The organism is Streptomyces sp. NPDC054842 (genome assembly GCF_053611025.1).
In genome coordinates, this window is sequence record NZ_JBSGZN010000018.1 from 115,343 (window position 1) to 160,664 (window position 45,322).

Consider the following 45,322-nt stretch of genomic DNA (forward strand, 5'->3'; position numbering starts at 1 on the left):
CACCACCGCGCCCTGGCTGCCGCCCGCCGACGGCAGCGGCCCGCGCTACCGCCTCGACCGCGACGGCGTCCTCACCGCACCCGACGGCGCCACCTGGACCCAGGGCACGCCGGCCGGCCGCGGCAACGGCTTCTTCGGCGCACTCTCCACCACCCTGCGCCAGGCGGCGCAGCAGCCCGGCCTCGACCGCCAGGAGGCCGCACGGCTGCGCCGGCGCGCCGAGGCGACACCCGCCCAGCTGATGCGCCTGAACGGCCTGCCCGGCGACCGGGCCGAACGCGACGCGCTCTTCACGCCGCCGCCCCTCCGGGTCCGCCCCGGCGCGCCCGCGCCGAGCCAGGACGCGCTCGACGGACAGCTCCGCCGACACCTCGCCGAGGCCCCCTGGGGGCCGGACGCCGACCGCGCCGTGGCCGAGTGGGCCGCGGCGGCGGCCGGCGTCACCGTCACCCTGGTCGAGGAGAACGGCACCGCTCACACCTACGCCGGGCCGGCCGGCGACAGCGGTCCGCACCTCCGTCTCCGCCGCCGCGGCGGCGACTTCGTCCCCCTGACCCAGCGCACCCCGGCCCCCGCGCCGAAGACCCCGGCACCCGCGCCTGAAACCCCGGCACCCAAGGCCCCGGAATCGAAGGCGCCGGAGCCGAAGCCCTCGGACCCCAAGGCGTCGGAGCCGTCGGCGGTCACGGCCCCGGAGCCGCTGGACTTGGAGGCACCGGAGACGAAGCCCCTGGAGCTCAAGGCGCCGGAATCCGAGGAAGTGGAGTCACGGGGTTCCGAGGCGCACGCCGAGACGTCGGTCGACACCGCCGCGCCGGTCCCGCCGGTGCCGGACCCCGCACACCAGGACCCGATCCTCGCGACTCCCGAGACGCCCGCACCTCAGGACCCGACCCCCGCGGCTCCCGCAACCAAGGCCCCGGCCTCCGCGGAGCCCCTCCCGCCGCGGGAACCCGCCTCACCGGACGCGGGCCTCGTGGAGGCGGTCTCCCTCCCGCTGCCGCCCCCGTCACCCACCGGCAGCGACCTGCCGGGCCTCGTGGAGGAGGAGGCGTACGAGCTGAGCACGCTGTCCGGCGCCGACGCGGGCCCGGACGCCCCCGCGGCCCCGGTCACCGCGCCGCAGCCGGTCCCGCGCCCCTTCAAGCTCGGGAACTACGAGTTCACCAACCTCAACCAGACGGAGCGGTACCTGGACAAGGCGGTCCGGATCATCCAACTGCTGGACGAGCACGGCACCATCAAGGACTACGTCGGCGACCGCACCGTCCGGATCACCCTGCACCTGCGGACGACGGAGACCCCGGCCGACGTCAGGGACCTCGGCGAGAACGGCGTCCAGATCAACCTCGCCAGCTACTACTTCGAGAAGTACGACATCGGCTACATCATGGGCATGCTGGCCCACGAGATCGGTCTGCACCCGCTCGCCTCCCGCAACCCGGAGATCCCCGAGCAGGAGCAGGCGTACCAGGGCATGCCGCTGACGGTGCCGGGACTGTCGGACCTGGACACGCCGCGCACCATGAACACCGACGGCGCGGGTCAGGCCGACCACATCATGGCCGCCTACCCCCGCACCATCCGGCACGGCATCTACCGCGACATCGTCGTCGACATGGCCAAGGTGCTGGCGCAGCACGCGCGGGTCGGCGTGCCGGGGGCCAAGTACCAGGACGTCACCGACCTGTTCGAGACCTACCTGATGGACCTCGCCTCCATCGCGGTCACCAGTGACTACCGGATGAACGCGGTCAGGGAGCCCAACTACACCGCCCGGGTCTACAACGCCTACAAGGAGATGCTGCGCGAGCGGCTGGCCGACGACACCACGCTCCGGAACCTGCTGCCGTCGAACAAGACCCTGTTCGGTGTCGCACGCTCCTTCACCCAACTCGCCACCAGCATCGCGGCGAACAACCGGGGCGACAGCATCCAGCGGCCCGCCCCCGTGGACGTCGGAACGACGGGCAGCGGCGAGGCGCGGCCGAGACTGCCTCGGGGCGGCACCGAGTCCGAGCTGCGGACGCCGCCGCCCCGCACCCCGCGTGTGCCCGGCCCGCGCGACAACCGGCCCCGCTTCGTGGTGCGTTCCGGCTTCGACGTCCGGCGGTTCCCGTACCGGGGCGAGCCGGTCACCGAGTTGACGGTCCGCGTCGCGCTGCGCGGCACGGAGGACCAGGCCACCGGCGTGTTCAACCGGCTCCGGGCGGGTGTGGAGGAGTTCCTCAACTCCCCGTCGTACCGCCTGCCCGGCGGTGACCGCCTGCACGTGACCGTCGAGCACGTCGACCCGTCGGAGAACCCGCACCTGACCGTGACCCTGGCCGGCCGGGACCGGGCGATGGACCAGAACACCTGGTGGACGGACGCCGCCCCGGTGCAGTTCGTCCACGAGCTCACCCACCAGCTCGGTCTGCGCGACGAGTACCGGGACGCCGACTCCCCGCACCGCCCCCACGTCCTCGGGAGCCTGCTGGGCGACCTCGGCGCGGCACCCGAGGACACGTCCCTCGCCCCGGCGGGACTGCGCGACCGGCACCTGGCCCTGCTCGGCGCGCTCATCGGCGACGTCACCCCGACACCTCTGCCCAACGGCGAGGACGACGAGCGGAGTTGGGAGGCCGCGCGCGAGGCCGCCGTCGCCCGGCCCCGCGAAGCCGTCTGGATCGACCCGGTCTCCCTGCCCCGGACCACCGACGACCCGGCGACAACCGAGGTCCCGGCGCACATGCCGGGGGAGACGGACCCGGCGCCCGCCCCGGAGCCGGTCCCGCGCCCGTTCAAGCTCGGCAGATTCGAGTTCACCAACCTGAACCAGACGGACCGGTACCTCGACAAGGCCGTCCGGATCATCGGGCTGCTCGACGAGCACACCACCATCAGGAACTACGTCGGCGACCGCACCGTCCGCATCACCCTGCACGTGCGGACGACGGAGACCCCGGCCGACGTGCGCGACCTGGGTGAAGACGGCGTGGAGATCAACCTCGCCAGCTACTACTTCGAGAAGTACGAGGTCGGCTACATCATGGGCATGCTGGCCCACGAGATCGGTCTGCACCCCCTCGCCTCCCGCAACGAGCGGATCCCCGAGGAGGAGGACCTGTACCAGGGCATGCCGCTGCTGGTCCCCGGGCTGGAGGAGCTGGCGACACCCCGCTTCATGAACACCGAGGGCGCGGGGCAGGCGGACCACGTCATGGCCGCGTTCCCCCACACCATCCGGCACGGCGTCTACCGCGACATCGTCCTGGAGATGGCCGAGGTGCTCGCACGGCACGCGCGGGTCGGCGTGAACGGTGCCAAGCCCAAGGACGTCACCGACCTCATCGACACCTACCTGATGGACCTCGCCTCCATCGCGGTCACCAACGACCACCGGGCGCAGGCCCTCAGGGAACCCGCCTACACGGCACGGGTCTACAACGCGTACAAGGCGCAACTGGCCGAGCGCATCGCCCAGGGCAGTCCGGTACGCGCCCTCCTGCCCGGCGACAAGGGACGCTTCGGAGTCCTGGGCGACTTCGCCGCACTCGCCACCAGCATCGGAACGAACAACCGCGGCGACAGCATCCAGCGCCCCGCCGTTCCGGCACCGGCCGCCGGCACCACCGGCGAGGCCCGCCCCCGCCTGCCGCAGAGCGACACCGGCCTCCCGGCGGCCACCGGCGTCGCGCCGCGCATGCAGCAGAACCCCGACACGGCGCGCACGGCACCGGAACCGGCCCTCGTCCCCTTCACGTCGGGGAACTTCCAATTCACCAACCTCAAGCACACGGAGGAGAAGTACCGGGACAAGGCCGTCCGGATCATCGGCGTGCTGCGCAGGCACGACACGATCCGGGAGTACGTCGGCGGCCGTCCCGTGCGGATCACCCTGCACGTGCGGACCACGGAGACCCCGGCCGACGTGACGGACCTCGGCGAGGAGGGCGTGCAGATCAACCTGGCCAGCTACTACTTCGAGAAGTACGACGTCGGCTACATCATGGGCATGCTGGCCCACGAGATCGGCCTGCACCCGCTCGCCTCCCGCGACAGGGGAATCCCTGACGAGGAAGGGATGTTCGCGGGGATGCCGCTGACCGTGCCCGGCCTGACGGACCTCAAGACGCCCCGGATGATGAACACCGAGGGCGCGGGGCAGGCCGACCACATCATGGCCGCGTACCCCAGCGGCACCAGGCACCGGATCTACCGCGACATCGTGCTCGACATGGCCCACGACCTGGCGGCGGAGGCGCGGGACGGCGAGGAGGGCGCGCGGGAGCAGGACGTCACCAACCTGATCGACTGCTACCTGATGGACCTCGCCACCATCGCGCTCACCAACGACCGCCGTAAGGACGCCGCCTGGGAACCGCGGTACACGGCGAAGGTCTACAACGCCTACAAGGAGCTGTTCGCGGCCCGGCTGGCGCCGGACAGCCCCGTACGGCGCCTGCTGCCGAAGGACAAGAGCTGGTACAACGTCACCGGCAACTTCCTGGGCCTGGGCAGCAGCCTCGCGTTCAACAACCAGGGCGACAGCATGCAGACCGCCGCCCTGACCCAGCCGGCCGGCGACAGCGCGGAGACCCGCTCCCGGCTCCCGCGGCAGAACACCGGCACCACCGCACAGGACCGGCCGTCCGGCACCGCACGGCCGGCCGGGCCCCGGGACGACCGGCCGCGCTTCGTGGTGCGGTCGGGCTTCGACGTCCGGCGGTTCACCTATGACGGCGATCCGGTGACCGACCTCACCGTCCGGGTCGCCCTGCGCGGCCCGGACGACCAGGCCGACTTGACGTTCCATCAACTCGCAGCGGGCGTGGCGGAGTTCCTGAACGCTCCGGGCCACCGGCTGCCCAACGGTGACCTGCTCCACGTGAGCGTCGAACACGTCGACCCGTCCGAGGCCCCGCACCTGACCGTGGACCTGACGGGCCGCGACCGGACCATGGACCAGAACACCTGGTGGGCGGACGCCGAGCCCGTGCAACTGGTGCACGAACTCACCCACCAGCTCGGCCTGCGCGACGAGTACCGGGACGCCGACGCGCCCCACCGCCCCCACATCCCGGGCAGTCTCCTCGGCGACCTGGACGCGGCCCCCGAACACCTCTCGCTGCGCGCCGCCGGTCTGCGCGGCCGCCACCTGGCCCTGCTGGGGGCGCTCATCGGGGACGTGCCCAGGACGTCCGAACCGAGCGGCCGGAAGGACGACGAGCAGACCTGGGACGCGCTGCGCACGGGTACCGACGGGGTCCCCCGGGAGTCCGTGTGGGTCGACCCGGTCTCGCTGCCCCGGCGGTCCGCGGACGGCACGGCGGACGCCCGCGGCGCCGAGGGCACCGACGTCCCCGCCCGGATGCCGCAGGACCCGGACGCGGTGCCCGCGTCCGCCGCGGCGGCCCACGTGCCGTTCTCGTCGGGGAACATCGAGTTCACCAACCTGGCGCACACGAACGAGAGGTACCGCGACAAGGCGATCCGCATCATCGACCTGCTGCGCAGACACGACACGATCCGGGAGTACGTCGGCGGCCGCCCCGTCCGGATCACCCTGCACGTGCGGACCACGGAGACCCCGGCCGACGTGACGGACCTCGGCGAGGAGGGCGTGCGGATCAATCTCGCCAGCTACTACTTCGAGAAGTACGCCATCGGTCACATCATGGGCATGCTGGCCCACGAGATCGGTCTGCACCCGCTCGCCTCCCGGAACACGAAGATCCCCGAGGAGGAGGACCTGTACCGGGGCATGCCCCTGCTGGTCCCGGGGCTGGACGGCCTGTCCGCGCCCCGCTTCATGAACACCGAGGGGGCGGGTCAGGCGGACCACGTCATGGCCGCGTTCCCGCACTCCATCCGGCACGGCATCTACCGCGACATCGTCCTGGACATGGCCAGGGTGCTGGCCGACGACGCGCGGGCGGGGGAGGACGGGGCGACGGCCCAGGACGTCACCGACCTGATCGACTGCTACCTGATGGACCTCGCCTCCATCGCCCTGACCAACGACCACCGGACCAACGCGGCGCGCGAGCCCGGCTACACCGCGCGGGTCTACAACGCCTACAAGGAACTGTTCCGGGAACAGCTCGCGAAGGCGGCCCCCGATCTGCGCGCCCTCCTGCCGTCCGACAAGAGCATGTTCGGCGTGATGAACGACTTCCGGCGCATCGCCACCTACGTCGCGATCGGCAACAGCGGCGACAGCATCCAGCGGACCGGACGGGCCTGACGGACGGGTGCGCCTCCCGGGCCACGCGGGACTCGGTGAGGCCCGTCCCGCGCGCCGGGGGCGAGGTGTCAGACTGACGCCATGAACGAGCGCGAATTCGGCAGGTCAGGACAGCACGCATCCGTCATCGGCCTCGGCACGTGGCAGCTGGGGGCGGACTGGGGCGACGTGGACGACAAGGACGCCCTCGCCGTGCTGGAGGCGGCGGCGGAGTCGGGGGTCACCTTCTTCGACACGGCCGACGTGTACGGCGACGGACGCAGCGAGCAGACCATCGCCACGTTCCTGCGTGGCAGGCAGGACCTGCATGTGCTGGTCGCGACCAAGATGGGCCGCCGGGTCGACCAGATTCCCGAGAACTACGTCCTCGACAACTTCCGTGCCTGGAACGACCGGTCCCGGCGCAACCTGGGCGTCGACCGCATCGACCTGGTGCAGCTGCACTGCCCCCCGACCCCCGTCTACTCCTCCGACGAGGTGTTCGACGCCCTCGACACCCTGGTCGAGGAGGAGCGGATCGCCGCGTACGGCGTGAGCGTCGAGACGACCCAGGAGGCCCTGACGGCGATCGCCCGCCCGAACGTGGCGAGCGTCCAGATCATCCTCAACCCCTTCCGCATGAAGCCGCTCCGGGAGGTGCTGCCGGCGGCGGCCGAGGCGGGCGTCGGCATCATCGCGCGTGTCCCGCTGGCCTCCGGCCTGCTGTCGGGCAAGTACACGAAGGACACGGTGTTCGGCGACAACGACCACCGCACCTTCAACCGGCACGGTGAGGCCTTCGACCAGGGCGAGACGTTCTCCGGCGTCGACTTCACCACGGGCGTGGAGGCCGCGGCCGAGTTCTCCGCGCTCGCCCCGGAGGGCTTCACGCCGGCCCAGCTCGCGCTCCGCTGGATCGTGCAGCAGCCCGGCGTGACCACCGTGATCCCGGGAGCCCGCTCCCCGGAGCAGGCCCGAGCCAACGCCGCCGCCGCGAAGCTGCCGGAATTGTCCGAGCAGACGCTCGACGCGATCGGTGACCTGTACGAGCGCCGCATCAAGGAGCAGGTCGAGGGCCGCTGGTAGCGGTCCCCGCCCGGACCGGAGGAGGCGGCTCCCCACGGAGCCGCCCTCTCCCTGGCCGTCCCGGCCGTGCCGCTTCCCGGCCTTCTCCTCGGCCGTCCCGGCCGTGCCGCTTCCCGGCCTTCTCCTCGGCCGTCCCGGCCGTGCCGCTTCCGGGCCCTCTCCTCGGCCGTCCCGGCCGGTGCCGCCTCTCGTCCGCCGAGACTCCCTGAGCGGACGTCCGGCAGAACCCTTCCCGCGCGACGGCCGCCCCCGGGGCGCCCCGCGGACCAGGTGCCCCGACGCGTCGCGGGCGTGCCGCAAGGGACCCCCCGGCCCCCGACCCGGTCGTTCATCCCGGTGTCACCGTCCGGACGTGCCGGTCGCTTCCCGCACTTCGCGGAGCCTTCTATCCTCGCGTCGGGCCGCCGCCCGAAAGCCGTTCGGGCGCGCGCCTGTTGGACCTGTCCCGCACCGCTCCACCCGTCGGAAGGCGACACCGCACATGCGCCCACCATGGCTCCGTACGGCAAGACGGCTCGGCATCCGATCGGCCGCCCTCGCCGTGACCAGCGCTCTGGCCCTCGCAGTTCCGTCCCCGGCCGTCGCGGCGGCCCGCCCGGCCGACCGGCCGGTCTCCTACGTCGACCCGCTGATCGGTTCGGCCAACGGCGGCAACACCTACCCCGGCGCGACCCTCCCGTACGGGATGATCGCCTGGTCGCCGACCAGCACCACCGGCGACCAGACCGGCACCGGGGCCGCCAACGGCTACCGGTACGACGCCACCCGGATCCGCGGACTGAGCCTCACCCACGTCAACGGGGCCGGCTGCAACCCGGGCGCCGCGGGCGACGCCCCCATCATGCCGTTCGTCGGCGACGTGACGTCCTCGCCCTCGGCGGACACCAAGGACGCCGTCTACGCGGCCGACTTCGCGCACGCCGACGAGAAGGCCGTACCGGGGCGCTACACCCTCGGACTCGCGTCCGGCGCCGCCGCCGACCTGGCCGTCGGCAAGCGGGCCGGCGTCGCCGACTTCAGCTTCCCGGCCGGCCGTCCCGCCAACCTGCTGTTCCGCGTGTCCAACTCCCTGAACGGCAGCGAGGACGCGCACGTCGACATCGACACCGCGCACCGCAAGGTCACCGGCTGGGTGCTCACCGGCGCCTTCTGCGGCCGCCGCGCCAACGGCGGCACCAACAACCGCAAGAGCTACTACAAGCTGTACTTCAGCGCCTCGTTCGACCGGGCCTTCTCCTCCGTCGGCACGTGGAAGGACGGCACGCTCTCGGCGGGCTCGACCTCCGCCTCCGGTGGCGAGGGGTACGCCACGGGAACCGACCGTGCGGGCCGCGGCTCCGGCGGCTACGTCGGCTTCGACACCCGCTCCGACAACGATGTCCGGATGCGGATCGGCATCTCCTACGTCAGTCTCGGCGGCGCCGAGGCCAACCTCCGCGGTGAGATACCCCCGCGGGCGAGCGTCGACGACGTGGCCCGTGCGGGCGCCGACGCCTGGAACCGGGAACTGGGCACCGTGCGCGTCGCGGGCGGCGGCACCGCCCGGCGCACCACCTTCTACACGGCGCTCTACCACTCCCTCATGCAGCCGAACGTCATCAGCGACGCCGACGGCCGCTACTACGGCATGGACGGGAAGGTGCACCGCCTGGCGCGCGGCCAGCGGGCCCAGTACAGCAACTTCTCGGGCTGGGACCAGTACCGGGCGCAGATCCAGCTGCTCGCCCTCCTCAAGCCGGGAATCGCCGGGGACTTCGCCCAGTCGCTGTTCAACTTCGCCGGGCAGAACGGCGGGGTGTGGGACCGCTGGGTGCACGTCAGCGGCGCCACCCACGTCATGACGGGCGACCCGTCGGCGGCCACCCTCGCCACCTTCTACGCGATGGGCGTACGCGACTTCGACCACGAGGGAGCCTTCGAGTCACTCGCGCGCCAGGCCACCGTGCCGCACCCGGACGGGCTCTCCGACGCCGGCTGCCCCGGCCAGTGCGTGGGCCAGCGTCCCAACCTGGCCCAGTACCTCGGCTCGCACTACGCGGCGCAGGACGTCTGCCACTGCTGGGGCGGCGCCGCCGAGACCCTGGAGGACGCCGTGGCCGACTCCGCGCTGGCGAAGTGGGCGAAGCTGCTGGGGCGCGACGAGGAGGCGGCCGCCTTCGCCGAGCGGGGCACCTACTGGCGCAACGTCTTCAACCCCGCCGCCACGGCCGACGCCGGATACGTCCAGGCACGCAACCTCGACGGCTCGTGGGTGACGCCGTTCAGCCCGGGCAGCGACCGCGGATTCGCGCAGGGCACCAGCGCCACGTACACCTGGATGGTGCCGCAGGACGTCCAGGGGCTGGCCGCTGCCATGGGCGGCCGGGAGCGTGCCGCCGCCCGTCTCGACGGCTTCTTCCACACGGCGGACGGCGCGTGGTCGGTGCGCGGCGGTGACCCGCTGCGCTACGACCCCACCAACGAGCCGGGCATCCACGCCCCGTGGCTCTACAACGCCCTGGGACAGCCCTGGAAGACCCAGGCGACCGTGCGGCAGATCCTCGACACCGTCTACGGCACCGGTCCCGCGGGACTGCCGGGCAACGACGACCTGGGCACCATGTCCGCCTGGTACGTCTTCTCCGCGCTCGGCCTGTACCCGCAGACCCCGGGCAGCGGCGCGATGCTGCTGGGCGCGCCGCTCTTCACGGAGGCGGTGATCGACAGGCCCGGCGGGACCGGCATCACCATCGAGGCGCCCGACGCCGACGCGGCGCACCCGTACGTCGCCGCCGTACGGGTCGACGGCCGGCCCACGGACCGCTCGTGGACGGGGGCACGGCTGGTGACGAAGGGCGGAACGCTCACCTACCGGCTCGCCGAGCGGCCCGACACCTCCTGGGGCACCGACCCCGCCGGTCTGCCGCGGTGAACGGGGCGGCTCCGTGCGGACACTCAGCGTGTTCTCATGGAGCCGCACCTCCGGGACGGGAACTGAACCTGTCCGTAACGGCGTTCAAGCTTTCGAAGGACGCCGCAGTGTGTGCATCGGGAGCCCGCGATGTGACGGCCTTCACGCTCAGTTGTCGCAAAGTGATGAATCCCTTACAGGGGATACACGTACCGGTGTGCATAGAGGCATCGTCAGACCGCGGGAGGTTCTTCGTGCGACCGTTCACGCTCAACTACGCCCTGCCCACAGGGCAACCGGCGGCCGCCCTGCCCCCGTACCACTTCGACGCCTCCCTGCAGCTGAACGTGCTGCCGGACGGCCGCCCGGCGGTCAGTGACCGGGCGCTGCTGATGGCCGCGGGCACCACGACCTCCACCGCCGGGTCCCAGACGCACTTCGACGACTGAGGGACCGCCGCGGATGACGGTCCTGGTCCTCACCGCCGAGCAGGATGTCACCGCGGACATGGTGGTGGCCGAGCTGAACACGCGCGGTGTCCCGGTGGTGCGGCTCGACCCCGCGGACCTCCCCGACAAGGCGGTCCTGTCCGCCGACTACGCGCACGGCGACTTCGACGGGCACCTGTCCGTGAACGGCCATGTGCTCAGCATGGCGGGCCTGCGCTCCGTGTGGGTGCGGCGGCCGGGCGAACCGGCCGCCCACGCGGCACACGCCTCGCCGTGGCTCACCGCCGAGACCCGGCAGGCCCTGTTCGGCATGCTCTACTCCGCCGTCACCCGCTGGATGAACCATCCCGGCAGCGCCGAGCAGGCCCGGCACAAGCCGTGGCAGCTGCGGGTCGCCCACCTCAGCGGCTTCGCCGTGCCGCCGACGGTCGTCACCACCGCGCCGCGTGTGGCGCAGCAGTTCGTGGAGGAGTACCGCGACGTGGTGGTGAAGTCCGCGTCGGGACCGCCGCCCGGTGACCCGACGGTGTCCCTGCCGACCACGCTGATCGGGCCGGACGCGGACTTCTCCGGTGTGGCGGCCGGCCCCGCGCTGCTCCAGCGCTACGTCCCCAAGCGCGCCGACATCCGGTTGACGTGTGTCGGTTCACGGCTGTTCGCCGCCCGGAAGACCGCCGCGCCCGGGCAGATCGACGGGCGCTACGGCGACACCGGCCACCTGTGGGAGACCACCTCCGTGCCGGACCGCGTCGCCAAGTCGGTCCAGGAGTACATGGCGTTCACCGGACTCGCCTACGCGGCCTTCGACTTCGCGGAGGACGCGGAGGGCCTGTGGTGGTTCCTGGAGTGCAACCAGGGCGGGCAGTTCGGCTTCGTCGAGCTGGAGACCGGACAGCCCATCGCCGAGGCGGTCGCCCTCTGGCTGGCGTACCGAAGACCCGGGTCGGACACCCGCTCGGCCTGAGCGGCCGACGGCCCGCGGACCGGCCCGGCGGCCCGGCGGACCTCGACCCCGCCTGCCACGCCACACGGCGGTCGCGGCCCCTCCGCGCGGCCTTCTCCGCGCGAGCGTGGCGGCGACACGGCCACCGCGGCACGCGCTCAAGCCAGGACCCACCGATCGGCCACCGGCCGCCCGAGCGCGAGCACCTCACCCGTCGGGCGCCCCGGCTCGACGGCCGGCCGCGCGGCTGAACACGCACCTCCGCAGTAAGTCCCCTGCGGGCAGCGGTGCGTGAGACTCACCCGGCGGAGGCGCGGAAGGTGCGCAGGAAGACGTCCAGCGCCCGCCGGTTCGCGGTGTCGTCCCAGTCGTCGGCCGGGGTCGTCCAGCGGAAGGAGAAGCCTCGGCCCGCCCCGGTGAGGAAGCCGCGGCCGAGGGTGCGCTCGCGCACGCCCGAGGACTCGGAGAGCCACTCCATGTCCGCCGCGTCCAGGCCCCGGTAGTCGACGGAGCGGATGGCGCCCACGCGTTCGTAGTCGACGGACGTCCGCTTCAGGGAGGGCTCCAGGGCCCGCCAGACACCGACGGGGTCCGGCCCGAGCCGTTCGCTGTAGGTGACCGCCAGTGTGCGCGGATCGCCGGGGGCGCCGAAGGTCACCCGGTAGGAGGCGTCGGAGGCGCTGTCCCGGTCGAGCGGCTTCCAGCCGGTGGGCAGGGCGATCGAGAACCCCTCGGGCGCGTCGTAGCGGCGGAACCCGGCGGGCGGACCGCTCTTGTCGGGCCGGGAGGGTGTGGCGGAGGGAGCGGGGGAGGACGGCCCGGACGGAGAGGGCGGCGCGCTGGGCGGCGCGGCGGGCGGGGCTCCGCCGGCGGCCGGGCGGGACGGCTCGGGGCGGGACGCGGAGGGACCGCCGTCCTGGCCGCCGCCGGTGAGGGCGAGGGCGGCGAGCGAGGCGCCGGTCACGGCCAGCGCCAGCACGCCGAGCAGCGCCGGCCGGCCCACGGTGCGTCTGCCCCACACCCGGCCGGTGCGCCAGGCGGCGGCGTAGGCGTCGCGCAGACACGGCAGAGGCGTATCGGGGCCGGGCTCCCCGGGGTCCTCGCGGAGGATACGGGTGAACGCCGCGCGCACGACCGGCTCGGGCAGGCGCTCCTGCGGATCCTTGCGGAGCAGCCCCTGGACGGCCGGGCCGAGCGGTCCCGCGTTCTGCGGGGAGCGGATGGGGAGCAGGTCGACCGCCCGCAGGGTCGCCTCGACCGGGCCGCGGTCCCGGACGGGCGGCCGCCCCTCCACCATCGTGTAGAGGATCGCCCCGAGCGCCCACAGGTCCGACGCGGGCCCGGCGCCCTCGCCCCGCGCCTGCTCGGGGGAGGCGTACGACGGCGCGGTGACGCGCGGCGAGACGGCGGCTCCCAGCAGCCCGAAACCGGCGACGAGCACCCCGCCGTCATCGCGCACGAACACCTGCCCGGGGCTGAGGTCGCCGTGGGTGATGCCCTCGCGGTGGGCCGCCGCGAGGACGTCGAGGATCGCCAGACCCATGCGGGCCGCCCGGACGTGGCCGACCGGCCCGTGCCGCAGCAGGTCGCCCAGCGGGGTGCCCTCGATCCGGTCCATGACCGTCCACAGCGCGCCGTTCTCCTCGACCACGTCGAGGACGGTGGCGACCCGGCCGGGGCAGGCCAGCTCCATGCTCTCGGACTCGCGCAGGATGCGGGCGGTGCCGGGACGTGGGCCCGTGCCCGGGCGCGACTCCGTCAGGGAGACCGGCCGCCGGAAGCGGACGTCCTGGCCGCGCAGTCCCGTCCGCCCCTCCTCCCGGTGCACGACCTCCTGCGGCCAGTACCGTCCGGCGATCAACTCCTGTGTGCTGGCTTGCCCTTCGGTCATGGTCATCCCTCGCTGCGCAACCGGTCTCACGCCTTTCCCGGTTGTACGGCGGGGGCGCCGCCCGGTGTTCAACGCGGACGGGAATCGGTCGGCCGGGTTCGTCCGGGGCGGCGCGCTTCGAGCAGATGTGCGGACGGCGCGCGCCAGACGATGGCCACGGGGTGGCGCCGATGGGCGACTCGGCGAGGGCGCCGCCCGCGGCCGGGGAGCGCAGCAGGTGCCGCGGCCGGGCCGTGGCCGCGCCCGCCCGGAAGGGGTCGCCCGACGAGGGACCGTGCAGCAGTTCCGCGAACCACATCGAGAACTCCTGGTACTCCCACACCCGCCGCAGAGCGGCCGCCGAGCAGCCGCGCAGCCCGCTGTCGTCGCCTCGGCGTCCGTGTCCGTGCCGGCCCGGCCGGCGGCGTCAGGCGAAGGCGTCGCGCAGCGCCGGCAGCAGCGTCTTCTCCGACCAGTCGAGGAAGGCGTGCTGGGAGTCGCCGCCGATCTGCACCAGCGCGACCTCGGTGAACCCGGCCTCGGCGTAGGGGCGTACGGCCTCGACGATGGCCTGCGGGTCGTCCCCGCACGGAATCGACTCGGCGACGTCGTCGGGCGTGACGAACTGGGTCGCCCCGGCGAAGGACTGGGGGTGCGGGAGTTCGGAGTTGACCTTCCACCCGCTGCCGAACCAGCGGAACTGGTCGTGCGCCCGCTGCACGGCCGCTTCGCGGTCCGGGTCGAAGCAGACGGGGAGCTGGCCCACCCTGGGCTTGCCCTGCCCGCCGTGCCGGTCGAAGCCTTCGACCAACTCCGCCTTGGGCTCGGTGGCGATCACGAGGTCGGCGAAGCGGCCCGCCAGCCGGCAGGAGCGCTCGCCGGACACCGCGAGCCCGATCGGCGGCGCCTGGTCCGGAAGGTCCCAGAGCTTGGCCGACTCCACGTCGAAGTGCGTGCCTCGGCGGGTGACATGGCCGCCCTCGAACAGGTCGCGGATGATGCCCAGAGCCTCCTCCAGCATCTCGTGCCGTACGTCGACCGAGGGCCAGCCCCCGCCCACCACGTGCTCGTTGAGGTTCTCGCCGGAACCGAGGCCCAGCCGGAACCTGCCCTCGGACAGCAGTTGCATCGTCGCCGCCTTCTGCGCCACCACCGCCGGGTGGTAGCGGAAGGAGGGACACGTCACGTAGGTCATCAGCGGGATCCGCGAGGTGGCCTGGGCGGCGGCACCGAGCACGCTCCAGGCGTACGGCGCGTGGCCCTGGGACTCCAGCCACGGGAAGTAGTGGTCCGAGGTCACCGAGAAGTCGAACCCGGCCTGCTCGGCCCGTACCACGTGGTCGACGAGGTCACGGGGTCCGGCTTGCTCCGTCATCATCGTGTATCCGATTTGCACCATAAGAGACGGGTCCCCGATCCGATGATCCGGAAACAGGGACCTTCCCCCGTACGGCGCTACCTCGCGAGGCGGGCCACGAACTCCCAGCTCCCGTGCGGCGCCTCGTACACCGCGAACCCGGGTTCGGCGCGCAGGAACGCCGTGCCCTCCGGCGCCCGGACGTCGGAGCGGGCCTCCGCCGGTACGTGGACCTCGGCCGTCGACCCCACCGGCACCCGCACCGACAGCCGCAGCGCGGTGCCGACGACGGACCACGCGGCGGACGCCTCGCCCCGGACCGTGCGCACCGACGTGCGGGCCCAGTCCACGCCCGTACGGCCGTCGGGCCGCACCGTGAAGGTCCGGTACCCGGCGTCACCGGGTCGCAGCCCCGCCACGTTCTCGTACAGCCACTGCACGACCGTGCCCTGGAAGTAGTGGTCCCGGGAGCGGGAGTCCAGGGGCCACATCTCCCACATGGTGTCGGCGCCGTGCTCGAACCAGTGCCCCCAGCCCGGGTACGTGCGCTGGGTGGCGACCGCGTGCGCCACCTCGGGATGCCCCTGCGCGGACAGCTCGCGCAGCAGCACGCTCGTCCCGAGTGCCCCGGTGTTGAGGTGGTCGCCGCGCTCGCGCAGGTCGGCGAGCAGCGACTCCACGACGCTCGCCCGGGCGCCGGGCGGGACGAGTCCGAAGGCGAGCGGGACGCAGTTGCTGGTCTGGCGGTAACCGGGGTCCTTGGCGGTGCGGTAGTGGCCCTCCGGACTCAGGAAGGCCGCGTTGAACGCCTCCTTCAGCTCACCGGCCGTCCGCCGGTAGCGGGCGGCGACATCGTTGTCGTCGAGCAGGTCCGCGAGCTCCGCCGTCCCGGTCAGCGCCCGGTACAGGTAGGCCGTCGCGGTGAGCCGGGTGTCCTCGGGCGGGTTGCCTCCGTAACCCGGCGGCAGGTAGTCGCCGAGGGCGGTCACCGCGAGCCCGTCCTCCAGGCGGGAGATCTCCCAGTCCAGGTAGCGGGTGAGGGGCTTCCAGTGGTCCCGGGCGAGGCGCTCGTCGCCGTACACGCGGTACATCTCGCGGACGAGGAAGGGGTAGACGGTCGTCCACTCGGGGGAGGGGCCGAGGTCTCCGTAGCCCCAGCCGCCGCTGGGCACGATGACCGGCAGCTGCCCGTCGCGGTTCTGGCTGTCCGCGAGATCGCCCAGCCACTTGGTCAGGAAGCGGTGCACCCCGAACGCGTACGCCATGACGGGAGCGCCGAGCTGGGCGTCGCCCGTCCAGCCGTTCTTCTCGTACATCGGGGTGTCCGTCGGGATGCCGTGCAGGTTGTTCAGGACCGTCCGGCGCATCGCCGCCTCCAGCCGCTCGTAGAACGGCTCCGAACAGGCGAAGGTGCCCGTCCGCGCGACCGGGGTGTGCACCACCCGGCCGAGCACCTGCGAGGGTTCCGGCTTCGCCGGCAGGCCGCTGACCTGTACGTAGCGGAAGCCCTTGTACGAGAAGGCGGGCTCCCACACCTCCTCGCCGCCGCCCGCGCACACGTACTCGTCCGTCTGGAAGCGGCCCGGCACGTGCCCGGTCTCCGCGTGCACGCTCCCGTCGTCCTTCAGTTTCTCGCCGTGCGTCAGCCGCACCGTCGTCCCGGCGTCCGCCCGGACGGTCAGCCGGGACCAGCCCGCCATCGTGCGCCCCATGTCGACGACGTACACACCCGGCCGCAGCTCCGACACGGCCACCGGGCGCACGGTCTCGACGACCTCGATCGGGTCGTGTCCCTGGGCGCGCAGCGTCCCCTTGGGGGCCGGCTGCCGGCGTGCCTCCCGCCAGCCGGTGTCGTCGAACCCGGGGCGCGTCCAGCCGCCCGGTGCCTCGCGGGCGTCGTAGGTCTCGCCCGCGTAGAGGGAGTTGGAGCGGGTGGGGCCCTCGGTCAGGCGCCACCGCCCGTCCGTGGCGACCGTGGTGCGCGAGCCGTCCGGGTGGTCGATCTCCAGCTGGGCCAGCAGCCGCGGCTCGCCGTGCCAGGGCGGCCGGTGCCAGTTCCACACGTTGGGGGTCGTCATGCCGAAGAAGCCGCGTCCGAGCGTGACTCCGATCGCGTTGCGGCCGCGGCGGACGCGGTCCGTCACGTCGTGCACCGCGTACAGCACGGTCTCGTCGTAGTCCGTGAACCCGGGGTCGAGGACCTGGCGGCCGACGCGTACGCCGTTCAGTTCGGCGTCGTAGTAGGCGAGCCCGCTGATGTGCAGGCGGGCGCGCACCACGGGCTTGGGGACGTTGAACTCGCGGCGCAGCAGCGGGGCGGGCTGTTCGGGCGCGGTGACCGTCACCCCGTCGCCCCACGGACCCTGCCCGTAGGGGGCGAGCACCGCGGCACGCGCCCACTGCCCGTCGTCGAACTCCGGCTGCTGCCAGCCCTGTTGCTCGCTGCCGGCGCAGAGCCAGTCGCCGTCGGTGACGAACTCGGCGGTGCCGCCCGCCGCCGTCTCGACGACCAGCCGGACGAGCAGCCCGCCCGGGTTCACCGAGGCGGGAGCGCCGCGGTTGGTGGCGAGCGCGGCCACCACGAGCCGCCCGCCGGGCGCGGCGCGCACGAGCCCGGTGACGTCCGCGGACCGGCCGGTGCGCCAGGCGTCCGTCTGCTCGTCCTGGTGCAGCACCCGCTGTCCGCCGACGTACAGCGTGAAGTCGTCGTCGGCGGTGGCCACCAGGGTGGCGCGGCGGACGTCCGCTCCGGCGGGCAGGGTCGTCGTGCCGCGGAACCAGCGCGGCCCGGTGGGGGAGGAGCCGGCGGTCGAGCCGGGCGACCAGATCCAGGCCGCGCCCGCGAAGCCGGGGGGCTCGGGGGCGGCGTCGGCTCCGATCCAGACGCCACGCCAGGCGTCCTTCGGCAACGTTGTCTCCCACCAGCGCGAGACGCTCCAGGCGGACGGGCGGCCGTCGCCGTCCCAGACGCGGACCTGCCAGTGGTAGCGCGTACGGGGCTCCAGCGCGGGGCCCGCGTACCCGACACCGACCGTACGGTCCGACGCCGTCCGGCCCGAGTCCCAGACGAGGCGGCGCCCCTCACGCAGCTCCCGCGGGTCGAGCGCGACCCTCACCTGGTAGGCGGTCTGCCGGGCCCCGTGCCCCTCCGCCGTCAACTCCCAGGTCAGCCGCGGGCGTTCGACCTCGGTGCCCAGCAGCGTCTCGGCGTACTCGACGGTGGTCCGTTCGATGCGCAGCCGGCCCGGCCGTGCGGCGTCGCCGCCCCGGTCCCCGGACGCGGAGGCGGTGCCCGCCGCCGCTCCGAGCGCGGCGGACGCGCCCGCGCCGGCCATGGAGCTCTTCAGGAAGACCCGGCGGTCCCAATCCTTGGCCATCTGCTGCCCCTCGCTGGATGTCGGTGGTGTCGATGGATTCGCCCCATGCGCCGCCGTGGACCCATGGTGATTGAAACGTTTCATTCCGTAGTCGTCGATCCTATGCACCGGCTGTGGCGGCCATCAAGAGGTGTGCACGGGTGGCGTGGACACGAGGGATGCGCGAGGGAAGGATGGCCCCTGCACACAGCCGGCACCCTGTCGGCGCGAACCCCAGCCGGCGTCCCGTCGGCGAGAACCCGTCCCGGCGACGGACGGCGGCCCGCCACGTCCCCGCTCCCCGTCCGTCACCCCGACCGTCCGGAGGCCGACCCGCATGAGCGCCCGCCCCCTGCCCGAGAGCGGTCCCGCCGCCGAGGGCGTCGACGCGTCCGGCGTCCACGCCTTCCTCGACGCCGTCGAGGACGCGCCCGGCATCGAGCCGCACAGCCTGATGATCCTGCGGCACGGACGCCTCGTCGCCTCCGGCTGGTGGGCGCCCTACACCCCCGAACGCCCCCAGCTTCTCTACTCGTTGAGCAAGAGCTTCACGTCGACGGCCGCCGGACTGGCCGCCGCGGAAGGGCTGCTGGACCTGGACCGGCCGGTGATCGCGTACTTCCCGGAGTTCGAGGCCGACATCACCGACCCGCGCAGCCGCACCATGCTCGTGCGGCACGTCGCGTCCATGGCCAGCGGGCACCTCGCGGAGACCCACGACGCGGCCTTCAGGCGCGATCGGGAGGAGCCGGTCCGCGGCTTCCTGCTCACCCCGCCGGACCGGGACCCCGGCACCGTCTTCGCGTACAACCAGCCCGCCACCTACACCCTCGCCGCGATCGTCCAGCGGGTCACCGGCCGCACCCTGACGGACTATCTGCGCCCGCGCCTCTTCGACCCGCTGGGCATCGGCGACGTGGCCTGGCTCCAGCGGCCGCCCGGCCGCGACCTCGGCTTCAGCGGACTGCACGCCACGACCGACGCGATCGCGCGGCTGGGACAGCTGTACCTTCAGGACGGCGTCTGGGAGGGGCGGCGGCTGCTCCCGGCGGCCTGGACCGCCGAGGCGACCCGCGCGCACGTCTCCACCTGGGACGGCACGCCGCAGGGCACCGAGTCTGACTGGCAGCAGGGCTACGGGTTCCAGTTCTGGCGGGCCCGGCACGGCTACCGCGGTGACGGGGCGTACGGGCAGTTCTGCCTGGTGCTGCCCGAGCACGACGCGGTGGTGGCGACGACCGCGGCGACCGAACAGATGCAGGAGCTGCTGAACCTCGTCTGGCGCCATCTGCTGCCCGCCTTCGGCCCGGCCCCGCTGCCCGGGCACGACGACGACGGCCTGCGCGAGCGTCTCTCGAAGCTGGGCCTGCCGCCGGTGCCGGGCCGCGGTGCCCCGCCGGCGCGGGCGGAGTCCTGGTCCGGCGCCCGCTTCGCACCCGCGGCGGACGAGCCGGGGGCCACCCGGCCGAAGAGGCTGACGGGCGTCGCGGTCGACGCCGACGCGGACCGCTGGACCCTCACGCTGGACGAGAGCGGCAGCCTCCTGCCCCTGCGGCTGGGCGACGCCGGCTGGACCGTGGACGGCGGACCGGTGCCCACCGCGGTCAGCGGGGGATGGAGCGACGACGCGGACACCCTGCGCGCCGACGTCCTGTTCCTGGAGACCCCGCACCGGCTGAGCGTGACCTGCTCGCTCACGTCCCGTACGTTCACGGCGCGCTGGCACACGGTGCCCCTGCACGGCGGACCGCTCGCCTCCCTGCGGGCCCCGTGGCCGGACACCGCGTCGACGGCCCCCGGCACCGCTCCCCGGTGACCGCGGCGGCCTCGTACGCCCTGCGCTGGACGCGTCACCCCGGCCGTCCGCGCCGGGCGGACCCAGGGCGTGCCGACGCACAATTGATCGCCGATGATCGAACGAGGACGGCGGCGGCCGCCCGGGTGCGCCGTCACGGAAGCGGAGTGTGCTGATGCAGCTGAACCTCGGAGGACGGACGGCACTCGTCACCGGCTCGACGCAGGGCATCGGGGCGGCCATCGCCCTGGGCCTCGCCCGGGCGGGCGCCCGCGTCGGCGTCAACGGGCGTGACGGGGGCCGGGTCGCGGAAGCCGTCGCTCAACTCACCGAGGACGCCCCGCACGCGCGGTTCGTCGCGGTCGCCGCCGACCTGGGGACCGAGGAGGGGGCGGCGCGCGCCCGGGAGACGCTTCCCGAGGTGGACATCCTGGTCAACAACCTCGGCATCTTCGGCGCCAAACCCGCCCTGGAGATCAGTGACGACGAGTGGCGCCGCTACTTCGAGGTGAACGTCCTCGCCGCCGTCCGGCTGACCCGCGCCTACCTGCCCGGCATGACGCGGCGGGGCTGGGGACGCGTGCAGTACATCGCGAGCGACTCGGCGGTGGCGATCCCGGCCGAGATGATCCACTACGGCATGTCCAAGACGGCGCTGCTCGCGGTGAGCCGGGGCTTCGCCAAGGAGGCGGCGGGCACCGGTGTCACGGTCAACTCCGTCATCGCGGGCCCCACGCACACCGGCGGCGTCGAGGACTTCGTGTACGAACTCGTGGACCGCGAGCTGCCCTGGGACGAGGCACAGCGCGTCTTCATGCGCGAACACCGCCCGCAGTCCCTGCTCCAGCGGCTGATCGAGCCCGAGGAGATCGCGAACCTCGTCGTCTACCTGAGCTCGGACCAGGCGTCGGCGACGACCGGTGGTGCCGTCCGGGTGGACGGCGGGTACGTCGACTCGATCCTGCCCTGACGCTCCGGCGACGACGCCACGACGCCCTGACGCCCTGACGCCACGACGCCGGGCCCCTGTTGGGCGGGCCCGGCGTCGCGCTGCACGAGGCAGGTCGGCGACGGGGGGGGAGCGGGACGGGCGGTCCGCTCCGTGCCCGCGGGGCGGTCCGGCCTGCCTTCGGCTCCCAGGGCATGGTCAGTTGCGTGTAGGCGCGGAGGTCGCGGCGAGGCGGGCCCGTGCTCCGTCGGCTGGCGAGCGCGGCTCACAGGGAGGGGGCGCCGCCCGTGCCCCGCCGTGAGGGGGTGCGGGGGACGACAACTGGGCAACGGCTTCACGGCCGTTGTGAAGTCGCCTACGGCGGGATGTGAGGGTGAGGCGCACGACGTCACATGCCTTGCTGCCGGTGCCCGCGCTCTGCGTCGTGCTCGCCGTCCTCGCCGGGTGCGACGCGGGCGGCACGGACGGGGGGCCCTCCCGTCGAAGGGCGGGGCCCCGGCGCCCGCCAAGAGCCGAGCCTCCGCCCCCGGGGAGGGCTCGAAGGACCCCGACGACATCAACGGCGACGGACACCGCGACCTCCTGGTCCACGCCGGACCGCGCGAGAGCGGGACGGAGCCCTCGGGCGTCGACGGCTCGCTCACCGTCCATCCGGGCGGGCGGTGAGCCCGTCACCCGCCGGCTGCCCGAGGACGGCGGGCGCGGCCACCACTTCGGCCCCGGCGGCTACGTGGCCGCCGACCCGGACGGCGGCCGCGACGGCACCCTGGTCGCCACCCAGGAGAGCGCCACCCTCATCGACGGCGAGCGGCGCACCGAGGTGCGGCGTGCGGGCGCCGCCGCGGCGGACGGCGGGAAGCCGCTGGCGTGGAACCGGGGGCCCGGCCCGCGGGAGCCGCCGACTTCGACGGCGAGGGCAGGGACGAGCTGATCCCTCACCGGGTGCCCGACGCCGTCCTCCGCGTCCACGGTGAGCAACCCGCCGACTGGTGGATCACCGACGGAACGACGTCCCGGGACAAGACGTCGTTCGCCACGGCATGGTTCGTCCCGGGGACTCACTAGGCCCCCTCAAGTCCCCTCCGCGGGTCAGGGTTTGACGGCGACCGCGCCGAACTGCGGGAGGGTCGGCGCCGACTCGGAGTCCGCACGCCACCGCGAGCACGACACGAGGCCCGGCGTGACGAGGTCGAGGCCGTCGAGGAAGGAGGCGATCTCCGCGCGGGTGCGGGCGGTGATCGGCGGGGTGGCGTTCTCGTTCCAGAACTTCATGGCCTCGACGTTGCCCTCGCCGCCGAGGTCGGCGTCCGTCGTCGGATGGGTCAGCACGAGGCAACTGCCCGACGGAACGGCCGACATGATCCGGTGCACGATGTCCCGCGCCTTCTCGGTGTCCAGGACGAAGTTCAGGATGCCCAGCATCATCACCGCGACGGGCTGCTCCAGGTCGAGCGTCTCGGCGGCACCCCGGACGATGGTGTCCGGGTTGTGCACGTCGGCGTCGATGTAGTCGGTGACGCCCTCGGGGGTGCTGGTCAGCAGGGACCGGGCGTGGACGAGCACGATCGGGTCGTTGTCGACGTACACGATCCGCGAGTCCGGCGCGATCCGCTGGGCGATGTCGTGGGTGTTGTCCAGGGTCGGCAGGCCGGTGCCGATGTCGAGGAACTGCCGCACGCCGAGGTCGGCGGCGAGGAACCGCACGGCGCGGCCGAGGAATTCGCGGTCCGCGCGGGCCACGTCCCGGATCACCGGGAACATCGAGGCGACCTGCTCGCCGACCTTCTGGTCCACCTCGTAGTGGTCCTTGCCGCCGATCCAGTAGTTCCACACCCGGGCGTTGTGCGCCACCGAGGTGTTCAGCCGTCCGGAGGCACCTGTCGGGCGCTGCGTGTCGCTCATGTCGTTCCCTTCCTGCGCGCCCGTGGGCGTCCGGGCGCGTGCGGCCGCCGGGGCGGCACCTGACCGTCGCCGCCATTGTGCCCCCTTGATCACCCGGCCAGGACCCGCCCGGTACGAAGAGGACCGGCCGGCGGTCCGGTGAACCCGGCGGCGCGGCACGGCAGTTCGCGGCCACGCGCGCGAGGCGACGCCCGGGCCGCCGCCTCCCTCACGTGTGCGAGGGAGGCGGCGGGGGAGCCGGGGGAGGCGTCAGGAGAGGCAGCCCACGTGGGCCAGGGCCTGCCTGAGCAGGACGCCGTGGCCGCCGGGCATCTCGTTCAGGACCATGGGCGACGACGCCTCCTGGGGACTGAACCAGACCAGGTCGAGCGCGTCCTGCCGCGGCCGGCAGTCACCGGTCACCGGGACGATGTAGGCGAGCGACACCGCGTGCTGGCGGGGGTCGTGGTACGGCGTGACCCCGTGCGTGGGGAAGTACTCGGCGACGGTGAAGGGCTGCAGCGACGCCGGGACCCGGGGGAGTGCCATCGGGCCCAGGTCCTTCTCCAGGTGGCGCAGCAGGGCGTCCCTGACCCGCTCGTGGTGCAGCACCCGGCCGGAGACGAGGGTGCGGCTGACCGTCCCGTCGGGGCCGATGCGCAGGAGCAGTCCGATGCTGGTGACTTCGCCGCTGTCGTCGACGCGCACGGGGACGGCCTCGACGTACAGGATCGGCATCCGGGCGCGGGCCTGGTCCAGTTCGTCGGGAGTCAGCCAGCCGGGCGAGGTCTCGGTCATGTCAGACATTCGTTGATCATACTTTCAGTGACCCCCGCTTGGCCCGTACGTCGCGGGTCCGACCCGGGGGCGCGTCGGCGGCACGCCGACGCGGTGCTCCCGATCCGGGCGGCCGGGGTCTAGAGTGAACCCGCCAGTTGGTTGAATCGCCAACCAGTTCGTGGACAAGCGAGGAGCCCCGATGGAACCTGTGGACCTGGCCGCCGTCGAAGCGGAACGCTCGCGGATCCGGGAGACCTACCTCGCGGCCTCGGACCGCCCGGCGAGTTCCGCCCGCGGCATCCATCACGTGGCCCTCCTCTCCGCCGACGTCGAGCGCACCGTGCGCTTCTACCAGGAGGTCCTCGGATTTCCGCTCACGGAGATGATCGAGAACCGCGACTACAAGGGCTCGACCCACTTCTTCTTCGACCTGGGCAACGGCAACCTGCTGGCCTTCTTCGACTTCCCCGGCCTCGACCTCGGCCCGTACGCGGAAGTGCTCGGCGGACTGCACCACCTGGCCATCTCCGTCGACCCCACCACCTGGCGCCGACTGCGCGAGCGCCTCGGCGCGGCAGGGGTCGACCACCAGGAGGAGAGCGGAACCTCCCTCTACTTCCGCGACCCCGACGGCGCCCGCGTCGAACTCCTCGCCGACCCCCTCGGCGAGATGTACGGCACGACCGTGCTCTGAGGCCCGCCCGCACGGCGGCCACGACGTGACGCGCCGGGAGCGAGCGGGACCGTACCGCTTGCAGGGCCGTGTGCTGGGCCGTATGCAGCAGCACCGGGGGCAGGCGGCCGTCCGCGCCGCCGAGGCTGGAGGCTCAGTCCCCACCCTCAGGAGCCGAGATGCCGCTGCGCCCCCTGCCGTCGCCTGCCGCCGTCGCCCCGCCGCGACTGCGGAGGGCCGCCCTCGTCGCCGTGTGCCTGACGGCGCTGACCGCACTCACCCCGAGTGCCGCCGGCGCCCGTCCCGCCGCGCCCGACGACCGCGCGCTGCAACAGGAGATCGACGAGTTCGCCGGGGCCCCGGGCGGCCCGCCGGGAGTCATCGCCGTGCTGCGCGACGGCCGCAAGACCCGCGTCCTGCGCGCCGGGACCGCCGATCTGCGCACCGGTCGGCCGCCCCGCGCGCACGACCACATGCGCATCGCCAGCGTCGCCAAGGCGTTCAGCGGGGCGGTGGCCCTGACCCTGGTCAACAGCAAGGACCTCGCCCTGGACGACACCCTGCGCGAGCGCCTGCCCCGACTGCCCCGTGCCTGGGGCTCGGTGACGCTGCGTCAGCTCCTGAACCACACCAGCGGCCTGCCCGACTACACCGAGGACGCCGCGTTCCGCGAGACGGTGATCGCCGACCCCCGGCACCGCTTCGACTCCCGCCGGCTGCTCGACTACGTCGCCGACGAGCCGCTGCACTTCAAGCCGGGCTCCCGCTTCCGGTACTCCAACTCCGACAACATCGCCGTCGCCCTGATGGCCGAGGCCGTCACCGGCACGACCTACGAACGGCTCCTGGACGAGCTGGTGTACCGGAAGCTCGGCCTGCGCGACACCAGCCTGCCGCAGGGCTACCGGCTGCCGAAGCCCTACCTGCACGGCTACGACGTGAGCGCGCCCGACGCCCCCGAGGACGTCAGCGAGTTCCTCGGCGCCTCCGGCGTCTGGGCCTCGGGCGGCATCGTCTCCACGCCCGCGGACCTGAACCGCTTCGTCCGCGGCTACGCGGGCGGCGAACTGTACGGCCGCAAGGTCGTGCGCGAGCAGCGGCGCTGGGTGAAGGGCGCCTCCGAACCCGCGGGCCCCGGACGCAACAGCGCCGGACTGGCCCTCTTCCGCTACACGACCCGCTGCGGCGTGGTGCTCGGCCACACCGGCAACTTCCCGGGCTACACGCAACTGGCCGCCGCCACGCCGGACGGGCGCCGTTCGCTCACCTTCTCGGTGACCGCCCAGATCAACAAGGAACTCGCCCCCGCACAGCTGGAGCGGCTGCGCGCCGTCCAGGAGGACTTCGTCTGCGCGCTGCTCGCCAAGGGCCGCTGACCGGTAAGGGACGGCGCCGGGACCCGAGCGGGACCGCCGCCCGAGGACGGCGCGGCCACGGCGATGAGTTGCCGGCCGCGCCGGAGTCCTCCCTTCGTCGCCGTGACCGCGGCGGCTGCCGCACGGCGGAAGGAAGCCCGTCCATGACCACCACTCACACCCTCGACGTGCCCGGGGCGCGCCTGCGCTACGAGGTCCGCGGCTCGGGCCCGCTGCTGCTGGTGACGGGCGCGCCGATGCCCGCCGCCGCCTTCGCACCGCTGGCCGACGTGCTCGCGGGCGACCGCACCGTCGTCACCCACGACCCGCGCGGCATCGCCGGCAGCCCCGTCGACGACCCCGCCCAGGACTCCACCCCCGAGCTGCGGGCGGACGACCTCGCCGCCCTCCTCGACGCGCTCGGGACGGAGCGCGCCGACGTGTTCGGCAGCAGCGGCGGCGCGGTGACCGGCCTCGCGCTGGCCGTCCGGCACCCGGGACGGGTGCGCACCCTCGTCGCGCACGAGCCGCCCGTACTGGACCTGCTGCCCGACGCCGCCGAGCGGCACGCCGCGACGGAGGACATCGTCGAAACCTTCCACAAGGAGGGCGTCGGGGCGGCCTGGGCGAAGTTCATGACCGTCTCCGGTGTGGCGGGCACGGGCGAGGAGCCGCCCCCGCCGTCCGGCGAGCCCTCGGCGCAGGACCTCGCCGACAGCGCCCGCTTCTTCGCCCACGAACTGCGGGCGACCACCCGGTACGTGCCCGACATCGGCGCTCTGACGTCCGCGCCGGGCCGCGTCGTCGTGGGGATCGGCGCCGCCTCCGGGCCGCTGCTCACCCACCGGACGTCCACCGCGCTGGCCGGTCTGCTCGGCACGCCGCCCGTCGAGTTCCCCGGCGGCCACGGCGGATTCACCGAGCGGCCCGAGGAGTTCGCCCGGGTGCTCCGCGAGGTGCTGGCACGGGAAGGAGCGGGCGAACCCGCCGCGGGCTGACCCGCTCCCGCCGGCCGGCCGCGCGCCCCGCGGCCCTCAGCGCAGGGTGTCCGCCCAGTTGGCCGGGACCCGTCCGGCCGGCCCGGGCACCGGCTGCTCGGCGGGACGGCTGACCGGGGGAGCCAGGTCGGGACCCGTCTCGTACAGCTCGGAGGTGTCGAAGCTCCAGAACCAGTTCTCGCCCGGCTCGAAACTGCGGATGACGGGGTGTCCGCTCTCTTGCGCGTGGGCGGTGGCGTGCTTCGAGGGCGAGTCGTCGCAGCAGCCGATGTGGCCGCACTGGGCGCAGCGCCGCAGATGGAGCCACCAGCCGCCGGCGGCGTCGCACTCGACGCACCCGGTACCGCTCGGCGCCACGCCCGGGTCGATTCCGTCGGGCAGGGTCATGAAGTCTCCTCGGATGTCTCGGGTTCCGCGGCGGTCAGGGGCAGGCGGACCTGGAAGCGGGTGTCGCCCGGCACGGACCGCACCTCGATGTGGCCGTGATGCTTGTTGACGACGATCCGCCACGAGATGTCCAGGCCCAGTCCGGTGCCCTCGCCCACCGGCTTGGTGGTGAAGAAGGGGTCGAAGATGCGGTCGCGGATCTCGTCCGGCACCCCGGGCCCCGTGTCCCGGAACTCCACCAGGAGGCGGTCCCGGTCCAGCGCGGTCCGCACGGTCAGCGTGCCGTCCCCCTCGGTGCCGTTCATCGCCGACACCGCGTTGTCGACGAGGTTCGTCCACACCTGGTTCAGCTCACCGGGGTAGGCCGGGATCTTCGGGAGGGTGCGGTCGTACTCCTTGACGACGGTGATGCGGGGGCCGAACTTGCCGGAGAGCATCAGCAGGGTGCTGTCGAGCAGTTCGTGCACGTCGCAGACCTGGTACGGGGCGCGGTCGAGCTGGGAGTACTGCTTCGCCGCGTTCACGAGATGCGAGATCCGGGCCGTCGAGTCCTCGATCTCGTTCATCAGGAGCTCGGTCTCCACGGTGTAGTTGAGCCAGCCGACGGCCCCAGGGAGGATCTCCGGGGCCACGGCCGCCGCCACCTGGTCGAGCCAGTCGACGTCGAGGCCGGCCTGCACGAAGCTGGGCGCGAGCTGCCACCCCTCGGCGATGCCGTGGTCGTCGAGCCAGTCGCCGAGGGCGTCCTCGCGGTCGGACGCCTCCAGGGGGCTGAGGACCGGGGCCTTGGCGACCCGCTCCGCGGTGCGCTCCTGGATCTCGATGAGATCCGCCAGCGCCTCGCGCGAGAACGGCCCCGTGGCGATGATGCCCAGTTTGTGGCGCATCTTGGCCACCCGCTCCCGCAGGGTCGAGGTGGCCCGCACCGCCGCGGCGGCGGGGTTGTTCAGCTCGTGGGTCAGGCCCGCCGACAGCGAGCCGAGGGCCAGCAGGCGCTCACGCTGCCCGATCGCCTGCTGGGTGTTCTTCGAACCGAAGAAGAGCCCCTCCAGCAGGTGCACGGCCATCGGGAACCAGTCCTGCATGATCGCCGCGAACGTCTCGGCCGGCAGGACGAAGAACCGCGACGGCTCGGTGACCCGCATCGAGCTGTTGTACACCGGCCGCACCCGGTCGCCCAGATACGCCTGCATGGCACCGGAGTACACGCCGCGGCTGGAGCTGCGGCTGATCTCCACGTCGTCGTCGCCGACCCGCCGCGACAGCACCACCGTGCCTTCGAGGAGCACGAAGAAGCAGGTCGCCTGCTCGCCCTCGGTGTAGACCGGACCGGGCTCGAACGCCTCCACCCGGCCCTCCCGGCACAGCCGGTCCAGCTGGTCGCCGTCGAGCTTCTCGAAGAGGAACAGCGTGCTCAGCTCGGCGACGCTGCACGGCTCCGGCCGCCCGCTCACGACTGCTCCAGGTAGCGGTGGACGAGCATGACGGCCATGGCTCCCTCTCCGACCGCGGACGCGACCCGTTTCGCGGACTCCGCCCGCGCGTCGCCCGCCACGAAGACACCGGGCACGTTGGTCTCCAGGTGGTACGGCGGCCGGTCCAGTTCCCAGCCCGCCGGCGGCTGCCCGTCCGCGGTCATGTCGGGGCCGGTCATGATGAACCCGCGCGGATCGCGCAGCACCGTCCCGTCCAGCCAGCCGGTGAGCGGTGCCGCGCCGATGAACACGAACATCCACTGCGCGTCGACGAGTTCGGTGTGCCCGCTCGCCACGTCCCGCAGGGTGAGCTGCTCCAGGTGGTCCGAGCCGTGCGCGGCCTCGACGACCGTGCCGGTGCGGACGCTGATGTTGGGCGCCTCCTCGATCTGCTGGATCAGGTAGTACGACATCGACGCGGCCAGCGACGAGCCGCGCACCAGGATGGTGACCGACTTGGCGCCCCGCGCCAGGTACATGGCGGCCTGCCCGGCGGAGTTGGCGCCGCCGACGATGTAGACGTCGTGGCCCTGGCACGAGGCCGCCTCCGTGAGCGCCGAGCCGTAGAACACCCCGCAGCCGGTCAGGTCCGCGATGCCGGGCGCGTCGAGCTGCCGGTACGACACGCCGGTCGCCAGGATCACGCTGTGCGCGGCGATCGCCGACCCGTCGGAGAACCGGACGGTGCGCGAGGCCCCGGTGACCTCCAGGCCCGTCACCTCCCGCGCGGTCAGGATCTCGGCGCCGAACTTGGCGGCCTGGCGGCGCGCGCGGTCCGTCAGCTGCGCGCCGGACACCCCGTCGGGGAAGCCGAGGTAGTTCTCGATGCGCGAGCTCTGGCCCGCCTGCCCGCCGGTGGCCGACCGCTCCACCAGGACCGTCCGCAGCCCCTCGGAGGCCCCGTAGACCGCGGCGCCGAGACCGGCCGGGCCGCCCCCGATGACGACCAGGTCGTAGAACTCCGCCGTCGGCGTCGTGGCGAGCCCGACCTGTGCCGCGAGAGCGGGGTCCTCGGGCTCGACGAGCGGGGTGCCGTCCGGGGTGATCACCAGCGGGAGGCGCTGCCCGTCCGCACCGGCGGCGGACAGCAGCCGCCGGCCCTCCGGCGTGTCGGACGAGTACCAGCGGTACGGCACCTGGTTGCGGGCCAGGAACTCCCGGACCCCCGACGAGCGCGCCGACCAGCGATGCCCGACCACCTTGCACACCGCCACGGGCCGGTGGTCGCTGGCCCGCCAGGCGTCCAGCAGGTCGTCCAGCACCGGGTACAGCTTCTCCTCGGGCGGGTCCCAGGGCTTGAGCAGGTAGTGGTCCAGATCGATCACGTTGATCGCGTCGATCGCCGCGTTCGTGTCGGCGTAGGCGGTCAGCAGCACCCGCCGCGCGCCGGGGTAGACGTCGATGGCCTGCTCGAGGAACTCGATGCCGTTCATCTGCGGCATCCGGTAGTCGGCCAGGATCACCGCCACCTGGTCGCCGCGCAGCTTCAGCTCCCGCAGCGCCTCCATGGCCGCCTCGCCGGACTCCGCCCGCACGATCCGGTGGGTCTGCCCGTAGCGGCGCCTGAGATCGCGGGCCACGGCGCGCGAGACTCCGGGATCGTCGTCCACGGTCAGGATGACGGTCCTCGCCGATCCGGTCGCCTGTGCCGATCCGGTGGCCTGTGCCATAGGTCTCCCACCCCGAGCAGGTCCGTGTACGGGATCAATCGTATGTTTGAACGCTCACCTTCGCCCCCGAACCGCGAGGCGCCCCCGGAACACCGGAGCTCAGGCGGGCGGCGCGGAGTCCTCGGCAGGCGGCGGCAGCTCCTTGCGCACCCCGGGCAGGATGTTCGCCACGAAGTCCTCCACGGCCGTGTCCAGGCCTATGTCGTGCTGCGCGTGCTCCGACAGGTACCAGCGGTGCTCCAGCAGCTCGTGGTAGAGCTCCGCCGCGTCCATGGAGCCCCGCAGGTCCCGCGGCACGGCCCGCACGGTCGGCCGGAAGACCTCCCGCACCCAGCGGTGGGCGAGGACCTCGGGACGGGCGGCGAGCGGATCGCCGGGCGCGTAGTCCTCCTGGGTGGCCATCCAGCTCTCCAGGTCGTTCAGCAGCCGGCGGGCCTGGTTCTCCTCCGCGTCGAGCCCGGTCAGCCGCAGGAGCTGCCGCTGGTGGTGCCCGGCGTCGACGACCTTCGGGACGAAGGTGACGGTGTCGCCGTTGGAGGAGTGGGCGATCTGCATCTCCGCGACGTCGAAGCCCAGGTCGTTCAGCCGCCTGATCCGGCGGTCGATGTAATGGTGCTTGCCGGCCGGGTACACGGAGGTGCGGGTCAGCTCCTGCCAGAGTCCCTGGTAGCGCGCGCAGATCTCCTTGCCGAAGTCGATCGGGTCCACGGAGGGGTGCAGCGCCCCGGCCGCCTCCAGGTCCAGCAGCTCCCCGCTGATGTTCACCCGGGCCAGGTCGAGGTCGTACTCGCGCTGGCCCTCGCTGAGTCTCGCGTGCAGCTCCCCGGTCTCGGCGTCGACCAGGTACGCGGCGTAGGCGCCCGCGTCCCGCCGGAACAGCGTGTTGGACAGCGAGCAGTCGCCCCAGGCGAACCCGGAGAGGTGCAGCCGGACCAGCAGCACGGCGAGCGCGTCCATCAGCCGGTGCATGGTCGCCGGGCGCATCGTCGTCTCGAACATCGAGCGGTACGGCATCGAGCCGCCCAGGTGCCGGGTGATGAGGACCGGTTCGAGCGGGCCCTCGGCCCCGACCCGGCCCGTGACGACGGCGAGCGGGTCCACCGACGGGATGCCGAGCCGGTCGAGGCTGCGCAGCAGTTCGTACTCGCGCAGCGCGGGCCGCTCCGCGAGTTCCTTGACGGCCACCACCTCGGTCCCGGCGCGCGCGTACCGCACCACGTGCCGCGAGATGCCCCGCGGCAGCGGCACCAGGTGGTGCTCGGGCCATTCCTCCAGCGGCAGCTGCCAGGGCAGTTCGAGCAGGAGCGCGGGGTGCTCCGGGTTGGTGGCGCTGATCTGCAAAGCCATCGGTGTGCTGCCCTCACCTCAAGGTCGACGTCTCGCCGCAGGAGCATCTCCGCATCCACGCGCGGGTTTCGTCAACCGGGTGCCCGCAGGGTGGGCGGCCGTTCAGCCGCCGGACACGGCGTCGACCAGGTCCGCCAGGGCCGAGGCCAGGCGGGGCAGCCCGGGACCGGCCGGACCGCCCGGTTCGCGCATGTACGTGTCCCGCCGGATCTCGACCATGAGGGCCTGGACGCGCGGCTCCGTGCCGTGGAACCGCAGCGGCACGTAGGCACCGGAGAACGGGCTGTCCGTACCCGTACCGCCGAGTCCGGCGAAGGCCGTGCGCGCCGCGGCGAGAAGTCCGGGCGGCGTGTGGAAGGAGTCGGTGCCCAGGCACACCGGCGGCCTGGGACCGTCGCCGTGCAGCTCGTAGGGCAGCCGGGACGTCGGGTAGGAGTGCACGTCGATGATCACCGCGCGTCCGGCGGCGGCCAGCCGGTCGGCCACCGCCTCCGTCATGGCCCGCGCGTACGGCTCGAAGTAGCGCTCGATCAGCGGCTCGGGGCCGAAGTCGTCGGGGCGCAGCGGCGCGCGCCCCGTGGTGCGGGTGTAGACCGCGCCCATGCCGACGGCCCTCATCTCCTCCCGCTCGTCGGGGAAGCGCTCGGGGTCGACCACGAGGCGGGACAGCCGGTTGACGAGGCGCCAGGGGGTGAGCCCCGCGTACTCCGCGGTGAGCGCGGCCAGTTCGGCGGTGTGCGCGTCCGTGATGTGGTCGAGTTCCCGCTCCAGTGCGGCGTCGTCGAGCAGGATGCCCTCACGAACGTCGGCCGGTATCGCCCGCGCGGAGTGCGGCACGTGCAGGAGGACGGGCGAGTCCGCGCTCCCGGGGAGGAGTGCGAAGGATCCGGGGCCGGAGGCGGAGGCGTTGTCCATGGGGCGATTGTCGCGACCGCCCCCGCGTCACCGCACCACACCCCCGTGGCGGGCGTAGTGCTCGATCAGCGCCTGCCTGGTCGTCTCCAGCCGGTGGGCCAGGATGGCGGCGATCGTGCGGGTCAGGGAGAGTTCGAGGGCCGGGTCGTTCGCGCACAGGGCGAGCACATCGTCCGCCCGGAACTCGTAGGCGCGCACCGGGCTGAACGCCTCGGCGCCGAAGTCCCACCGGTGCGGCGGGAACAGCCAGGACCAGCCGAGCAGATCGCTCGGCCCCAGCGTCGCGACCGAGATGCGCCGGTCAGCGACGACCTGCTGGTAGAGGGAGACCGTCCCGGAGCGGATCACCCAGAAGCGGTCCGCGGTCCCCCCGGCTTCGAAGATCATTCCGTCGGCGGGGAACGAGACCTCGCGGGCCACGCCCATCAGGCGTTCACGATGGTCGGCGGAGAGTGCGTGCAGCAGCCGGAGAGCAGTGGGCATACGGACCTCCGTCGCGCCGCCCCGGGGAAGCAGAACGGCCCCGGACCTGTGACGGGATGCGGCGCATCTCGTACCGGTTGTCTTCCGTCACCCTCCATTGGAGCGGACTCCAGGCGTTCCGTCGCGCCGGAGGCGGAATTCCCGTGTCCACCGGCCTCCGGGGGCCCGGATCACGGCCCGGGCGCCGCGCTCCGTGACGCCCGTGGGCCCGGGCGGGAAACCGGCCCCGCGCCTCCACAGCCATGCCCCCGCGCCTCCGCAGCGATACCCCGCGCCGCCACAGCGGTGCCCTCGCGCCCCTACGGACTCCGGCAGCCCCGGACCGTCGGCGCACGCCGCCCCGACGTCGGTCCGGGCCCGCTCGACGAGCGGATGCGGGCCCCGGGCGGCGCGGCTGAGCCCGCGCGGCCCGCCCGCCGCCGGGCGTGATGTGCAGCACGCACCGGGACGCCGCCGTCACGGCCCGGGAAATCATTCCCGCTGCGCACGGCTTGATCGACGATCAAGCCGGGAGAATTCCCTGGCCACGGCCGGTTCCACGCATTTGACACTTCGTTGAGCACATGGATAAGAAGCAGCTTCGAAGGTCGAGAGGTGGATCGTGTACGAGCCGAATGTGGTCGGAGACTGGCAGGAGTGCGACGAGCATGCCGGCCTGCGTGTCCGCGTCCACGGCTTGGAGAAGGCCGAGCCCCCGCGCGGTCGCGACGACGCCGCTGAGGGTCTCACCTACTTCAGATTCCGGGTCACCGTCGAGAACCGCTCCGGCGAGCACTTCGGCATCCACCTGGAGGACGGCCAGATCGACGTCCGCCTCGGCGCCGACGGCGAGAGCGCGCTCCTCGACTGGCGGAACTCGCAGTTCATCGAGGGCTTCGACGTCTACCCGTTGCGCCGGGTCACCGCCGTCGCCTACGCCGCAGGCAAGGACGCCGACCTGACCCGGGTCGACGTCCAGGTGCAGCTCAAGGTCGACGAGGAGTGGACCGACCGCTACCTGTGGGCCGGCGGTGTCGGACTGCCCGAGGACCCGGTCGACACCGGCGTCCGCACGGGCGCCGTCGAGGAGAGCCTCGCATGCCAGGTGAGCAACTACCTGAGGGAGGAAGCGGGCCCCGGCGTCGAGTGACCCGGTCGGGCCACTCCGCCGGTCCCGCCGCCCGCCAGAGGGCTGACGGATTCGCGCGCCGGTCGACGCCCGCCAGTCCGTACGCCGGGCCCGGCGTCGAGTCAGCCCGCCGGGCCGATCCGCCGGACCCGCCGCCCGCCAGGGGGCTGACGGCTTCGCGCGCCGGTCGTGAGCCGTTGGTCGGTGGCCGGGCCCGGCGTCGAGTGAGCCGGTCGAGCCGATCCGCCGGTCCCGCCGCTCACCACGAGGCCGACGGCTCCGCGCGCCCGTCGCCCCCCAGCCCGTCGAAGCCCGTCCGCCCGTGGCAGCACCCGGCCCGGCGGCGCCCGTCGGCCCGTGGCAGGACCCGGGCTCGGCGGCGCCCGTGGCTCGCCCGGTCGTCCGTGGTTCCCGGGCCTCAGTCGTCCCGGCCGATCTCCTTCAGCGTGTCCCCGTTCGTCAGCACCGCGCTCACCGTCACGCGGGTGCGGGACTTCCCCGGGGTGCGGACGGCGAGGGTACGGCCGGGCCGGGACTCCGTGACGTCTCCCGCGACCTCGATCCGGGTGACCGCGCGGCTGCCGGCCGCGAGCACGTACCAGCGCCCGGAGCCGGCCCGCCAGCGTGTGCTCGCCACCACATGCTGGCCGAAGCGGCTGCACGCCGCCGTCGAACGGACCCGCGCGACCACCCGGGCCGGGGCGGACGCCGAGGCGTCCGGGGTACGCCACCGCACCACGACGTCGCCCGGTCCGCGCCAGGTCGAGGCACGCACGCAGGACCACACCGAACGCCCGCCGTCCTCGGGCAGGTCCTGAGCGGCGAAGTCCCAGGCGTTCACCGCGCGGACGCCGCTCCCGCGCACCTCGCGCAGACCGCACCCGAGCCGCGCCCATGCCACCTGCGCCGGACCGCCGGTCGCCTCCCGCGGCTGGCGGCTCGGCGGGGCTCCGGTGCCGCCGCCGGGCAGCGGTGTGTAGGTGAGGTGCGCCGGCGAGAGACCGCCGAGGTCACTGAGCAGGAAGGCGTGCTTCTCGACGATCCGCGCCGAGGAACGCAGCTGCAGCACCGGCAGGGTGTCGCAGGCCGTCCGAGCGGCGGCGGCCGGAACCGTGCCGGTGACGCCGTCCGGGGCGACGCGCAGCCGCCGGGCGGGCGAGCCGGGGCGCAGCAGGTCCCTGGTCTCCGCCCCGGCGATCCAGGGCGCGGTCAGGAACCGCACCGTGCCCCGGCCGCGCGCGACGACCACCGCGGCGGCCGTGGTGACGTCGGCGTCGTCGGCGCGGGCGATGGCGAGCGTGGGCCTGCCGGACGTGAGCGGCTCGGTGTAGCGCACGATCCGCTGGGCGTCGTGGAACAGGACGACGGCCCGGCCCTCCACGTCACCGGCGTACAGGAGCTGCGGTGACCGCGAGGGCGGTTCGGCCCGGGTGCCAGGAGCGACACCGGTGCGGACGTTCCGCGGTGGGCGGGCCCAGACGGCGAGGGCCCGTGACAGGAGCCCGGCGTCGTCGACGCGGTCGCCGCGAGCGGGCCACGCCGTGAAGTCGACCCGCGCGGTGTCGGCCCAGACGTCCGCCGGAGTGCGCGTCAACTGCCGGGGGTCCGGCACCGGGGCGCCCGCCCGCGCGTCCGTGCCTGCTCCAGCGGGGGAGGGGTCGTGACCGGGACCGGGGAGGGCCCACACGGCGAGGACGCCCAGCAGCGCGGCCAGCGCCCCCCACACGCACCACAGGCGGCGCCGCCGCCTCAGCAGGTCCGTGGGGCGCGCCTGTACGAAGCAGGCGTCGAACTCGCGGGAGCGCCGCAGCCGCTCCGCCTGCTCCCCGGCGGCCGCGCCGAGACCGTCGGCGGCACGCAGGGCGCCTTCGGGGTCCCGGACTCCGGCGCCGGCGAGAACCTCGCGGACCTCCGCGACGGGCAGCCCGTCCAGGCGGAGCAGCAGGAAGGCGGCACGGGCCTCGGCCGGTGCCGCCGCCAGCAGCCGGCCGAGAGCCATGTCCTCCGCTCCGCCCGCCGCGGGGGACAGCCGCAGCCCCCACACCAGCGGCAGCCGGGGCAGGAGCAGGCCCGGCGGCGGCAGCGCGCCGGGCCAGCCGCGCGGTCGCCGCTCCCTGGCCAGCGCGGCCCGCACCACGTGCTGGCGCAGCCGGCGGGTCTCCGGCACCGGCGCTCCGGCTCCGTCGTCACCCGCGTCCGGTCTGCGCGGCGCCGGGAGCCGGCCGCGCACTCCGGGCAGGGCCCGCTGCACGATGCCGTGCGCGAGGAGGACGCGGCGGTGCCGGCCGAGGGTGACGGGCAGCGTGAGGTAGGCCAGCCGGGTCAGGTCGCCGTACTGGCCGAGCAATGCGGACTCGGCCCGGACGAGGGCGGTCCGGGTGCCCATGACGGGAGGTCGTTGCCGGGGGCTGTGCATGGAGCGCGTGCCTTCCGCATCGGATACAGGTCACTGCGCTGCTTCAAACGAGTGAATCTTGGGATGGTCACAGCACCCGGACCCGCAAGCCCCCGCCGGTCGGGTCATTGGGCCCGTCCGTCCGTGCGGCCCGTCGGGTCATGCGGCCCGTCGGGTCATGCGGCCCGTCCGTCCGTGCGGCCCGTCCGGTCATCCGGTCGGCACGCCTAGAGGAACCGTCGTATCGGCAGGACGGCGGTCTCCTTGAGGCGCTGACGGAGCGGGCGGTGCTTCCAGCGGGCCGGGTCGACGGTCTCGGCGCGTTCCCGGTCCTTCTCGAAGTCCTCGTCGAGTGCCGCGGTGAACCCCTCGTCGAGCACGGCCAGCATGACCTCCTCGTCGTGCTCCATGGACCGGCGGTTGAAGTTGGTCGAGCCGATCAGGGAGGCGACCCCGTCCACCGTGATGATCTTGGTGTGGAGCATGGTCGGCTGGTACTGGCTGATCTCGACCCCGGCCGCCAGCAGGTTCTCGTAATGGTGCTGCCCCGCCAGACGGCAGGCCCGCTGGTCGGTGTGCGGACCCGGCAGCAGGATCTCCACCCGCACCCCGCGGCGGGCGGTCGCGGCGAGCAGCTCCGCGAAGTAGTCGTCCGGGGCGAAGTAGGCGGTGGACAGGCGTACCCGCTCCTCCGCGGAGGTGAGCACGACCCGGATCAGGGTCTGCATGTCCTGCCAGCCGAATCCGGCCGAGCCCCGCACCACCTGCACGGTCGCGTCTCCCGGCTGGCCGTGCTGGGTGAAGCGGTCCCGCTCGTCGAACAGCTCGTCGTGGCACTCCGCCCAGTTCTGGGCGAAGGCGGCGGCGACGCCGTCGACCGCCGGTCCGCGGAGCCGGACATGGGTGTCGCGCCACTCGGAGGGGTCGCGGGCGTCCCCGCACCATTCCTCGGCGATGCCGACACCGCCGGTGAACGCCGTGTGCTCGTCGACGATCAGAGCCTTGCGGTGGCAGCGGTGGTTCTGCTTGAAGGGGTAGAGCCACAACGGCTTGCGGAACCAGGCGATCTGCACGCCGGCGGAGCTCATGGACTCCAGCAGCTCGCCCTCGATCTTCTTCGCCCCGAAGCCGTCGAGCAGCAGCCGCACGCGCAGGCCCGCGCGGGCCCGGTCGGCCAGCGCCGCCGCGAAGTCGCGGGCTATCTGCCCGCGCCAGTAGACGAACGTCATCATGTCGACGGTGTGCCGGGCGGAACGGACCGCGTCCAGCATGGCCGGGAAGATCTCGTCGCCGTTGCGCAGCGGGAGCAGTTCGTTGCCCTCGGTCGCGGCGATACCGATCAGCCGTTCCAGCCGTCTTCGCAGCCGCTGCTTGCGGACGTCCGCGTCACCCCCGGTCGCCGTGTCCTCGTGCTGGACTTCCAGCGCAGTCGCGTCACTCATTCGCCGTCTCCTGTGTTCGTTCCCTGTGCGCCGACGGCCCGGGCCGGACCCTCGGCCGGTCCCGCGGGCACGCCGCGGGACCGCTCGTCTGCCCGGCGGGATCACGTCGGGAGGGGCGGCCGCGCCCGCCCTGTGTCTCCCATGACGCGGCCGTACCCCTCCGCTCGACCGCGCGGGCGCCGGGGTGACCCGTCCCCTTCGCCCCGCGCGGGAGCATCGCCACCGACGGGACCGGGGGGAGCCCGTCGGTGGCACACACTCTCGTGCCCCCGATCCGGTGGCGTACTCCGGCGGCTTCTCCCGGCCTCCGGGACCCGTGGGCGCGGGGCTTCCGGGGCCTGCCGGGCGGCGGGGGGCCTGCGGGACACTGGGGCCATGGACACGTACGCATCCGCGGTCTCCGGGCTGCGCGAGCGGCTCGGCGCCGAGCTGTTCAGCCGGGTCGCGGGGCCCGAGGGTCCCGCCAACCGGGCCCGGATCCACGACACACCGGGGGAGCGGTGGTTCGGCCCGGACCGTCCCATCCGCACGGTCCACGGGGACGCCTCGATGTTCGTCGGAGGGCTGCGCGCGCTGCTCCTGCAGTCGCTGCACCCGCTGGCGATGGCCGCGGTGGCCGCCCACTCCGGTTACCAGGGCGACCCGTGGGGGCGGCTCCAGCGCACCAGTACGTTCCTCGCCGTCACCACCTTCGGCACCGCCGAGGACGCCCAGCGGGCCGTCGACCACGTCCGCGGCATTCATCTGAAGGTGCGGGGCAGGACGGACCTCGGCGAGCCGTACCACGCCGCGGACCCGCACCTGCTGGGCTGGGTGCACGCCGCAGAGACCGACAGCTTCCTCGACGCCCACCAGCGTTACGGGGCCCACCCGCTGGACGCCGCCGGGTGCGACGGGTACGTGGCCGACACGGCGCGGGTGGCGGAGGCCCTCGGCGTGGTGGATCCGCCCCGCAGCCGGGCGGAACTGGCCGAGGTCCTCGACTCCTACCGAGGCGAGCTGCGGGCCACGCCGCAGGCCCGGTCGGCGGCGCGCTTCATCCTCTTCCGCCCGCCGCTGCCCCTGGCGGCCCGGCCCGCGTACGGCGTCCTCGCGGCGACGGCGGTGGCCGATCTCCCGTCCTGGGCCCGCGGCCCGCTGCGGCTGCCGCGGGTGCCGGTCCTGGAGGGCGTCGTGGTCCCCCCGGTCGGCCGCGCGCTGGTCACGACGATCCGCTGGGCGATGACGCCCCCGTCGTCGTCCCGGCGGAACTGAGCCCGCTGATCCCGAGGACCCCGGTGACCGGCCGGCCCGGATTCCTCCGCGCCGGGGCCAATCCGGAACCGCTCCGGCGACGGATCACTCTCAGGAGTCCGGTACGAAGGCTCTCCCGGATTCCGGCATCCGCGCCACGGCGTACGACTCGCGCCACGACCCCTCCGGCCGAAAAGACCGGCGGTGACCAGTCCGGCGGGTACGCACGCGAGCAGGCCGTGGTGGGATGCCGGCCCCCCGGGCGGACCGCGCACCGCGCCCGCCACGGCGCCGCCCCGCGCCGACGGCGGTGGCGGCGCGCAGGGCTCGGCGACGCGGGCGGCCGGTTCGCCCGGCGGGCGGGGGAGGCGGGCCCGGTCCCGCCCACGACCGCGCGGCGGCTGCGACAGGACGGCCGCGTCCGCCGAACAGGCCCTACCGGCGCGGGCGTTCGAAGGTGAGGAGCAGGCCCTCGACGGCGCCGGGACCCATCCGTCCCTTGACGTCGGCGGACGTGATCGCTTTCAGCGCCCAGCCGTCCCCGGCGTGCTTGTTCAGGAGTTTCTCCAGCTTGTCGCTGTCGAGGGCGTCCCCGATGAGCGACTCCCGGAAGGTGACGACCTTGTACTCGAGGATGTAGGGATCGCTCATGGCGGAGGGCCTCCTGCGGGTAGGTCGCGACGACCGGCGGGCCGCCGGTCATCGGAGATGCCCGGAGCCTACGCGGGACGTCCCGGACCCGCCCGAGGAGGCCGCCCGGTGCCGTCGTGTCACCCGGGGCGCCCGCTCCGCGCGACGTAGCCTGGGCCGCGCCGAAGGCTGAGGCACACGACGACGGTCGACCTTGGGGTGGCGCGATGTGCTGGAGTGCGAAGGCCGATCTCGTGGCGGGCGCCGGGATCGCGGCCGTCGGAGTGGCCTGCGTCGTGCGCTCGCGCGGGCGCCGCGAGCTGCCGATGGCCGCTCTGCCGTTGCTGCTCGGGGCGCACCAGATCGTCGAGTCCGTGGTCTGGCACGCCGGTGGCGGATCGGGACCGGCCACCGTGGCGTGGGCCGTCATCGCCCTGCCGCTGCTCGCGGTGTGGGTGCCGGCGGGGGTGGTGTGCGCCGTGCCCGCGGCTGCCCGGCGTCGCCTGACGGTCCCTCTGGCGGCCGGGGCCGTGACCGCGGCGGCGCTCGCGCACGCGCTCGCCGTGAGTCCGGTGACCGCCGAGATCCGCGGGCACACCCTCGCCTACGTCCTCCAACTCCCGCACTCCCGGCTGCTGATCGCCGGTTACCTGGCGGCCACCGTCGGCTCCCTGCTGCTTTCGGGCGATCGCGGGCTGACCGTGCTCGGCATCCTGGTCGCCGCGGGGGCCCTGGTCTGCTGGGCGCTGTGGCGGCTGGAGTTCGTCTCGACGTGGTGCGCGTTCGCGGCGGTGTGCTCGGTCGTCCTGCTCTTCTGGGTCCGCGGACGGCAGGAGTCCGAGCCCGTGAACCGGGCCGGACCTGACGCGGCACGCGCCCGGGGGAGGCAGGCCGGGAGGTGAACCCGTCGGTGCAGGCCGCCCGCCCGTGAGAGTGCGTCAGGCGGGGCGGCGGGAGACCCGGCGTGCCGCGCTGTCGGCGGCTGGTTCGCACCGTCCGTCCGCGTCGGCCGCCGGACGGCTGCGGGAGACGACACGCGTGCCCGAGGCGTCGACGGTGCGCATCTGGAGCGAACCGCAGCCGCACCGGGCCCACACGGTGTGGCCGTTCGCCGTGCCGTGCCGGGACAGCACCTGGAACGGCTCGGCGTCGTCGGGCCATCCGCAGTGCGGGCACAGGCCGCTGCCCGAGCCTCCGGTGGTACCGCTCCGGCCGGTCATCGTCAGCTCCTCTGGTCGCAGGCGGGGGAGTTCGGGAGTGCGTCGCACAACTCCAGCGTGGACCGCGGCTCCTTGCACGTCCAGGTTGACTTTCCGGACGGCACCTTGAAGCGTTGCCTTCATGATTGACCTGCGCCGACTCCACGTCCTGCGGGCGGTCGACCACTACGGCACCGTGACGGCCGCCGCCCGCGCCCTGCATGTCACGCCCTCCGCCGCGTCGCAGCAGATCCGTCAACTCGCCCGCGAACTGGGCGTGGAGCTGCTGCGGCCGCACGGGCGCGGGGTGCGCCTGACCCCGCCCGCGCACCGGCTGCTGGCCCACGCCGACGCCATCCGGGCCCGCTGGGAGCAGGCCGAGCTGGACCTCAGGGCCGACCACGACGAGGCCGCGGGGCCGCTGCGGGTGAGCGGCTTCCCCGTGGCCGTCGCGGTGCTCCTCGCGCCGGCGGCGGCACGACTGCGCGAGCGCCACCCGGGCCTGCGGATCGAGGTCCGGGAGGCGGCGGCGCCGGAGAGCTTCGACCTGCTCTTCGAAGGGGAGATCGACCTCGCGGTCGTCGAGTCGACGCCGTACAACCCGCCGCGCGGCGACGCCCGCTTCGATCAGCAGCCGCTGATGGACGACCGGTTCGACCTGGTCGTCCCCGCGACGCACCCGCTCGCGGGCCGCCGGGACATCGACCTCGCGGAAGCCGCGCGGGAGGACTGGATCGCGCCGGTGCCGGACAGTCCGTGCCGCCCGCACGTGCTGTCCGCGTGCGGCGCCGCCGGGTTCACGCCCGACATCGTGCACCACGCGCTCGACTGGAACGTCACCGCCCATCTCGTCGCCCACGGCCTGGGCGTCGCCCTGATCCCGCGCCTGGCACACCTCGCCCCGCAGCTGCCCCTCACCCGGGTGAGCTGCACCGGCGACCCGCACCGCAAGCTCCTGACCTGCACCCGCAGCGGCGGCCGGGAACGGCCCGCGGTCGCCGCTGCGCTGCGGACCCTGCACGACATCGCCGCGGCCGCCGGGGCGTGAACGCACCGCCGCCCGGGCAGACCACCGGTACGCGCGGACAACCGCTGCCCCGCTCCCCGGGGCCCCCGGACCGTCGAAGGGCCAGACCGATGCCGACGCTCTCGTTGCCCCGCGTCGACGAGCACGCCACGGTCGTCGGGGCGGACACCGCGGACGTCTGGCGCGCGCTGGGCGAAACGCTGGACGCGTCCTTCACCCGCCGTGGAGCGGTCCCCTACGCGAGACTCGTGGGCTGCGCCGACCGCACGGCGTCCGGACCGCGGCCCCTGGCCGAGGGATCGACCTTCCCCGGGTTCCGGGTGGCCGCCGCGCAGCCGGGGCGTGAACTGGTCCTCGAAGGGCGCCACCGGTTCTCGTCGTACGCCCTGGTCTTCCGCCTCGAACCGCTCGGCCCGGGGCGCTCGCTGCTGCGGGCCGAGACCCGGGCCGTCTTCCCGGGTCCGTCCGGGCGCGTCTACCGGGCGCTCGTCGTCGCAAGCGGCGGGCACGCGGTGGGCATGCGCAGGCTCCTCGCGGGCATCCGCCGCCGCTCGTGCGCGAAGGGCGCGGGCGGGAGCTGAGCCGGACGCCCTCCCGACGTCACCGCCGCCGCGGCCCGTTCACCCCTCGTACTCGGTGAGGTCGATCGCGTGCACCGCCAACGCGTGCCCGTACAAGGGGTGTTCGGTTTCCCGGTCCGCGGTCATCCCGAGCTTGCGGATCACGTTCTCGGAGGCGTCGTCTCCCATGCGGCTGATGCTGACGACCCGGTCCAGACCCCGGTCCTGCAAGGCGAACTCCAGCGTCGCCTGGGCGGCTTCGGACGCGTACCCCTGCCCCCAGAACGCGGTGCCGAGCCGCCAGCGGATCGCCACGGCGGGCAGCACCTCGGGCAGGAACTCGGGCACCGACAGGCCCACGCAACCGGCCAGTTCACCGGAGGCCAGCAGTTCGACGGCGAAGACGCCGAAACCCTCCTCGTCCCACTCCTCCTCCCAGCGCTCGATCTCCTCGGCCGTCTCGTCCAGGCCGAGGACCGAGCCGTCGCCGGTCCAGCGCATCACCTGTGGGTCCGCGTTGATGTCGGCCATGGGCGCGAGGTCGTCGTCGGTCCAGCGGCGGAGGAGGAGGCGGGGGGTGCGGATCTCGGTCATGCGGTCCATCCTGCCCGACGTGCGAGGTCACGGCTGACCTGGGGCCGGTCGCCGTGCACGGTCGTTCCCCGGCCGACGGGGCGGCCGGAGCGAAGCGGTCGCGGGCGAACCATGCATTGACGTACGGCAAAACGGGCAAGAACCCAAAGCGGTCAGGAAGCGGCCCCGGACGACCCTGCAATTCCCTCGGCGTGGATGTCAGTGCGGACTGCTCGACGACGCACGCATCCCGCGGCGGGACTGCGGTGTCCGGGACCGGACCGCGTTGCTGCCGACCAGCGGACCCACCTGTTCTCGCAACCAGCGTCACTTCTCCGCGCCCGGCCGCATGCATGGCAGATACAACGAAGTAGGGCACGCCTCGCGTACGCGTCCCCTCCGCCACCTGCGGAGGGGGCGCGTTCGCGACTGCACCGGCATCGACAGAAGGCTTTTCAGGCGGAGGAAGGCATTTGCGATGGACCACGCGGAGACAGCGCCCCAGGTATGGGTCGAGAAACTTCCCGTCGAGGCGGGCAGCGGCCGTTCGGCGTGGCTGATGCGCCCGGTCGGCGACGTCGGCCACGCCGGCCATCCGCTCTTCGACGCCGTGCGGAGGGCGGGGGAGCGTCCGGGCACCGGGATCGTCGTCGACCTCTCCCATGTGCGCGCCCTGTCGTCCGCGGCGGTCCGGGAGCTGCTGGAGTGCGCGCACACCCTTGAGGCGACCCAGGGGCGGCTGCTGCTGGCGGGTCCGAGCCAGGACGTGGACCCGCTGCTCCGGCTGGCCCTCGGCCTCGCTCCGATCCCGGTCTTCGCCACCCTGGGGGCGGCGGTCCACGCCTGCGCGAGCCGCGCGTCGCTCGCGGACGCGGCCGGCGTCACGGGCCAGGACGCCGGCGCCGGCAGCCCGCTGACGTCGCTCCACGGCGAGCTGGCACAGCTGCAGCGGGCGGTGTCCTCGCACGCCGTCGTCGACCAGGCGATCGGGATCGTCGTGGCGCTGGCCGGTGTGCGCACCGAGGACGCCTGGCACGTCGTACGGGAGATCTCGCAGCACACCAACATCAAGATGCGGCACGTCGCCGAGCTGATCGTGGAGTGGGCCCACACGGGGCATCTCGCCAGCGACATCCGCCATCAGCTCCAGAAGAGCCTGACGACCCGGCGCCCGGTGCTGCCCGAAGCGGGCTGACACGCGGGTCCCGCCGTCGCGGGCGAGGTCCGTACGTGTCTCCGGTGGACGCCGGAGACACGTACGGACGGGCTCGTCCTGAGCCGCTCGCAGACGGCCCTGTCCGCCGTCCTCGCGGGTGTGGCGCGGTTGGACCCGGCAGCCGGGGTACCCCTCCACCATGAACGACACGAAACCGCTGGCCCTGGTCACCGGGGCCTCCAGTGGCATCGGCTACGAACTGGCCAGGCAGTTCGCCCTGAACGGGTTCTCGCTCGTGATCAACGCCGAGGACGACCGGCTCGCCGAGGCCGCCGAGCAGCTCAGGCAGTTCGGCGGCGAGGTGGAGACCGTACGGGCCGACCTGCGGCACCACGACGGCGTCGATCGGGTGTACCGGACGGTCGCGGGCCGGATGGTGGACGTGGCCGCGCTCAACGCCGGTGTCGGACTCGGCGGCGCCTTCGCGGACACCGATCTCGCCGACGACCAGTCCGTCATCGACCTCAACGTCACCTCCACCGTGCGGCTGACCAAGCCCCTGGTGCGCGACATGATCGCGAACGGCGAGGGGCGGCTGCTGTTCACGTCCTCCGTCGCCGCGGCCGTACCGGGCTCCTTCCAGCCGGTCTACAACGCGACGAAGTCCTTCGTGCAGTCCTTCGCGCAGGCGTTGCGGGAGGAGCTCAAGGACACCGGCGTGTACGTCACGTCGTTCATGCCCGGACCGACCGACACCGACTTCTTCCGGCGCGCGGGCATGGAGGACGACACGAAGATCGGCCGGATGGACAAGGACGATCCGGCGCAGGTCGCCGCCCAGGCCTTCGACGCGGTCATGCGCGGCAAGGACAAGCTGGTCACGGGTTCCGCCAGGACGAAGGCCCAGGGCATCGCCAACCGGATCGTGCCGGACCGGCTGAAGGCCGTGGCCCACCGGAAGATGGCGGAGCCGGACACGGCCGGGAGCGAGCGGCGCGACTGACACCGCCCGGGCGTCACCGCCCGCGCGGGCCGGTCGCCGTACGGCGGCCCGGCGCGACACGGCCTCGCCCTACGTACGGCGGACCTCGCACGACACGGCTCCGCGGCCGGCTGTGGAAGGGACCAGCCG

General features: G+C 73.6%; 35 protein-coding genes (1 of these 35 only partly in view). 19 read left to right on the plus strand and 16 right to left on the minus strand.

Annotated elements, in window-relative coordinates; translation table 11 throughout:
- The 5 genes from ACWGIS_RS16720 to tgmB form a co-directional block, all read left to right on the plus strand.
- Positions 1-6,229, plus strand: partial view of a WXG100-like domain-containing protein gene (locus tag ACWGIS_RS16720; protein ID WP_453363149.1) — the final stretch only. Its footprint begins 12,242 nt before the window's first position; 6,229 of the gene's 18,471 nt are visible here — the last part of the coding sequence; its start codon lies beyond the left edge, outside the window; it ends in the stop codon at positions 6,227-6,229.
- A gap of 81 nt (positions 6,230-6,310) precedes the next feature.
- Complete coding sequence (locus tag ACWGIS_RS16725; RefSeq protein WP_453363150.1) at positions 6,311-7,294, plus strand: aldo/keto reductase; 984 nt, start codon at positions 6,311-6,313, stop codon at positions 7,292-7,294.
- A gap of 481 nt (positions 7,295-7,775) precedes the next feature.
- On the plus strand, positions 7,776-10,205 hold the full coding sequence (locus tag ACWGIS_RS16730; RefSeq protein ID WP_453363151.1) for a GH92 family glycosyl hydrolase: 2,430 nt from the start codon (positions 7,776-7,778) through the stop codon (positions 10,203-10,205).
- Between the two features lie 233 nt (positions 10,206-10,438).
- Complete coding sequence (gene tgmA, locus ACWGIS_RS16735; protein WP_355794446.1) at positions 10,439-10,633, plus strand: putative ATP-grasp-modified RiPP; 195 nt, start codon at positions 10,439-10,441, stop codon at positions 10,631-10,633.
- Positions 10,634-10,646: 13 nt separating this feature from the next.
- Entirely contained in the window at positions 10,647-11,597 is a 951-nt protein-coding gene (gene tgmB, locus ACWGIS_RS16740) for an ATP-grasp ribosomal peptide maturase (RefSeq protein ID WP_453363152.1), read from the plus strand.
- 277 nt (positions 11,598-11,874) lie between these two features.
- Here the strand turns inward: tgmB and ACWGIS_RS16745 are convergent, their stop codons facing one another.
- From ACWGIS_RS16745 to ACWGIS_RS16755, 3 genes are all read right to left on the minus strand, one after another.
- Positions 11,875-13,467 carry a protein kinase domain-containing protein gene (locus ACWGIS_RS16745; protein ID WP_453363153.1) on the minus strand — a complete coding sequence of 531 codons (1,593 nt, stop codon included), beginning with the start codon at positions 13,465-13,467 and terminating at the stop codon, positions 11,875-11,877.
- A 406-nt stretch (positions 13,468-13,873) separates the two neighbouring features.
- On the minus strand, positions 13,874-14,845 hold the full coding sequence (locus ACWGIS_RS16750; RefSeq protein ID WP_453363154.1) for an LLM class F420-dependent oxidoreductase: 972 nt from the start codon (positions 14,843-14,845) through the stop codon (positions 13,874-13,876).
- A 56-nt stretch (positions 14,846-14,901) separates the two neighbouring features.
- Positions 14,902-18,180 carry a family 78 glycoside hydrolase catalytic domain gene (locus tag ACWGIS_RS16755; RefSeq protein WP_453363155.1) on the minus strand — a complete coding sequence of 1,093 codons (3,279 nt, stop codon included), beginning with the start codon at positions 18,178-18,180 and terminating at the stop codon, positions 14,902-14,904.
- 316 nt (positions 18,181-18,496) lie between these two features.
- Here ACWGIS_RS16755 and ACWGIS_RS16760 point away from each other — a divergent pair, with 316 nt between their 5' ends.
- The 4 genes from ACWGIS_RS16760 (at position 18,497) to ACWGIS_RS16775 (ending at position 21,834) form a co-directional block, all read left to right on the plus strand.
- Positions 18,497-19,975 (plus strand): serine hydrolase domain-containing protein, encoded by a 1,479-nt coding sequence (locus ACWGIS_RS16760; RefSeq protein ID WP_453363156.1) that lies wholly within the window; start codon positions 18,497-18,499, stop codon positions 19,973-19,975.
- Between the two features lie 154 nt (positions 19,976-20,129).
- Positions 20,130-20,924 carry an SDR family NAD(P)-dependent oxidoreductase gene (locus ACWGIS_RS16765; protein WP_453363157.1) on the plus strand — a complete coding sequence of 265 codons (795 nt, stop codon included), beginning with the start codon at positions 20,130-20,132 and terminating at the stop codon, positions 20,922-20,924.
- 423 nt (positions 20,925-21,347) lie between these two features.
- On the plus strand, positions 21,348-21,569 hold the full coding sequence (locus ACWGIS_RS16770) for a hypothetical protein (RefSeq protein WP_453363158.1): 222 nt from the start codon (positions 21,348-21,350) through the stop codon (positions 21,567-21,569).
- A 64-nt stretch (positions 21,570-21,633) separates the two neighbouring features.
- On the plus strand, positions 21,634-21,834 hold the full coding sequence (locus ACWGIS_RS16775; RefSeq protein ID WP_453363159.1) for a hypothetical protein: 201 nt from the start codon (positions 21,634-21,636) through the stop codon (positions 21,832-21,834).
- 158 nt (positions 21,835-21,992) lie between these two features.
- Here the strand turns inward: ACWGIS_RS16775 and ACWGIS_RS16780 are convergent, their stop codons facing one another.
- Both ACWGIS_RS16780 and ACWGIS_RS16785 read right to left on the minus strand, forming a co-directional pair.
- Positions 21,993-22,805, minus strand: coding sequence for an SAM-dependent methyltransferase (locus ACWGIS_RS16780; protein WP_453363160.1), 813 nt, complete (start codon positions 22,803-22,805; stop codon positions 21,993-21,995).
- A gap of 249 nt (positions 22,806-23,054) precedes the next feature.
- Positions 23,055-23,582 carry an NUDIX hydrolase family protein gene (locus tag ACWGIS_RS16785; RefSeq protein ID WP_453363186.1) on the minus strand — a complete coding sequence of 176 codons (528 nt, stop codon included), beginning with the start codon at positions 23,580-23,582 and terminating at the stop codon, positions 23,055-23,057.
- A gap of 181 nt (positions 23,583-23,763) precedes the next feature.
- Here ACWGIS_RS16785 and ACWGIS_RS16790 point away from each other — a divergent pair, with 181 nt between their 5' ends.
- From ACWGIS_RS16790 to ACWGIS_RS16800, 3 genes are all read left to right on the plus strand, one after another.
- Complete coding sequence (locus tag ACWGIS_RS16790; protein WP_453363161.1) at positions 23,764-24,258, plus strand: VOC family protein; 495 nt, start codon at positions 23,764-23,766, stop codon at positions 24,256-24,258.
- A gap of 158 nt (positions 24,259-24,416) precedes the next feature.
- Positions 24,417-25,613: a serine hydrolase domain-containing protein gene (locus ACWGIS_RS16795; protein ID WP_453363162.1), complete on the plus strand. Its 1,197-nt coding sequence runs from the start codon at positions 24,417-24,419 to the stop codon at positions 25,611-25,613.
- Between the two features lie 143 nt (positions 25,614-25,756).
- Positions 25,757-26,590: an alpha/beta fold hydrolase gene (locus tag ACWGIS_RS16800; RefSeq protein ID WP_453363163.1), complete on the plus strand. Its 834-nt coding sequence runs from the start codon at positions 25,757-25,759 to the stop codon at positions 26,588-26,590.
- Positions 26,591-26,626: 36 nt separating this feature from the next.
- Here the strand turns inward: ACWGIS_RS16800 and ACWGIS_RS16805 are convergent, their stop codons facing one another.
- The 6 genes from ACWGIS_RS16805 to ACWGIS_RS16830 form a co-directional block, all read right to left on the minus strand.
- On the minus strand, positions 26,627-26,977 hold the full coding sequence (locus ACWGIS_RS16805) for a UBP-type zinc finger domain-containing protein (protein WP_453363164.1): 351 nt from the start codon (positions 26,975-26,977) through the stop codon (positions 26,627-26,629).
- Positions 26,974-28,431: an ATP-binding protein gene (locus ACWGIS_RS16810; RefSeq protein ID WP_453363165.1), complete on the minus strand. Its 1,458-nt coding sequence runs from the start codon at positions 28,429-28,431 to the stop codon at positions 26,974-26,976. Before ACWGIS_RS16810 ends, ACWGIS_RS16805 begins: the two co-directional genes overlap by 4 nt.
- Positions 28,428-30,122: an FAD-dependent oxidoreductase gene (locus tag ACWGIS_RS16815; RefSeq protein ID WP_453363166.1), complete on the minus strand. Its 1,695-nt coding sequence runs from the start codon at positions 30,120-30,122 to the stop codon at positions 28,428-28,430. The genes ACWGIS_RS16810 and ACWGIS_RS16815 overlap by 4 nt, the downstream gene beginning before the upstream one ends.
- Positions 30,123-30,221: 99 nt before the next feature.
- Entirely contained in the window at positions 30,222-31,469 is a 1,248-nt protein-coding gene (locus ACWGIS_RS16820; RefSeq protein ID WP_453363167.1) for a DUF4032 domain-containing protein, read from the minus strand.
- Positions 31,470-31,571: 102 nt separating this feature from the next.
- The gene (locus ACWGIS_RS16825; protein ID WP_453363168.1) at positions 31,572-32,384 is read right to left on the minus strand and encodes an N-formylglutamate amidohydrolase; all 813 of its coding nucleotides are present in this window, start codon (positions 32,382-32,384) and stop codon (positions 31,572-31,574) included.
- Between the two features lie 27 nt (positions 32,385-32,411).
- Positions 32,412-32,867: a cyclic nucleotide-binding domain-containing protein gene (locus ACWGIS_RS16830; RefSeq protein ID WP_453363169.1), complete on the minus strand. Its 456-nt coding sequence runs from the start codon at positions 32,865-32,867 to the stop codon at positions 32,412-32,414.
- A gap of 601 nt (positions 32,868-33,468) precedes the next feature.
- On the opposite strand from ACWGIS_RS16830, the gene ACWGIS_RS16835 reads away from it, so the two are divergent.
- The gene (locus ACWGIS_RS16835; RefSeq protein ID WP_453363170.1) at positions 33,469-33,996 is read left to right on the plus strand and encodes a hypothetical protein; all 528 of its coding nucleotides are present in this window, start codon (positions 33,469-33,471) and stop codon (positions 33,994-33,996) included.
- 397 nt (positions 33,997-34,393) lie between these two features.
- Here the strand turns inward: ACWGIS_RS16835 and ACWGIS_RS16840 are convergent, their stop codons facing one another.
- Positions 34,394-36,361 (minus strand): hypothetical protein, encoded by a 1,968-nt coding sequence (locus tag ACWGIS_RS16840; protein WP_453363171.1) that lies wholly within the window; start codon positions 36,359-36,361, stop codon positions 34,394-34,396.
- Positions 36,362-36,597: 236 nt separating this feature from the next.
- On the minus strand, positions 36,598-37,812 hold the full coding sequence (locus ACWGIS_RS16845) for a phospholipase D-like domain-containing protein (protein WP_453363172.1): 1,215 nt from the start codon (positions 37,810-37,812) through the stop codon (positions 36,598-36,600).
- A 375-nt stretch (positions 37,813-38,187) separates the two neighbouring features.
- Between ACWGIS_RS16845 and ACWGIS_RS16850 the strand changes: the two genes are divergently transcribed.
- Positions 38,188-39,066, plus strand: coding sequence for an oxygenase MpaB family protein (locus tag ACWGIS_RS16850; RefSeq protein WP_453363173.1), 879 nt, complete (start codon positions 38,188-38,190; stop codon positions 39,064-39,066).
- Positions 39,067-39,480: 414 nt separating this feature from the next.
- On the opposite strand, the gene ACWGIS_RS16855 is transcribed toward ACWGIS_RS16850, so the two are convergent.
- On the minus strand, positions 39,481-39,696 hold the full coding sequence (locus tag ACWGIS_RS16855; RefSeq protein WP_453363174.1) for a DUF4177 domain-containing protein: 216 nt from the start codon (positions 39,694-39,696) through the stop codon (positions 39,481-39,483).
- 206 nt (positions 39,697-39,902) lie between these two features.
- Here ACWGIS_RS16855 and ACWGIS_RS16860 point away from each other — a divergent pair, with 206 nt between their 5' ends.
- On the plus strand, positions 39,903-40,577 hold the full coding sequence (locus tag ACWGIS_RS16860) for a DUF6629 family protein (RefSeq protein WP_453363175.1): 675 nt from the start codon (positions 39,903-39,905) through the stop codon (positions 40,575-40,577).
- 36 nt (positions 40,578-40,613) lie between these two features.
- Here the strand turns inward: ACWGIS_RS16860 and ACWGIS_RS16865 are convergent, their stop codons facing one another.
- Positions 40,614-40,895 carry a hypothetical protein gene (locus tag ACWGIS_RS16865; RefSeq protein ID WP_453363176.1) on the minus strand — a complete coding sequence of 94 codons (282 nt, stop codon included), beginning with the start codon at positions 40,893-40,895 and terminating at the stop codon, positions 40,614-40,616.
- A gap of 121 nt (positions 40,896-41,016) precedes the next feature.
- Between ACWGIS_RS16865 and ACWGIS_RS16870 the strand changes: the two genes are divergently transcribed.
- Positions 41,017-41,922, plus strand: a complete 906-nt coding sequence (locus tag ACWGIS_RS16870; protein ID WP_453363177.1) for a LysR family transcriptional regulator — start codon at positions 41,017-41,019, stop codon at positions 41,920-41,922.
- An 89-nt stretch (positions 41,923-42,011) separates the two neighbouring features.
- Positions 42,012-42,482 carry a hypothetical protein gene (locus ACWGIS_RS16875; protein ID WP_453363178.1) on the plus strand — a complete coding sequence of 157 codons (471 nt, stop codon included), beginning with the start codon at positions 42,012-42,014 and terminating at the stop codon, positions 42,480-42,482.
- Between the two features lie 39 nt (positions 42,483-42,521).
- Here ACWGIS_RS16875 and ACWGIS_RS16880 read toward each other — a convergent pair whose 3' ends face one another.
- A complete protein-coding gene (locus ACWGIS_RS16880) occupies positions 42,522-43,055 on the minus strand; it encodes a GNAT family N-acetyltransferase (protein WP_453363179.1) in 534 nt (177 codons plus the stop codon).
- A gap of 457 nt (positions 43,056-43,512) precedes the next feature.
- On the opposite strand from ACWGIS_RS16880, the gene ACWGIS_RS16885 reads away from it, so the two are divergent.
- Positions 43,513-44,229, plus strand: coding sequence for an ANTAR domain-containing protein (locus ACWGIS_RS16885; protein ID WP_453363180.1), 717 nt, complete (start codon positions 43,513-43,515; stop codon positions 44,227-44,229).
- Between the two features lie 160 nt (positions 44,230-44,389).
- Positions 44,390-45,193: an SDR family NAD(P)-dependent oxidoreductase gene (locus ACWGIS_RS16890; RefSeq protein WP_453363181.1), complete on the plus strand. Its 804-nt coding sequence runs from the start codon at positions 44,390-44,392 to the stop codon at positions 45,191-45,193.
- The last annotated feature ends 129 nt before the right edge of the window (positions 45,194-45,322 follow it).

Excerpts from the sequence above, each read along its gene's own strand:
- ACWGIS_RS16875 (WP_453363178.1), top strand. The coding sequence starts at position 42,012 with ATGCCGACGCTCTCGTTGCCCCGCGTCGACGAGCACGCCACGGTCGTC.
- ACWGIS_RS16890 (WP_453363181.1), top strand. The coding sequence starts at position 44,390 with ATGAACGACACGAAACCGCTGGCCCTGGTCACCGGGGCCTCCAGTGGC.
- ACWGIS_RS16780 (WP_453363160.1), bottom strand. The coding sequence starts at position 22,805 with ATGAGCGACACGCAGCGCCCGACAGGTGCCTCCGGACGGCTGAACACC.
- ACWGIS_RS16750 (WP_453363154.1), bottom strand. The coding sequence starts at position 14,845 with ATGGTGCAAATCGGATACACGATGATGACGGAGCAAGCCGGACCCCGT.
- ACWGIS_RS16845 (WP_453363172.1), bottom strand. The coding sequence starts at position 37,812 with ATGAGTGACGCGACTGCGCTGGAAGTCCAGCACGAGGACACGGCGACC.
- ACWGIS_RS16785 (WP_453363186.1), bottom strand. The coding sequence starts at position 23,582 with ATGACCGAGACCTCGCCCGGCTGGCTGACTCCCGACGAACTGGACCAG.
- ACWGIS_RS16865 (WP_453363176.1), bottom strand. The coding sequence starts at position 40,895 with ATGACCGGCCGGAGCGGTACCACCGGAGGCTCGGGCAGCGGCCTGTGC.
- ACWGIS_RS16730 (WP_453363151.1), top strand. The coding sequence starts at position 7,776 with ATGCGCCCACCATGGCTCCGTACGGCAAGACGGCTCGGCATCCGATCG.
- ACWGIS_RS16805 (WP_453363164.1), bottom strand. The coding sequence starts at position 26,977 with ATGACCCTGCCCGACGGAATCGACCCGGGCGTGGCGCCGAGCGGTACC.
- ACWGIS_RS16820 (WP_453363167.1), bottom strand. The coding sequence starts at position 31,469 with ATGGCTTTGCAGATCAGCGCCACCAACCCGGAGCACCCCGCGCTCCTG.
- ACWGIS_RS16885 (WP_453363180.1), top strand. The coding sequence starts at position 43,513 with ATGGACCACGCGGAGACAGCGCCCCAGGTATGGGTCGAGAAACTTCCC.
- ACWGIS_RS16860 (WP_453363175.1), top strand. The coding sequence starts at position 39,903 with ATGTGCTGGAGTGCGAAGGCCGATCTCGTGGCGGGCGCCGGGATCGCG.
- ACWGIS_RS16745 (WP_453363153.1), bottom strand. The coding sequence starts at position 13,467 with ATGACCGAAGGGCAAGCCAGCACACAGGAGTTGATCGCCGGACGGTAC.
- ACWGIS_RS16790 (WP_453363161.1), top strand. The coding sequence starts at position 23,764 with ATGGAACCTGTGGACCTGGCCGCCGTCGAAGCGGAACGCTCGCGGATC.
- tgmB (WP_453363152.1), top strand. The coding sequence starts at position 10,647 with ATGACGGTCCTGGTCCTCACCGCCGAGCAGGATGTCACCGCGGACATG.
- ACWGIS_RS16830 (WP_453363169.1), bottom strand. The coding sequence starts at position 32,867 with ATGCCCACTGCTCTCCGGCTGCTGCACGCACTCTCCGCCGACCATCGT.
- ACWGIS_RS16840 (WP_453363171.1), bottom strand. The coding sequence starts at position 36,361 with ATGGGCACCCGGACCGCCCTCGTCCGGGCCGAGTCCGCATTGCTCGGC.
- ACWGIS_RS16760 (WP_453363156.1), top strand. The coding sequence starts at position 18,497 with ATGAGCGCCCGCCCCCTGCCCGAGAGCGGTCCCGCCGCCGAGGGCGTC.
- ACWGIS_RS16880 (WP_453363179.1), bottom strand. The coding sequence starts at position 43,055 with ATGACCGAGATCCGCACCCCCCGCCTCCTCCTCCGCCGCTGGACCGAC.
- ACWGIS_RS16850 (WP_453363173.1), top strand. The coding sequence starts at position 38,188 with ATGGACACGTACGCATCCGCGGTCTCCGGGCTGCGCGAGCGGCTCGGC.
- ACWGIS_RS16800 (WP_453363163.1), top strand. The coding sequence starts at position 25,757 with ATGACCACCACTCACACCCTCGACGTGCCCGGGGCGCGCCTGCGCTAC.
- ACWGIS_RS16855 (WP_453363174.1), bottom strand. The coding sequence starts at position 39,696 with ATGAGCGATCCCTACATCCTCGAGTACAAGGTCGTCACCTTCCGGGAG.
- ACWGIS_RS16870 (WP_453363177.1), top strand. The coding sequence starts at position 41,017 with ATGATTGACCTGCGCCGACTCCACGTCCTGCGGGCGGTCGACCACTAC.
- ACWGIS_RS16795 (WP_453363162.1), top strand. The coding sequence starts at position 24,417 with ATGCCGCTGCGCCCCCTGCCGTCGCCTGCCGCCGTCGCCCCGCCGCGA.
- ACWGIS_RS16815 (WP_453363166.1), bottom strand. The coding sequence starts at position 30,122 with ATGGCACAGGCCACCGGATCGGCACAGGCGACCGGATCGGCGAGGACC.
- ACWGIS_RS16825 (WP_453363168.1), bottom strand. The coding sequence starts at position 32,384 with ATGGACAACGCCTCCGCCTCCGGCCCCGGATCCTTCGCACTCCTCCCC.
- ACWGIS_RS16725 (WP_453363150.1), top strand. The coding sequence starts at position 6,311 with ATGAACGAGCGCGAATTCGGCAGGTCAGGACAGCACGCATCCGTCATC.
- ACWGIS_RS16765 (WP_453363157.1), top strand. The coding sequence starts at position 20,130 with ATGCAGCTGAACCTCGGAGGACGGACGGCACTCGTCACCGGCTCGACG.
- ACWGIS_RS16755 (WP_453363155.1), bottom strand. The coding sequence starts at position 18,180 with ATGGCCAAGGATTGGGACCGCCGGGTCTTCCTGAAGAGCTCCATGGCC.